Consider the following 53208-nt stretch of genomic DNA (forward strand, 5'->3'; position numbering starts at 1 on the left):
CCATGCGGATTTCTCCAATGACGGCCGCTACGCCATGTTCACCTGCGAGTTCGACGGCACCATCGCCAAGATCGACCTGGTGGGCCGCAAGGTCGACGGCTACCTGAAATTGCAGATGCCGGCCAAGCGCTTTGCCGAATCCGGCCCCGTGGGCGGCCCGGCGAATGAAATCTGCAGCGTCAAGAAGGGTATGCCGCAAGACATACGCATCTCGCCGGATGGCAAGAAATTCTATATCGCCGACATGGACGCCGACGGTGTGCACATCGTCGATGGCGCCACCCTGAAGGAAATCGGCTTCATCCAGACGGGAGTGGGCGCGCACGGCTTGTACCCTAGTCGCGATGGCAAGAAATTGTACGTGGCCAACCGCGGCACGCACCGCATCCACGGCAAGCCCAAGGGCAAGGGCAGCGTCAGCGTGATCGATTTTGCCACGGAAAAAGTCGTGTCGAACTGGCCGATACCTGGCGGCGGCAGCCCCGACATGGGCAATGTGTCCGCCGATGGCAAGTACCTGTGGCTGTCCGGCCGTTTCGACGACGTGGTCTACCGTATCGAGACGAACAGCGGCGACGTTGCCAAGGTCAAAGTTGGCCAGGAACCGCACGGCTTGACCGTATGGCCGCAGCCGGGCCGCTATTCGCTGGGCCACACGGGCAACCTGCGCTAGGCTGGCGCATGGCGTTTCCTGAGCAGCCGGATTCGCAGTTGTGGTTGCTTAAAAGGCAATGTTGGCGCATACTGTACTTCCATTTCACTATCGCCAGGGAGCGCCATCATGATTCTTGATCACATCGGTTTGAATGTCAGCGATGCACAGGCCAGCAAGGCCTTCTTTTCGGCCGCGCTGGCGCCCCTGGGCGTCGCGGTGGTGATGGAAGAGCAGGGTTGGGTCGGCCTGGGCAAGGATGGCAAGCCCGATTTCTGGTTCGGCGTGGGCGGCACGCCGCATGCCGGCATGCATCTCGCCTTCGCGGCGGACAACCGTGCCCAGGTGGACGCCTTTTACAAGGCCGCGCTGGAAGCGGGCGGCAAGGATAACGGCGCGCCAGGCATCCGCGCACTGTATCACCCGAATTACTATGGCGCTTTCGTGCTGGGGCCGGACGGTCACAATGTCGAAGCCGTCTGCCACCATCCCGAGCCCTGACACCGTTATTTCCTGAAGAGAGCAGCATGAAGCACAGCGCCACCCTGTTTGCCGACGATGCCGGCCGCTATGCCTACGTCAAGGCGGGTTTTTCCTGGCCGGCTCTGTTCCTGGGCTCGTTCTGGGCCGTCGCCAAGCGCCGCTGGTGGCTGCTGCTGCTCATGCTGGCGATGGATGCGTGCCTGTGGTTTGGCAGCCATCTGGCCACCGAACTGCGCATCGGCCCGATGATGCTGCTGATGGCCGTCTCGGAGCTCAGTTACCTGCTGGCGCGTGGCTGGTATGGCAATCGCTGGCTGGAAGCGTCGCTGCGCAGCCATGGCTACAAGCCCGTCGTGCCGGGCGCGGGCGCCGCTTGTTGAGCTTGCCTGGCACAGATTTTCCTTCCCGTCACTGACGTTTGCCAAAGGCAAGCCGTCCAGCCCAAACTTTCTGCGCAGCCTAGCGCACCTTTGATCCAGATCATCCCTCGCCAGCGGTGCTCACGTAGCCTTGGGACTCGCGTTGCAAAGCATCTTCCCACCAATCGGATATGTTTTTTCGCGTTTCGTGGCGTAGCCTGGCCGTTTGCCTCACCGTTCGACTGCCGGTGGTGTCGCCATTTGTTTGTGTCCACCCAACCGCTATTTAATGAGGAACTCCATGTATCCATATTCCCGTAGTGTTACCCCTGCCGCCAAAAACCACCTGGAAGCCCAGCTGGCTTTCTTCAATGGACTGTCGAAGTCGCTGTTCCAGTCGGTGCAGCACTTCAGTGACCTGAACATGCAGCTGGCGCAAGGCTTGCTGGAAGAAACCACGGTCACCAGCCAGAACCTGCTGACGGTCGAGCGCGCTGAAGATGTGTTCCAGGTGGCTGCCGCCTCGGGCCAACCAGCCGCCGAGCAACTGCGCAAATACCAGCAACAGGTAGCGCGCCTGGCAGCCGATACGCAGGTCGAACTGGCCAACGTGGCAGAGCGGCATGTGAATGAAACGAGCCGTACTGCCAAGGCCCTGGCCGAAGAAGTGGCCCGTACTGCTTCGGAAGAAACGGAGAAAAACGTGCGCAAGCAGCAGGAAGCCATGCAGCGCATCGCCGAACCGTTCCAGGCCTATCATCAGAACGGCGCCAGCCGCGACCAGCAGCGCGGCGCGCAAAGCCGTGACGGTCAAAGCCTGCAAAGCGGCAGCCATCAGGGTAGCCAGCAGTCGGCCGGCAGCGAAAGCTTGGCCAGCGGCAGCGTCTCGCAAGCGGGCTCCGCACAAAGCAAAAGCAGCAGCGCCAGCCGTAAAGAGTAAGCGGGCCGCTGCAGTCAACTGAATCCGCATTCGGGGGCCGAGCCTTGAGGTGCGGCTGGTTGACACGCAGCGTCGCGTGTACTGGTCTGGCAGAGCGCCCGTCCCTCAGGGGGCGGGCGTTTTGTCGTGGACGCACGCCGCGGCAGCCTGCGTGGCGGTGCCCTGCGCCATTGCCGGCTGCTGCGGCGTGGCCGGAGGCGTTGGCCTGGCGTCTTGCGGCGTGCCTCCGTTGTTTACCATGTTGTCCGCCGCATTGTCTGTCTTGCTGTTGGCGTCGATAAAGGCGCTCACGGCGTCGAGCGTGGGCGCCAGCATGCGCAAGGGGCTGGCCAGCGAGGCGACCAGGGTGGTATGGCTGACCTTGTCGAAATACGTTTCCGTCACGGGCCTGGCAAGCGCCCGCAATGCCCTGGCCAGGCCACCCGTGTTGCGTTGCGGATCGACCAGCTTATCCTTGCCGGGCGCCGGTGCGATCAGCAGGGCGGGCGGCGCTTCGGCAGTCACGTGATGGATGGGCTGCGAAGCGGCGGGCGTGTCCGGGTAAAAGAAAACGGGGCGGGTGATGGTGTTTTCTATTGGCAGGAAATCATAGGGGCCGGCCAGGCCGATCCAGCCCCGCAAGTCGTGCGGACGCATGCCGTGGCGCGCCAGCAGGCTGGCGTCGAGCGCTAACATCGCCGCATTGTAGGCGCCGGCGCTATGGCCCATGACGAACAGCCGCGCCGGGTCGCCGCCATGGCGGCTGGACTCCATCGCGGCCCATGCCACGGCGCGGGCCGCATCCTGCAAGATTTCGGGATAGTGCACATCCGGATACAGCCGGTAGTCGGCGATCACGGCCAGATAGCCGCGCGCCGCGAGCGCGTGGCCAACGAAGGCATAGTCGGCGCGCTCGCCCGTTGTCCAGTTGCCGCCGTAAAAGAACACCACCACGGGCACGGGCCCCGTGCGGGTCCTGGGGGCGTAGACATCGAGCTTTTGCCGTGGCAGAGGGCCGTAGGCCAGGCCGCGCGTCACTTGCGAGGCGTTGCCGGACGACAAGGCATTGATGGCTATCAAGGGCGAGCAGGCGGCCAGGCCGACAGCCAGCGGGATGGCCCCCAGCAAACCGAGCAGGGTGGTGCGCAGGATCGTCATGCCAGCTCCTGATGGTTAAGGGTGATGCTTGCAGTGTAGGCCAGGCAGGGGTGGGCGCACACGGAGAAGTTGCGGTCTGGCATAGATAAATGTGGCATGCGTCAATCAGTCCTGTAACAGCCATTTGCGCGCCGTGGCGATGACGGCGTCCGACAGGGTGCGTGTGAGGGGCGTCTGGATATCCCAGGCATGCCAGGTCAGGGGCACATCGAGAGCCTGCCCGGCCGCCACGTCGACCAGCCTGCCGGCGGCCAGCGCCGTTTCCGCCTGCAGCAAGGGCACCATGCCATAAGCATAGCCCGCTTCGATGAAGCGCACGAAGTCGCGCGCCGAACCGAGCACATGGTGCGGATAGCGGCCCGTGTAGCCGAGGCGGTGCTGCAGGTAGCGTTCGTGCAGTGCATCCTTGCTGCCAAACGTGATGGCCGGCGCCTGGCTGACGGCTTCCACGGTAAAACCATGGGGAAACCATTGCTGCGAGAACGCGGGCGAGGCTACGCACAGGTAGCGCATGCCGCCCAGCGGCGTGGCCGTGGTGCCGGCCACCAGGTCGTTGGCGCTGGTGACGCAGGCAAACACGCGCCCCTCGCGCAGCTGGCTCAGGGTGTGGTCCTGATCGTCGAGGCGGATATCGAGCAGGCACGACGGCGGCGACAGCAGCGGTCCCAGCGCTTCCGGTATCCAGGTGGCGGCGCTGTCGGCGTTGACGGCGATGGCCAGCTCCGGCAAATGCGTGGTGGGGCCGGGCTGGGCGTCGAGCGCCGCTTCGAGCAGCTTGACTTGCCGGTAATGGGCGATCAGGCGCTGGCCCGCTTCCGTGGGCAGGGGCGGGTGGCTGCGGATGATCAATAAAGTGCCTTCCAGGTTTTCCAAGGTGCGGATGCGCTGCGACACGGCCGGCTGGCTGATCGCCAGCGCTTGCGCGGCCTTTTCAAAGCTGCCCAGGCCGATCACGGCGTCGAGGGCGGCCAATCCACGGTAATCGACGACGCGCATAAGTTTCTCTTATATATGGTTAGAATCATTCATTATACTTATATTTACTTTTTCTTTACACTGTTGAAATAGGGTAACAACTCCACTCTCCCGCGCGGTCCTGCTGGTACCGCTACACCCTCCACCTACCTTTGATGACTTTGCCGTTGCCGGCAGAGCGTGGGCGGCCGTGCGCGTGATGGAAAGCAATAAAGGAATCGATATGGACAGCGCAATCTTCTTGAAAGGCATGGGGCTCGGAGCGAGCCTGATCGTGGCCATCGGCACGCAAAACGCTTTCTTGCTCAAGCAGGGCTTGAAGCGCCATTACGTGCTCACCTGCATCCTGGTCTGCCTGGTGTGCGACGCCATCCTGATCACGGCCGGCGTGGCCGGCATGGGCACGTTCATTGCCGACAATCCCAATTTCCTGCTGTGGGCCAAGGCCGGCGGCGCCACCTTCCTGATCGCGTATGGCTTGCGCGCCGCCAAGTCGGCCTGGCGCCCAACGGCCCTGACGGTGTCGGCCGCCAAGTCGCCCGAAGGCTACTGGGCCGTGATCGGCGCGGCGCTGGCGTTCAGCCTGCTGAACCCGCACGCCTTCCTCGATACGGTCATCCTGCTCGGCTCGATCGGCGGCCAGCATGAAGGCGTGGGACGTTTCTACTTCGCCGGCGGCGCCATCATGGCTTCGGCCCTGTGGTTCTTCCTGCTGGGTTTTGGCGCCCGCTACCTGGCGCCCGTGTTTGCCAAGCCCATGGCCTGGCGCGTGCTCGACGGCATCATCGCCCTCGTCATGTGGGCCATCGCCGCCTCGCTGTTCCTGTAAAGCATCAACGCGTCAGGAAGGCCAGCACGCGGCTGGCCAGCTTGCCATACGGTGGCCACAGCAGTTTCAGTACACTGTAGCGGGCCTGGTAAAACACGGGCCGCAGCTTGCTGAAAGTGTGGAAGCCTTCCACGCCATGGTAGTGGCCCATGCCCGACTCGCCCACGCCGCCGAAGGGCAGATCGTGCTGGCCCACGTGGAAGAGGGCGTCGTTGACGGACACGCCGCCCGACATCACGCGGTCGATCAGCAGCTGCACCGTGTCTGCCTGCTTGCTGAACGGATAGATGGCCAACGGGCGCGGCCCCGCGTTGATGCTGTCGATCACGGTGTCAAGGTTCGCATAGCCGCGCAGCGGCAGGATGGGGCCGAAGATTTCCCGCGTCAGCAACAGGCAATCGTCGGGCGCGTCGAGCACGATGTGTGGCGCGATCTTGCGCGTGGCCCGGTCGTACGCTGGGCCCGGCAACAGCGAAATCACTTGCGCGCCCCGTTCCCGCGCCTCGTCGAGCGCCAGCAGCAGGCGCTCAAAGGCGGCCTCGTCGATGATGGAGGTGTAGTCTGGCGTGTCCAGGCGCGGGTAGCGCGTGGGCACGATGTCGCGCGCATGCGCGACGAAGGCGGCGATGCTGGCTTCGGGCAGCCAGGCGTGGTCGACGCTGGTGCAGATTTGCCCCGCGTTCAGGTACTTGACGAACAGGATGCGCTCGGCTGCCGTGCGCACGTCGAAATCGGCGCAGACGATGGCCGGCGCCTTGCCGCCCAGCTCCAGGGTGACGGGGCATAGATTGCGCGCGGCGGCCGCCATGACGGCGCGGCCCGTCTGGCCGGAACCCGTAAACAGCAGGTGGTCGAACGGCAATTGCGAAAATTCCATACCCACGCCGCCCGTCTCGTCAAAAAACTGCAGCTTTTCCGGCGGAAAATAGGCGGGCATGGTGTCGATCAGCAGCCGCGCCAGGTGGCGCGAGTTTTCGCTCATCTTGACCATGGCGCGGTTGCCGGCGGCGAAAATGTAGGTCAAGGGCACCAGGCTCAGGTTCACGGGAAAATTCCACGGCACGATCACGCCCACCACGCCCAGCGGCTGCGGCATCACGCGGTTGCGGGCGCCAGGAAAGCTGCGCCAGTCCACGCCGCAGCGCTGCGGCCGCATCCATTTTTTCAAGTGTTTTAATACATGGGCTATGCCATCGATGGCGGGAAAGATCTCCGCCAGCAAGGTTTCGTGCCGGGAACGGTTGCCATAATCGGCGCTGATCGCTTCGCATAGCGCATCTTTATGCTCGCGGATAAAGCGCTGCAGAGTTTGCAGGTCGCGTTGGCGCTCGGCCAGGGGCGGCACGGGGTGGGCCAGGCAGGCCGTGCGCTGCAAGCGCAGGGCGGCAGTCAGTTCGGTGCTCAATTCCATGTTTTCTGCGACATCAGGCATTGTTTTCCTTGGCCGGCCCGGCAATGTGCGCGCCGTTCCAGCACACTATAGTGGACTCTGCGGATAAGCGCCGCCAGCGTGCCGACGGCGTTGTACGATACACCGTAAAATGTCCATCAACTTGACACTACGCTTTCCAGGAATGCCATGACCTCGACCCCGCCAGACTCCCTGCACATCGTGTGCCCCCATTGCGACGCCGTCAATCGCCTGCCGGCAGCCCGCCTGATTGAACAGCCCACGTGCGGCAAGTGCCAGAAGGATTTATTTACGGGCCAGCCCGTGGACCTGGCCAGTGCCCGTTTCCTCAAGCATATCGAACGCAGCGACATTCCCGTGCTGGTCGATTTCTGGGCGCCGTGGTGCGGTCCGTGCCGCAGCATGGCGCCATTCTATGTGCAAGCCGCCAAGACCCTGGAACCCGCATTTCGCGTCGTCAAGGTGAATACGGAAGCGTCGCCGGACCTGGGCAGCCGTTTCAATATCCGCAGCATTCCCACCCTGGCCCTGTTTATGCGCGGCGTGGAAGTGGCGCGCCAGCCCGGTGCCATCGATGCGAATGCCATCATCGCCTGGGCGCGGGACAAATCCCGCCTTTGAGCCGGCAGGAAAACCATCGAGGTTTTCCATTTGACAGTTAATATGGTGCCATATTATATTGTGCCATATGATAAAACTCGAACAGAAATATACGGCCCTGCTGGGCGACGTGCAGCGGCGTGCCAGCGGTCTCGACATGACGCGCTCCATCGGTCAGTTGCGCCTGTGCTTTGAAGTGCTGGGCCTGGCCTCCGCCATCGATGGCGATTGCGCCGCGCGCCTGGGCCGGCATGGTTTGTCGGAAGGCAAGTTTGTCTTGCTGGCCCTGCTGCGCGACGTGCCCGGCGGACTGTCGCCGCACGAGCTGGCCGAGCGGGCCGGCGTGACGCGCGGCACCATCACGGGCTTGCTCGACGGCCTGGAACGCGATGGTTTCCTGGCGCGCCACGCGGACCAGGTCGACCGGCGCAAGCTGCTGGTGCGCCTGAGCGCCAAGGGAGAAATGGCCGCAGCCACCCTGGTCGATGAACACGCGCAATGGATCGCCAGCCTGTTTGCCGATTTCACGCCGGAAGAAATGCAGTTGTTGAGCGCGCTGCTGGAAAAAGCCTGGCGCAAGACGGACCGAGGTGCCGCATGAGCCGTGGCGTCGCCGACATCGCTCCCGCGCGCCTGGCGCTGCTGAACGGGGGAAGCGTGGCCAGCACCACCCTGACGGAAGGGCTGGCCATCGATTTCGCCCAGCTGCTGGCGGCGGCCGTGCCCGCTATCGGCGCGGCCCGGCTGGAGCAGATGCGCGCGCAGGCCGCAGCCGGCATCACCAAACGCATGGCGCTGGCGGCGCAATTGCTGCTCGACGCACAAGTTGACTTGGCGCCATTGCAAGCGCATGTTTCCGACACGGTACGAGGCTGGGTCTGCTTTGCCATCGCCGCCCAGGCTAGCTGGACCTTGCCGCAACAGCTGGCCGCCATGCGGCCGTTGGCCGACGATGGCCATTTCGGCGTGCGCGAATGGGCCTGGCTGGCCCTGCGGCCCCATCTGGCGGCGCATCTTGACCACGCCATTCGCTTGCTGGCGCCGTGGACGTCGGACCCGTCGGAAAGAGTCCGCCGTTTCGCCTGCGAAGCGCTGCGCCCGCGCGGTGTCTGGTGCGCGCATATCGCCCAGCTAAAAGAACAGCCGCAGCTGGCCTTGCCCGTGTTGCACGCCTTGCGCGCCGACCCGGTCGTCTACGTGCAGGATTCCGTGGCCAACTGGCTCAACGATGCGGCCAAGAGCCGGCCTGACTGGGTACGCAGCCTTTGCGCGCAATGGCTGCTGGAAAGTGCCAATGCCGCCACGCAACGCATCTGCAAGCGCGCCCAGCGCTCGCTGGCCTGACGATGGATCACTGAAGGAGAAAACATGCATTACCTGTTAGAACTGTACAGTCCGAAACCGGCCTGGCTGGCCCTCGATGGCGCCGCGCGCCAGGCGTATTTCGATACGGTGGGCGCCGGCATGGCGGCCTTGTCCGGCACCGGCGCCGAAGCGCTGGCCATGGGCGCCATCGATGGCGGCAAGCTGCATGCGGCTGCCCAGCAATTCTATGCCGTCTGGCGCTTCCCGGACGAGGCGGCACTGAACGCCTTGTTGGCCGGCATCGCCGCTACGGGCTGGCATGATTATTTCGATACCATCAATGCGGCCGGCCCGGCCGTGGATTTTCCTGGCCACCTGGCGCAGCTGGTGGGCATCTAAGCGTACGGCGTTTTCCTTTTCCTTGCCGCTGCGGTAAAGTTGGCATTTCCATCCGATCACCGACGTTGATGCCGACCAAACTGCTCCCCATCCTGATGCTTGCCCTGGCGCCCATGCTGGCCTTGGCCATCCCTGCCACCCCGCAAGCCCTCGTCGTCGCCGCTCGCAAGCAGGTGGGCGTGACCCTGCAGTACGACCCGCGCTACGAACGGCTCGCCTATCCGGGCGGCGACGTGCCGATAGAGCGGGGCGTGTGCACGGACGTGGTCGTGCGCGCCTACCGCCAGCTGGGGCAGGATTTGCAGGTGCTGGTGCACGAAGACATGCGCAAGGCGTGGCAGGTGTACCAGCAGCAGGGACGCTGGCAAATGAAGGGGCCGGACCGCAATATCGACCACCGCCGCGTGCCGAACCTGGGCACATACTTTGCCCGCCACGGCACCAGCCTGTCGCCAAGCAAGGAAGCGAACGCTTACCGCGCGGGCGACATCGTCACCTGGCGCCTGCCGCGCAACCTCACGCACATCGGCATCGTCAGCGACAAGCAGTCGTGGAGCGGCGTGCCGCTCATCATCCACAACATCGGCGAGGGTGCACGCGAGGAAAATATTCTATTCAGCTATCCCATCACGGGACATTATCGCTGGCAGCCCCGTTGACGGCCAGCGGTGCTATTTCCTGCAGGATCGCCAGCACCTGGGCCAGCGCCGTATCGATGTCGAGCTTGTCGATGGCGCCATAGCCGAGGAACAGGCCTTCGTGACGCGCCACGCCATGGTAAAAGCCCGATAGCGCATACAGGCTGATGTCGGCCAGGCGCGCGCGGCGCAGCAATTCGGCGATGTCGAGCGGCGCCTGGGCCAGGGCCGCCACGTGGAAGCCGGCGCTGGCCGGCACGAGGCGGAACCACGGCGCCAACGGGCCGTTGAACCAGTGCTGCAGCCGCTCGCGGCGGCCCGCATAAATGTCGTGGCAGCGGCGTATGTGGCGCAGCAAATGGCCGTCGCCGATGAACTTGGCCAGCGCATGCTGGCCCAGGCTGGCCGTATGGCAATCGCTCAGGTATTTCACCGTTTCCACGGCGGCCACGATGGCTTGCGGCAGCACTGCATAGCCGAGCCGCAATTCCGGCAGCATGATCTTGGAAAAGCTGCCCACATGGGCCACGACGCCATAGCGGTCCATGCTTTGCAGGGAATCCTCGGGCCGGCCTTCGTAGCGGAAGGCGCTGTCGTAGTCGTCCTCGATGATGATGGCACCCAGTTGCTGGGCCCGCTCCAGCAAGGCGTGGCGGCGCGCCATGCTCATCGGCATGCCCAGTGGAAATTGATGCGCGGGCGTGACATAGATCAAGCGCGTGCCGTCGGGAATCTGCCCGACGACGAGGCCATCCTCGTCCACTTCGATGCCCACCACGCGGGCGCCCTGGCTGGCGAACACGGCGCGCGCCACCGGGTAGCCGGGTTCTTCCACGGCAACCGTGTCACCAGGCTCCAGCAAGGTCAGCGCCAGCAGGTGCAAGGCTTGCTGCGCGCCGCTGGTGACGAGCACTTGTTCCTCGGTGCAATGGATGCCGCGGCTGAAGGCGGCATGGCCGGCAATCGCCGCGCGCAAGGACGGCAAGCCGGCGACAGGAGCATAGCGGCCGCGCGCCTGTCCACCCTGGCGCAGCGCGTGCAGCATGCAGGCGCGCCATTCATCCTGCGGGAAGTGCGCGGGCGTGGCGCGTCCGCCGATGAAGGCATAGCGCGCGGGCTCTTCCTGGCTGGCACGGCGCAAGGGCGTGGGGGTCGCTTCCCAGCGGGCGATGCGCTGCGCGCTGGCCAGCGGCGTGCTGGCGTGGCGGCGCTGCGGCGAGGCGTGCGGCGTCTGCACGAAGCTGCCCACGCCCACTTTGCCGACCAGCAGCTTTTCATAACCGAGCTTGTCATACACGTCGGAGACCGTCTTGCGCGACAGCCCCAGCTGGCTGGCCAGCAGGCGCGAGGGCGGCAATTGCTGGCCGTCCGTCAGCCGGCCCGAGCGGATAGCTTCGCTGAGCTGGCGGTACAGCTGGCCGCCCAGGTCGCGCGTGCCGTCGATCAGGATATGTAATTCCATGGTGTGTCTGCTGGTGGTCTGCTGTTTTTCGGGGGGATTGGCCTGCCGCGCGTACTGCTTGCGCTTCTACAATAGTGCATCTTTACTCTATCAAGGAATGCATCATGACACAGCAACGACTCGACTTCACGCAAGCTTCGCCGGACGCCGTCAAGGCCATGTACGCACTGGAAGCGGCGATCGCCAAGCTGGGCGTGGAACACTCGCTGCTCGAGCTGATCCGCCTGCGCGCCTCGCAAATCAACGGCTGCGCTTTTTGCGTGGACATGCACACGAGCGACGCGCGCAAGGCCGGCGAAACGGAACGTCGCCTGTATGCCGTGTCCGTCTGGCGCGAAACGCCGTTCTTCACGCCGCGCGAGCGGGCCGTGCTGGCCTGGACGGAAGCGTTGACGCTGCTGCCGCAAAACCACGCCTCGGACGACGATTACGCGGCGCTGGCGGCCGAACTGACGCCGGCGGAAATGGTCAACGTGACCCTCGCCATCGGCTCCATCAACACCTGGAACCGCCTGGCCGTGGGCTTTCGCAAGATGCCCGAATAAGTTCTGTGTTCGTTCGCGAACAGACGCCTGGCTGGTCCCTGGGTAGGCTGGCAAAATAACTTGTCAGCGAGGGAACGGCCATGGAAGTCAATATTAGCGAAGCAATTGAAAAGACTCCGGAACAGCTGGAAGAGACGCGCCGTGAATTCGTCGCCGAACTGTGGCGGCGCTTTGAAGCCTTGCAGGAATGGGCCGTCAGCCACTGGCCTGACCAGCACAACCCCTTGAGTTCCGCCGACTTCGTCGAGGCGCGCAAGGAAATCTTGAGTCTGCGTTCGCCGGCCGGTTCCCTGAACCAGCCGGCCCAGCGGAATGAAGCGGAACCGGAGCAGGGCGGGGCGCAGTATGTGGATGTGACGCCCGCCCCCTGGCCTTGAGGAGCGCCTGAGAAAACGTCCATGACGGCGTTGCCGTGCCTTGCCGTACTAGCGTACTGCCTGCGGCACGGCGCCTTGTCCTGAACGTTTTTCAGGTGCTCCCGACCTGAAAAATCCGCTGTAAAAGCTACTGCTTGACCGCTTCCGTTTTCCCTCCCTGCGCAAACACCCAGCAAACCAAACTCACCAGCAATCCCGCCATCACGCCATACGCCAGATTCAAGGCGCTGTCGAACAGCAGCGGCGCCACCAGGCCCGAGACCAGCGCGAACAGCAGCATCTGGATGAACGATTGCATCGACGACGCCAGGCCGCTGTTGTTGGGGAAGTGGTTCAGGGCCATCAGGGTCATCGGCGGCATGGCGATCGACAGGGCGAACGAGTAGAAGAACAATGGCAGCACGGCCCACGGCACTTCGGCGGCAAAGACATAGTTGTAGCCGATGTTGGCGGCAGCCGCCACCAGCATCAGGATGAAGCCGGTCCAGATCATCTGGCGCTGGCTGTAGCGGTGGGCGATCTTCGCCGACAGGGCCGAACCGAACACCATGCCGCTAATTAATGGAATGAACAGCCAGGCAAACGCCGTTTCCGGCAGGTGCAGGATGTTGATGATGAAGTAGGCGGCCGAACCGATGTACAAGGCGAAGCCGCCAAAGGCGGCGCCGATGGCCGTCGACAGCAGCAGGAACTGGCGGTGGCACAGCACTTTCCAGTAATTGACGGCGATATCGCCCAGGTGGAAGGCGTGGCGCTGCTCCTTCGGCAAGCTTTCCGGCAGCGCGCGCCAGACGACGACGAACATCAGCACGCCAAACGCCGTCAGGAACCAGAAGATCCAGCGCCAGCCCAGGCCCACTTGCAGCCAGCCGCCCAGCACGGGGGCGATGGCCGGCGCCAGCGCGAACACCATCATGATGTGCGAGAGGATTTTTTGCGCGGCGGCGCCCGAATAGCGGTCTTGCACGATGGCGCGCCCGATCACGGAACCGGCGCCCGCCGAAAGTCCCTGCAGCACGCGCCAGGCCAGCAGCCAGCCCAGCGACGGCGCCAGCGCGGCGCCCACGGAGGCGATCACATACAGCACCAGCGAGACGAGAATCACGGGACGGCGGCCGAACGAGTCGGACAGGGTGCCGTAAAACAGCATCATGAAGGCGAACGTGAACAGGAAAAAGCTCAGGGTTTGCTGCACCAGCAGGGGGCTGGCATTGAAATCTTGCGCGATGGCGGGGAACGACGGCAGATAGGTGTCAATTGCAAGCGGTCCGACCATCGCCAGGCCCGCCAAAATCCATGTTAATAATTTAGTCATGTTGAAGAGTGTTTTTGTTAGCCCGTCATTTTACGCTAGTGGACGCAATCGGGTTTGGCGCCGGCCTTGTTTGTCATTCATATGCGTTTTTCGCATATGGAATCTTGAAATTCTTCGTTTGCATCGCTTGTCGCCACCGCTATGCTTGGGCGACCCGGCTTGTTTGCCATTTTCTGGAAGTGATACGCCATGCACAGTATTTATCCCGCGGCGCCCGCCGACGACACGGCTCAATGGAACCTGGGGCCCGTGATCCAGGCCTTGCGCAGCTCGCGCGAAGACAAGCACAAGATCCGCCATAACGGCAGGGTGCGCGAACTGCCGTCGCGCGAAGCCCTCACTACCATCGTCAACGGCCTGTCGGCAGCCCTGTTCCCCACGCATTACGGGCGGCCCAACCTGACGGACGAAAGCATCGATTATTTTGTCGGCGACACCCTCAACACCACCCTGAACCGCCTCAGCGAACAGGTGCGGCGCGGCTTGCTGTTCTCAGTGCCGGCCGGCGATGAGGGGGATGCCGCCAGCGACGACGCGGCCCTGGCGCAGCAGGCGCGCGACATCACGCGCGCCTTTGCCGCCAGCCTGCCTGACATCCGCGCCCTGCTGGTGTCGGACGTGCAGGCCGCGTATGCGGGCGACCCGGCCGCCACCTCGGTGGCCGAGATCATGCTGTGCTACCCGGGCACCATCGCCATCCTGTACCACCGCCTGGCGCACCGCCTGCATGCGCTCGGCGCACCGTTCCTGGCGCGCCTGATCGCCGACATCGCGCATACCCTGACGGGCATCGACATCCACCCGGGCGCGCACATCGGCGCCTCCTTTTTCATCGACCACGGCACGGGCGTGGTGATCGGCGAGACGGCCATCATCGGCCAGCGCGTGCGCCTGTACCAGGCCGTCACCCTGGGCGCCAAGCGTTTTCCCGCCGATGCTTCCGGCGCGCTGATCAAGGGCACGCCGCGCCACCCCATCGTCGAGGACGACGTGGTGATATACGCGGGCGCGACCGTGCTGGGGCGCATCACCATCGGCGCGGGATCGACCATCGGGGGGAATGTGTGGCTGACGCAGAGCGTGCCGCCAGAAAGCAATGTATCGCAGGCGCAGATGCGCAATGACTGAAGAGTGGCCGAGAAAACGTCCATGACGGCGTTGCAGCGCCTTGGCGTACTAGCGTACTGCCTGCGGCGCTGCGCCTTGCCCTGAACGTTTTTCGGGCACTCTTCACATGCGGGAGTGCGGGTTTTACTTCACCGTCAGCGCTTCATAGCGCGCCACGGGCACGCCATCCTTCAGCAGCAGCAATTCCTGGTCGGCGTAGCGGTAGCCATTGACTTCGCCCAAGGTGGTCAGGAGCAGGCGTTCCAGGTCCATGTCCTTCGGCTGGCACATCATCATGGTGCCGGCCATCTGTCCAAAGTTCAGGGTGCTGACGCCATCGCTGGTGTAGCCGCCCATCATCTGGTTGCAGCCGCTGTTGCCGCTGGCGCGGCCTTCAGCCAGCAGCAGGGTCACTTCGCGCTGCTCGGGCGTCTTGCGCACCACTTGCTTGCCCTTCAATTCCTTCAGCTTCCACTGCGTGCCCGTCAGCTTCGGTGCCGGCTTGGCGGGCGAGGTGGCGCCTGGCGCAGCGGCGGCAGCGTCGCTGCGCACCGGCGTTTGCGCGCAGCCGGCAGTGATGGCGACGATGGCGGCGAAGGGAATCAGTCTGGCGAGTTTGAACATGGTATTTCCTGGTTAACGTAATAGGGGATAGCCGCCAGCGTAGCAGATTGGCGCCACGCCAGCGTGCACGGTTGACAAGCTCATTGGCAAGCTCACTCCTGCTTTTCCTGTTCCAGCCGGGACTCGAGCACGGTGCGCGCCGCCGCCACGTAGGCGCGGCAAGCCTGCGGGTCGATGAACGCCTCGCTGCCGGCCGTGGCGCTCGCTTCCAGCCGCTCAAACAGCTGCGACGCTTCCGGGTGGGCGGAAATGAGCACGTCGCACGGCAGTTTTTCCAGGCGCTCGAAGCTGTGGCGCAGGTCGTCCACCGCGTTCGGATACTCGCTGCTGGCGCTGAACTTGAAGCCGGGACGCGAGACGGCGTTGAGGCTGTCCGCATAGACCATGTTCAGGCAGCGGGGGCCGTCGCACGATTGCCACGTCCAGCTCAAGCCTCCGGGCGTGTGGCCCGGCGTGGCGTGCGCCGTCAGGTTGACGGGGCCGACGTTGAACCGGCCGCCGTCGCGCGCCAGGCGCATGTCCTTGACGGGCGGGTACTTGGGCAGCGCGTGGTATTGCGGGTCGTCCGGCCCCACTTCGCCCGACGCCAGGTCCAGCGCGGCCGACGGGCTGGCGGCCACCAGCGCATTGCTGCGCCGCTGCAGTTCGGCCAGGCCGCCCGCATGGTCGATATGGCCGTGCGAATTGAGGATCAGCTTGACGTCCTCGATGCGAAAACCCAGCGTGCCGATATTGGCGATGATCTTGGGCGCCGATTCCGGCAAGCCGCCGTCGATCAGCACGTGGCCCTGCGGCGACGTCACCAGCACGGAACTGAGGCCTTTTACGCCCACATAATAGGTATTGCCGAAGATGCGAAAGGGGACCTGGTCCGCATTCCAGGTGGCGCAGACATCGCAGCCAGGCGTCGGCGGCGTGACTGGCGCCTGCGCCAATGCCAGGGAGCCATGGCCTGCCAGCAGCGCCAGTGCCAGCGCGCGCGTAAGAGTGGGGGGCATTGCGATCCTTATCCGTGGTGCCAGGGTGGCATATGCTGACATGGAACGGGGCGCGACGCAAATGGTCACAAGGATGCGGGCGGTGCACCGGCGGCATCAAGGTACACCAGTTCTATCAGGGTATCGTCCGCATAGCGGGTGTCGCCCAAGGGGGCCAGGAAGGACGTGCCGCCATTTTTCACCTGCAGCGCGACGCGGCGCTCGCCATCGAGCAGGGTGGCGCTGGCGATGGCCGGATCGCTGTACGTGCTCATCTTGAGTTCAATGGCGGAGCACCAGTCGGTGGTGCGCAGCTTGGTGGCGACCAGGGTGCGTAGCAAGAAGGGCGTCTCTTTCTTGGCAATGGCGATGCCGACCTGGCACTGCAGGCGCAGGTCGCCCAGGCGGCGCATGCCGGGCGGTACATCGTCGCTGCGGACGATGGCCTGCCAGCGGAACCGATCTTTTTTCTGGTTGGTGACCAGGTCCGCGTCGTCGCTGTCGGCTTGCGCGCTGCGGGGCAGCACAAAGCTGCCATCTGCAGACAGGGGCACGCTGATCGCCGTCTCGTTGCCGACGATGCGCAAGGTTGCATCCCGCAGGGCATCGGCCGCGACGCCGGGGCCGGGAATCAGCTGGAAGCGCACTTCGCGTGCCCTGGGCGCCAGTGCATGGTGGTCGTCAAAGGCATCGAGGCCGGCCGCCATCACGCGGTACGATTTCAATTCCGGGTTGCGGATGCTGCTGACGTGGACGGACTGGCTGGTGTCGACCGCTGCGTCGGCAGGTGTGTCAGCCTGCGTATCCGCGTGAGCTGCGATGTGGCTGAGGGCAAGGATGGCGAGAACGGGAAGGAAAGGAAGATGCACGTAGCCGCCTGTTTGTTTTCAAGATGGCAAACTAACATGAATGCCCAGGCTTGTCACTGGCGCCGCCGCGCCAGCGTCAGATCGCGTGCGCGGCGTGCAGTTCGCCGAGGATGGCCTCTTTTAATTGCGCCTGCGCCGCCGGCGTGCGCAGGCGGGGCCGGGGCGCGGCCACGTCGTACTGGGCGCGTGGCGGTCCGGCGCGCGTGTCGAGCATGACGATGCTGTCGCTCAGGTACAGCGCTTCATCGATATCATGCGTCACCAGCAGGACGCTCAAGCCGTGGCGCGCGGCGATGGCGGCCAGCAAGTCTTGCAGCTTCATGCGCGTAAAAGCGTCGACGGCGGAAAACGGTTCGTCCAGCAGCAGGATGCGGGGCTGGCCAAACAGGCCGCGGGCAATCGCCGCGCGCTGCGCCTGGCCGCCCGACAACTGCTTGGGCAGGCTGTCCGCATGGCCCTGCAAGCCTACTTCCTCCAGCAGTTGCGCGACCCTGGGATCGTCTTCACCTTTGGGGCCGAGGCCGAAGGCGATGTTTTGCGCCACTGTCAGCCAGGGAAACAGGCGCGGTTCCTGGAAGATCAGGCCGATGTCCGCATGCACTCCCGCCAGCAGCTTGCCGTCGAGGCGCACGGTGCCGCGAAAGTCCGTATCGAGACCTGCCACGATGGATAGCAGGCTGCTCTTGCCGCAGCCGCTGGCGCCGATCAGGCTGACGATCTCGCCCTGGCGCAGCTGCAATTGCAGGTTGTGCAGCACGCGCCGCGGGCCATAGGCTTTGTCATGGATGGCAATGTCGAGCAGGGCAGTCATGCGTTGGGGCTTTCGTCAGGCAGTGGCATAGCTGTCGCGCCAGGCGAGCAAGCGGGTTTCCAGGCGCTGCATCAGGCTGTCGCTGGCCTTACCCAGCACGGCCAGCAGCACGATGGCCGCCAGCACGATGTCGGCGCGGCTCGTTTCGCGCCCGTCGCTGAGCAGGTAGCCGAGGCCTTGGCTGGCGGCGATCAGTTCGGCCGCCACCATGAACATCCAGGCCAGGCTCAAACCGTTGCGCAAACCCGTGAAGATGGCCGGCAGCGCGGCCGGCAGCAGTACGCGCCGCGCCAGCGCGGGGCGGCTCAAACGATATAAACGGGCCGCGTCGATCAGCTTGCGGTCCACGTCGCGGATGCCCGACGCCACGCCCATGTAGACGGGGAAGAAGGCGCCGATACCGATCAGGACCAGCTTTGGCGCTTCATCGATGCCTAGCCACAGCAGCAGCAAGGGCACCCAGGCCAGCGAGGGAATGGCGCGCAGGGCCTGGAACGTGGGGTCGAGCAGCGCTTCCGCCGTGCGGTTCAAGCCCACCGCCGCACCGAGCACGATGGCCAGCAGCGCGCCGCCCGCAAAGCCGGTGGCCACGCGCGCCGTGCTGGCCAGCACATGGCCGGCCAGGCCCTGGCGCGCCAGTTCGGCGATGGTGGCGCCGATGTCGCTGGGCGCCGGCAGCAGGTTGACGGGGATGGCACCCGTGCGCACGCCCAGCTCCGCCGCCAGCAGCGCCAGGGCGGGGAGCAGCAGGCCTAGCACCGCGCGTGGCAAGGGCGGGCGAAAGAGTTTGTGCCGGACGCCCGTGTCGTGGGCCGGTGCCGGCGCGGCGAGCGTGTCTCTGGCCATGAGCGCCTACGCCTTGCTGATGAAGGGCGCGGCAAAGCGCGTGTCGACCAGGTCCGCGATGGCGCGGTTCAGGTCGGCGCCGGGTTTGACCAGCGCTTCCTCGGCGAGGATGGGCGCGGCCACCAGCAGGGCCTTCACATGTTCGCTCGACGGCTGCGGATTGCTGAAGTCACTGCGCAGTTTCACCTGCAGCAGCGCCACCGGCAGGCTGACCTTGGCTTCTTCCGACAGGATCTTCGCCGCCTCTGCCGGATTGGCGCGTATCCAGGCGCGCGCCCGCTCGTAGGCCTGTATCACCTTGCCCACTTCGACGGGGCGGCTGGCGAGGAAGTCCTCGCGCACGTTCAGGAAGCCGTAGGTGTTGAAGGCCACGTTGCGGTAGATCAGGCGCGAACCGGCTTCCAGTTCGCTGGCGGCCATGTGCGGATCGAGGCCGGCCCAGGCATCGACCTTGCCCTGTTCCAGCGCCGCGCGGCCATCGGCATGCTGCAGGCTGACGTGTTCGATGTCGCCGCGTTTCAGGCCCGCCGTCTTCAATGAGCGCAGCAGGAACAGATACGGGTCGGTACCCTTGGTGGCGGCTACCTTCTTGCCCTTCAAGTCGGCCAGGCTGCGGATGGGACTATCCTTGCGCACCACCAGCGCCGTCCACTCGGGTCGCGAAAAAATATACGGCGCGCGGATAGGGTTGCCGTTGGCGCGCGCCAGCAGGGCAGCCAGGCCGGCGCTCGAACCGATGTCGATGCTGTTGGCGTTCAGGTATTCGAGCGCGCGGTTGCTGCCCGCGCTGAGCACCCACTTGATGCTGGTGCCGTCCGGCTTGAATGCTTCTTCCAGCCAGCCGAAGCGGCGCAGCACCAGGCTGGTGGGCGAATAATAGGCGTAGTCGAGGCGCAGCTCCTTCAGCGGCGCAGGCGTGGCGGCGCGTGTGAGGCCGGGCAAAGCGGCGAGGGTGGCGCCGCTGGCGGCCAGTTGCAAGATGGTTCTGCGTTTCATGGTGTCCTTGAATGGGGAATCTGATGCGTCAGGCCGCTGCCAGGGCGGCGTTGGCGGGAGCGATGCTGACCTGCCGGCCCGCGTGATCGGCGGGCAGGCGCGGGCCCTGGCCGAAGACCTTGTGGCGCAAGCTGCCTTCCTCGTATTGCGTGCGGTAGCGGCCGCGCCGCTGCAGTTCCGGCACGATGTGTTGCACCACGTCGGCCATGCTGTCGTGGGCCACGGCGAAGGCGAGGTTGAAGCCGTCGATGCCCGTCTCGTCGAGCCAGTTTTCCAGCTGGTCGGCCACCTGGCGCGCATCGCCCACCAGCACCGGGCCGCGTCCGCCCAGGCCGATGTATTCGGCCGCTTCGCGTACCGTCCACGTGCGACTCGGGTCGGCCTGGCTGAACGAGGCCAGCGCCGAGCGGCCGGCCGGGGAATCGATGTAGTCGATGGTGGCGTCGAGCGGGTAGCGGCTGAAATCGACGCCCGTCCAGCCGGAGAGCAGCACGAGGGCCGCCTCGATATTCACGTGGCGCAGGTAGTCGGCATGCTTGGCGCGCGCTTCTTCCTCTGTGGCGCCCGTGATGACCAGCGCCTGCGCGTAGATCAGCAGCGCGTCGCCATCGCGGCCGGCCTGCCGCACGGCGGCGCGCAGGTCGTCGGCGTAGCGTTTCACCACCGTCTTGCTGGGGCCACTGACAAAGGTGGCTTCCGCATGGCGCGCCGCGAAGCGCGTGCCGCGCGGCGAGGTGCCCGCCTGGTACAGCAGGGGCGTGCGCTGCGGCGACGGCTCGCACAAATGGATGCCGGGCACCTGGTAGTGGCGCCCGGCATGGTTGATCGGATGGACTCTGGCCGGATCGGCATAGATGCCGCGTGCCTTGTCGTTGACGACGGCGTCGTCGTCCCAGCTTTTTTCCCACAGCTTGTAGACGACGTCGAGGTATTCGTCGGCCAGGTCGTAGCGTTCGTCGTGGCCCAGTTGCTGGTTCAGGCCCAGGTTGCGCGCCGCGCTATCGAGATAGCCGGTGACGATATTCCAGCCGATGCGCCCGCCAGTCAGGTGGTCCAGCGTGGACATGCGCCGCGCGAACGTGTACGGATGTTCATAGGTGAGGGCGCAGGTGACGCCGAAACCCAGGTGCGTGGTCGCCTGCGCCATGATGGGCACGAGGGCCAGCGGGTCGTTCAGCGGCACCTGCACGCCGTGTTCCAGGGCCGCATCGAGGCTGCCCCGGTACACGTCATACACGCCCAGCACGTCGGCCAGGAACACCGCGTCGAACAGGCCCGCTTCCAGCAGCCGCGCCAGCTCCGTCCAGTGCTGCGGATCGGTATAGCGGTGGCTGCGGTCGCGCGCATGCGTCCACAGGCCCGGCGACTGGTGGCCGACGGTATTCATCTGGAAGGCGTTGAAGCGTATCGTCTTTGCCATGGCTTACTTGGCCGCCGTCTGCAAGGCTTGCTGGTAGTCGGGTTTCGAATAGCCGGCAAAGTGTTTATTCGTGATATCGAGGAATTCGCGCGAGCGGTAGGCGGCCGCCAGGTCCTTCGCGAACTGCTTGTCCTTGTCCGCCGTGCGGATGGCCACCAGGTTGATGTAGTTGGGCGAGATTTTCTCGGCCACCAGCGCATCCGTCAGTTTCAGCCCCGACGCCAGCGCGTAATTGCCGTTGATGAAGGAGTAGTCGGTGTCGCCCAGCGAGCGTGGCAGCTGCGCCGCTTCCAGCGGCAGCAGCTTGATTTTCCTGGTGTTGACGGCGATATCCTTTTCCGACGCGCGCACGGGGTCGAAGCTGGCGCGCAGCTTGATCCAGCCCAGCTGGTCGAGCAGCACCAGCGCGCGCGCCTGGTTGGTCGGATCGTTCGGCAAGCCCACCGTCGTGCCTTCCTTCACGTCGTCCAGGGTCTTGTGCTTCTTGCTGTAGATGGCTATCGGCGCCGTGGGGATCGCGATCAGGTCCGTCAGGGCCAGCTTGTGCTCCAGCGCGAATTTCTTCAGGTAGACGATGTGCTGGAAGACGTTGGCGTCCAGCGAACCCTCGGCCAGCGCGAAGTTCGGCTGGATGTAGTCGTTGAATTCCACCAGCTTGACCTTGTAGCCCTGCTTTTCCAGGATGGGCTTGATGCCCAGCTTGATCTGGTCCGCGTACGGCCCGGCGCTGGTGCCGATGGTGATGTCCTTCGGGTCCTTGGCGTGGGCGAAGGTGGCCGTCAAGGCCAGGGTCAGGGCGCTGAGGAGGATGCTGCGGCGGGCGATGGTCATGGTGGCTCCTTGGTGGGTGAATTATGAATACGCGGTTGGTTCGGGCACCGTGCCGGTCAAGGCAAAGCGTCCCAGGTCGCGCAGCTTGTAGTCGATGGGGTCGTGCAGGGTATGCACGCGCACGTTGCGCCAGAAACGGTCGTAGCCATACTGGGCCGAGGTGGAACGGGCGCCCGTCAGTTCGAACATCTGGCTGCTGATTTCCAGCCCAGCCTTGTGCGCCAGGCACTTGGCTTCGGCCACGGCCACGGCCAGCAAGCCCCGTTCGCGCGCCGTCACCAGCGCGCCCTTGCGGAACACCTTTTCCAGTTCCTGCGCCGCCGCGTCGGCCAGCACTTGCGCGGGACGCAGCAAGACCCACAGCTGGCCGTAGCGGTGCTGCACCAATGGGTCGTCCGTTGCCTTGGCCACGCCCGAGGCAAACCAGGCTTTCGCCTGCTCGTCCGTGTACCGGCGCGCCGCCTCGAACGCGCCTTCGGCGATGCCCAGATAGAGGTTGGCCATGATCAGTTGCGCGATCTGCGAGCGCACGGTGGCTTGCGGCGTGGCGGCCTGCGCGGGCGCCTGCAGCACCAGTTCGCGCGGCAGGGCGACGCCGTGGAAATGCACATTGCCGCTGTCCGTCTGGCGCTGGCCGAAGGCATCCCAGTCCGCCTGCACGGTGACGCCATCCTGGCGCGTGGGCAGGGCGGCGATCAGCGCCGTTTGCGTGGGCGCATGCCAGGCGGAGACGGTCAGCCAGTCCGATCCCACGGAACCGGAAGAAAAGCTCTTGATGCCGTCGAGGGTGAAACCGTCGTCGCTGTCGGCCGCGGTGACCCGTTTGTCGAGGGGATTCAAGGCATTGCCCCAGAACAGGCGCTCGTCGACGGTCAAGGCGAGCAGGCGGCGCTGCTGCTGCGCGCTGCCATACAGCTGCAGGCCGGCCAGCTGCAGGTGGTGGAAGCCGAAGACATGCGCCAGTGCGCTGTCGGCCCGCGCCAGGATGCGGATCACCTGGTACACGAGGGGCCACGACGCGCCCTGGCCGCCGAATTCCACGGGGATCGACAAGGTGAGCAAACCCGACTCGCGCAGCCATTCGCGCTCCTGCGCAGCGTGCCCGCCGGCCTGGTCGCGGACATTGGCCGTTTCAGCCAGGCGCGCGGCCAGCGATGTGGCGATGCTGATGGCGTCCTGCAGGGGTTCCGGCACAGGTGGCTGGGGACGGGCGGCATGGAGAAAAACGCTAGACATGGGTGACATTCCAGAAAGACGATGACGCCGATATTGCACCGCCAGGCACGCGCCGTACACGAAGAAAACCGCGCATGGATATGCGAAAAAAGTCGCGCAAGGAGCGGCGACTTCGCTTGCGGGGCGTCAGGCCCGGATAGTCAAAAAACGCATATCGAAGCGCGAAAGCATTCGTTTTACACGGCTGCTGATGGCGATAGGCTGCAAGCATCCGAGCAACTCCAATCCGACAACGTACAGGGACGGGCATCACATGAGCATCTTGTTATTGGGCGGTAGCCCGCAACTCCCATCGAGTTCCAGCCGTCTGCTGCTGCATATCGGCGAACAGCTGGCGCTGCAGGGCCACAGCTACGCCAAGCTGCATGTGCGCGACTTGCCGGCGCAAGCCTTGCTGCTGGCCGACTACGACGACGCGGCGATTGCCCGCGCCGTGCGCGCCGTGGCTGACGCGGACGCCATCGTGATCGCCACGCCCATCTACAAGGCTTCGTATACCGGCTTGCTGAAAGCCTTCCTCGACTTGTTGCCGCAAGATGGCCTGGCCGGCAAGCTGGTGCTGCCGCTGGCCACGGGCGGCGGCCATGCCCACACCCTGGCGCTCGACTATGCGCTGCGTCCCGTGCTGCATGCGCTGGGCGCCAAGCAAGTCTTCACCAGCATCTACGCCAATGCGCAGCAGCTGGCGTGGCATGAAGAGCGGGGCCTGAGCCTGGATGCGCCGATTGCCGAACGCGTGCAGGCCGGCATCGAGGAACTCTCCACCGGCCTGTTCGTGCTGCAGGGACAGCGTCCGCCCGTGCCCGCCGATATCCCGTTGCCCGTGCGTTCGCTGCAAGACCAGCCTTACGCGCCCCAGTATCAAGCCGCCTGATTATTCACCGACCAAGGAACTGCCATGACACACCGCCACGCACAACGACTCTCGCGCCGTACCACCCTGGGCCTGCTGTTTGCCGCCGCCGCGGGCGTGATGGCGGCCGGCATGCCGGTCGCGGCGCAGGCGCAGGCCAAGGGGGAGGTCCGCATCGGCTACCAGAAATACGGCACATTGACCTTGCTGAAAGGGCGCGGCACCCTGGAAAAACGCCTGGCAGAGCAGGGCGTGGGCGTGAAATGGACGGAGTTCCCGGCCGGCCCCGTGCTGCTGGAAGGCCTCAACGTGGGCAGCATCGATTTCGGCACCGTGGGCGAGGCGCCGCCGATCTTTGCCCAGGCGGCCGGCGCGAATCTGGTGTATGTCGGCAATGAGCCGGCGTCGCCCGCCAGCGAAGCCATCGTCGTGCCCAAGGGTTCCGGCCTGCGCACCCTGGCCGACTTGAAGGGCAAGAAAATTGCCCTGAACAAGGGTTCGAACGTGCATTACCTGTTATTGAAGGCGCTGGAAAAGGCCGGTGTCGCGTACGCCGACATCCAGCCCGTGTTCCTGCCGCCGGCCGATGCGCGCGCCGCCTTCGAGCGAGGCAGCGTGGACGCGTGGGCCATCTGGGATCCGTTCCTGGCGGCCGCCGAAAAGCAGCTGGGCGCCCGCGTGCTGGCCGATGGCAAGGGCCTGGTGGCGAACTACCAGTTCTACCTGGCCTCGCGCACGTATGCGGAAAAACATCCCGAGATCCTGCGCATCGTGCTCGATGAAGTGGCCAAGGTCGATGACTGGGGCCGCAACAATCCGGAAGAAGTGGCGACGATCCTCGCCGCGCAGACGGGGCTGGGCAAGGATGTCGTGGCGCTGGCCGCTTCGCGCTATGCGTATGGCGTCAAACCCGTGTCGGTCGATGTCATCGCCTCGCAGCAAAGGGTGGCCGACGCGTTTTCCAGCCTGAAGCTGATTCCGAAACCGATCGTCGTCAAGGACGCGCTGCTGCCGGCGCGTCAGCTGGCCACCAGCACAAAATAAACAAGCAAAGAAACAAGCAAAGGAAAGCACGCCATGTCATTGAATGTCTTCTGGTTCATCCCTACCCACGGCGACAGCCGCTACCTGGGCACGTCGCAGGGCGCGCGCCCCGTCGATGCCGATTATCTGCGCCAGGTGGCCGTGGCCGCCGATACACTGGGCTACGACGGCGTGCTGCTGCCGACGGGCCGTTCCTGCGAAGACGCGTGGGTGGTGGCGTCGTCGCTGATCAGCGTGACGCAAAAGCTCAAATTCCTCGTGGCTATCCGCCCCGGCCTGTCCACACCCGGCCTGGCCGTGCGCATGGCGTCCACATTCGACCGCCTGTCGAACGGGCGCCTCTTGATCAATGTCGTCACGGGCGGCGACCAGGGGGAGCTGGAAGCGGACGGCCTGTTTGCCGACCACGCCAAGCGCTATGAAATTTCCGATGAATTCATCAAGGTGTGGCGCGCCACCCTGGCGGGCGAGGGCGGCGCGGCCGGCTACGATTTCGAGGGCAAGCATATCCAGGTAAAGGGCGCGAAAACCCTGTACCCGCCCGTGCAGAAACCGTATCCGCCCCTGTATTTCGGCGGCTCGTCCGAGCCGGCGCATGAACTGGCGGCCGAGCAGATGGACGTGTACCTGACGTGGGGCGAGCCGCCGGCCGCCGTGGCCGAGAAAATCGCCGACATCCGCGCGCGCGCAGCAAAAAAAGGCCGCACGGTGCGCTTCGGCATCCGCCTGCACGTGATCGTGCGCGAAACCAACGAGGCGGCCTGGCGCGCGGCCGATGAACTGATCAGTCACCTGGACGATGACATCATCGCCAAGGCGCAGGCGGCCTTCGGCAAGATGGATTCCGTGGGCCAGCAGCGCATGGCGGCCCTGCATGGCGGGCGGCGCGACAAGCTCGAAGTGTCGCCGAATCTCTGGGCCGGCGTGGGCCTGGTGCGCGGCGGCGCGGGCACGGCCCTCGTCGGCGATGGCCCGACCGTGGTGGCGCGCATGCAGGAATACGCGGACCTGGGCATCGATACCTTCATTTTCTCCGGTTATCCGCACCTGGAAGAATCGTACCGCTTCGCCGAACTGGTATTTCCGCTGCTGGGCAAGGGCAAGGCCGTGGGTGAGCAGTCACTGACGGGGCCCTTCGGCGAAGTCATGGCCAGCAATATCGTGCCGGCCGCGCCGCAGAAAAAGGCGGCCTGAGATGGCGGCCGGCTCCCTACAACGGGCAGGCGCCGCGCCGTGGCGCAATGCCTTGGCGCCATGGGCCTTGCCAGTGGCGCTGCTGCTGGCCTGGCAACTGGCGGCGCAGTGGGGCTGGCTGTCGAGCCGCATCCTGCCCGAGCCGTGGGCCGTGGCGAAAGCCTTCTGGCACCTGGCCGTGTCGGGCGAACTGTGGCTGCACCTGAAAACGAGCTTGTGGCGCGCGACGGTCGGTTTCACCGTCGGCGCGGGACTGGGCTTGCTGCTGGGGTTATTGACGGGCAGCTTCCGCCATGCGGAAACGCTGCTCGACACGACCCTGCAAATGGTGCGCAACATCCCCGCCCTGGCCCTGATTCCGCTGGTGATCCTGTGGTTCGGCATCGACGAGACGGCCAAGCTGTTTCTGCTGGCCGTCGGCGTGTTCTTTCCCGTCTACCTGAATACCTTCCACGGCATCCGCTCGGCCGACCAGGGCTTGATCGAAATGGCGAAAAGCTATGGCTTGTCCGGCTGGCCCTTGTACCGCGACGTGATCCTGCCGGCCGCCATGCCTTCCATTCTGGTGGGCGTGCGCTTTTCGCTGGGCCTCGTGTGGGTGCTGCTGATCGTCGCCGAAACGATCTCGGCGCAGGCCGGCATCGGCTACATGACGATGAATGCGCGCGAATTTTTGCAAACGGACGTGGTGCTGGTGGGGATACTGCTGTATGCCTTGCTGGGCAAGCTGGCCGATTTGTTCTCGCGCCGGCTGGAGCGCCACTGCCTGCGCTGGAATCCCGCTTACCGCTAATGACGAAAGAAGACACCATGCTGCTTGCCCCCATCCAGATCGAAACGGATTTCCTGTCGCACTTCGTGCAGTACGACCCGGCCAGTGCGCCGCCGCAGGCGAAGATAGCCCCACAGGCTCCCTTGCAACGGCGCGGCGTACCCTTGGCGCTGACGAACCTGAGCAAATCCTACACCAGCCGCTCCGTGCTGAAAAACGTCGACCTGCAGCTGGAAGCGGGCGAATTTGTCGCCATCGTGGGGCGCAGCGGCTGCGGCAAGAGTACCTTGCTGCGCTCGATCGCGGGCCTGGAAAGCGTCGATGACGGCAGAATCGCCATCGGCAGCGGCGTCGGCGCGCCCGATATCCGCATCATGTTTCAGGAATCGCGTTTGCTGCCGTGGAAGACCGTGCTCGACAACGTGGCCCTGGGCCTGCCCCGTTCCGTCGGTGCGGCGGCCGCTTCGCTGTGGACGGTGGGCCTGGCCGAGCGGGCGGACGACTGGCCGTCGGCCCTGTCGGGCGGGCAGAAACAGCGGGTGGCGCTGGCCCGCGCCCTTGTGCACGAGCCGCAACTGCTGCTACTCGACGAGCCCTTGGGCGCGCTCGACGCCCTGACGCGCATCGAGATGCAGCAGCTGATCGAGTCGCTGTGGCTGGCGCGCGGCTTCACGGCCGTGCTGGTGACGCATGACGTGGCCGAGGCCGTGGCCCTGGCCGACCGCGTGCTGCTGATCGAGGATGGGCAGATCACCATGGACGTGCAGGTGGATTTGCCGCGCCCGCGACAGCGCGGCCATGCGGCTTTCGCCGCGCTGGAGCAGGCTATCTTGTCGCGGGTGTTGCAGCCATCTCCGCCAGGACAATAAAGCCGTCACCATCGACGGTTGCCACGATGCGTTCGTAGCTGTCGATGGCCGGGTGGCGCGTGGCCAGCGGATGCGCATGCGTGGCAGTGACGACGATGACCTTTGCACCGGCCGCTTCTCCCGCCTCGATGCCGACGGAGGCATCCTCGAATACCAGGCAGTCAGAGGGCGCAACGCCCAGTTTTTCCGCCGCCAGCAGGTAGCAATCGGGTTTCGGCTTGCCGGCCTTGACGTCTTCCGCCGTCACCATGATGGCGGGTATCGGCATGCCGGCGGCCTTCAGGCGCGCCGTGGCCAGCGCCCTTGGCGCCGAGGTGACGATGGCCCATTGCGCGGGCGGCAGCGACTGCAAGAAGCGTAGCGCGCCGGCGATTTCAATAATTCCTTCCACATCGATGATTTCCGCATCCGTGATGCCCTGCGACTCGCGCTGCGCGTCGACGCCGGGCAAGCGCAGCTTGGCGATGGTGTCGACCGAGCGCGCGCCATGGATGGTGGGCAGGAAGGCCGCCACGTCGAGGCCCTGGCGCTGCGCCCAGGTGCCCCAGATGCGTTCGGCGGCGGCGATGGAATTGATGACGGTGCCGTCCATATCAAAAAGAAAAGCCCGGTAGCGGCCGGCGGCCGATGGTGTCGGGGATGAAGACGGCGAGGGCAGTGCGGACATGGCTTCCTTCCGGATGATGGACTGGAAGCCATTGTAACGGCAGTCGATTTTTATTTCACAGGTAGACCGATTCAAACCTGGCCACAGGCGCGCCATCCTTGAGCAGGATCAGATACTCGCCTTCGAAGCGGTAGCCCGTCACGCTGTTCAAATTAGCCAATACCGCGCTTTCCAGCCGCATCAGGGGCGGCGGGCAGGCCATGCGGGTGCCGGCCAGTTGCGTGAAGCGCAGGACGTTGCCTCTCAAGGTATAGCCGCCCATCACGCGGTTGCAGCCCGTGAAACCATGGACCTTGCCATCGTCGGTGAGGGTGATGCGCACTTCGCGCTCCTGCTGCGGCGCCATCGTCACCGGGGCGCCATCGAGTTCCGTCAGCTTCCAGTAGGTATTCGTCAGGCTGTACGTCGGCTCCAGGCCGGTGGCCGGCGCGGCGCTGTCTGACGTGGCGGCGCAGCCGCCCGCCATGGCGATGGCGGCGGCGAGGGACAGGTAGGTGAGACGATGCGTCAGGCGATGCAGCATGGAAGGCTCCTGTGAGGGGGGGAATGCCCGCAGACTAGCAGGTTTTTCGCGCCGGCCGGCGTACGGCAGCGGCGAATGTTTCCATTTTGCCAGTACTGGCATTACACTGATGCTTTCTATTGTTTTAACCTTGATCGGGGAGCCGGGCCGATGCTGCAAGCGCAAGCGCTGGATAATCGACTGGTCGCCACCAGTGCCGACGACGTGCTGGTCGACCGCATCGTGCCCGGCGCGCCGCTGGTGATCGCCTTCGGTTTCGTTTCGTGGACGACGCGTCCCGCCTTCGATTTTTACGGGCGCCTGCGCAAGCTGGAGCAGGCCAGCGGCCAGCATCTGAACAAGATCCTCGTGCGCGATTCGGGCAATGCCTGGTACCACCGCCGCATCGCGGGCCTGGGCAGCCATGTGGATGAAACGGCGCAGGCCCTGCGCGAACTCGTGCGCCGCATCGCGCCCAGTCAAGTCACCACCGTCGGCCAATCCATGGGCGCGTACGCGGCCGTCATGTATGGCTTGCTGCTGGACGCGCAGCAGATCGTCGCCTTCGGGCCGCTGTCCTTCCTCGACGTGCAGCAGGCGCGCTTGTACCATGAGCTGCGCTGGCTGCCCGTGATGGAATCGCTGGCGCAAGACCCGCCAGCCTCGGGCTACTACGACCTGGCGGCCCTGTGCCGCGCCAGGGCGACGGACGATACGCAGTTGCACCTGGTGTTCGGCACGCGGCCCGACGCGGCACATGCCGGCGCCGGCGCCAGCGAATCGGTGAACCTCGACGCCATGCACGCGCAGCGCCTGGCCGCGTTCGGCCGCTGCACCCTGCACCCGTATCCCCAGTCGGGCCATGCGGTGGTGCAGCACCTGATCGACACGAAGCGCATCAACGGCTTGCTGGCCGCATGCATACTCGGTCTCGCGCTGGAAGATGAACCCATGCCGGAGATCGGCGCCGCCTGGCAAGACTGGGTGGCGGAAAACCTGCGTTTGGGCTGCGCCGGCGAGCAGCTGGTGGCGGTGCTGCAGCAGCACGGTTTTTCGCTGGCCAGCAGCATGGCTGCCGTGGATGCGGCCCGCGCCAAGGCCATATGACGCCGCAGTTCGAACTCGACACCCTGAAAATCCGCATCGCCGCGCCCGAACTGGCGGCGCTCGATTTGCGCGTGCGGGTGCAGCGCGCGCTGCGCCAGCTGATACTCGACGGCGTGCTGGCGCCCGGCCTGCGCCTGCCGGCCACGCGTGCATTGGCGCAATCGCTGGGCGTGTCGCGCGATACGGTGGAAATGGCGTATGTGCAGCTGCGTCTCGATGGCTATCTGCGGCGGCAGGCGGGATCGGGCAGTTTTGTCTCGCCGACGATAGGCGCGAGCTTGCTGGGCAAGCCTGCGATGACGCTGCCGCCCTTGTCCGCGCAGCCGGTGGCCCTCAGCGCGCGCGGTGCGCAGATTCTCGCCAGCGGCGGCGTGGCCGACCAGCAGAGCGTGAAGGCATTCGCCACGGGCTTGCCGGAAACGCGGGCCTTTCCGCTCGACGTGTGGGAGCGCTTGCGGCGCCAGGCGGCAGGCGAACACCAGGCCGGCATGCTGCTGCACGGCGACCCGCAAGGGGCCGGGCCTTTGCGCCAGGCCATCGCCGACTATGTGAACCTGGAGCGGGGCGCGCGGGCCACGGCCAGCCAGGTGCTGGTGCTGAGCAGCACGCGCCAGGCCCTGTACCTGTGCGCGCAGGTGCTGGCCGACGCGCACGGTCCCATCCTGATGGAAGACCCCGGTTATTTCGGGGCGCGCAAGGCGTTCGAGATGGCGCAATTGCAGGTGATTCCAGTACCCGTCGATGCGCATGGCTTGTCCATCGACCACCTGCGCGCGGACCGCAGCGGCGCCAACACGATTTACGTCACGCCCTCGCATCAATACCCGACGGGCGCCACCCTGGCGCTCGAGCGCCGGCTGGCCCTGACTGCCTGGGCTGCGGAACGCCAGGGCTGGATCATCGAGGATGATTACGACAGCCAGTTTCACTACGCGGGCTTGCCGACGGCGTGCGTGCAGGGGCTGGACACGCAGCAGCGCACGATTTACCTGGGTACCTTCGCCAAGTCGCTGTATCCGGGCCTGCGCATCGGCTACATGGTGCTGCCGCCCGCGCTGGTCAAGCCGATGACCCATGCGCGCAGCATTCTCGATGGCCACACGCCGCAGCTGGACCAGCTGACACTGGCCCGTTTCATCGCCGATGGCCATTTCGCGGCCCATGTGCGCGCCATGCGCAAGGTCTACGCCGTGCGTCGCGATGCGATGGCGCAGGCCGTGCAGCGGCACTTGCCGCACGTGGTCGCGGCGCAGCTGCCGCCGGGCGGTTTGCAGATGCCGTGTCTGCTGCACGGGGGCAGGGACGAGCTGGAGACGATACGCCTGGCGGCGCAGGCGGGCATCGTGCTGCCGGGCCTGAGCCGGCTGTATGCAACGCCGCCCGCGCGGGGCGGCTGGCTGCTGGGCTTTGCCGCGCTCACGCCGCACGAGATCGACAGCGGCATCGTCCGCCTGGCCCGCGCGCTGGGGTAAGTATTCAAGTGGTCTGTTATGCATGCGTGAAGTGGCCTGTTTGAGCAGTCCATGCAAACGCTAAGATGCCCCTTTTGAACATCAGGCAAGGGCACACGCATGCACACAAGCTCCACACCATCGGCCGCAACCGGCAACAGGCGCCAGGCGCGCTGGCGCGACCTGGCGTCCCCCGCCATGGCCGCCTTCATCTCTGTCCTCGTCAACTATGGCGGCACCTTCGTGCTGGTGTTCCAGGCCGCCCAGTTGGCCCAGCTGAGCGCGGTGCAGACGGCATCCTGGGTCTGGTCGCTGAGCATCGGCGTGGGCGTGACGGGCATCTGGCTCAGCTACCGCTACCGCGCGCCCATCATCACGGCCTGGTCCACGCCCGGCGTGGCCTTCCTGGCCACCGTCATGCCGCACACGCCGTATGCCGAGGTGATCGGCGCCTACATGATCTCCGCCATCGCCTTCATTGTGCTGGGCATGTCCGGCGCCTTCGAGCGCCTGGTGCGCTTGATTCCTGGCGGCATCGCTGCCGGCTTGCTGGCTGGTATCCTGCTGCAGTTTGGCGTGAATGCGTTTGGCGGCGCCAGCGCCGACCCGCTGCTGGTGGTGGTATTGCTGCTGTCGTATGCCGTGCTGCGCCGTTTCACGGCACGCTTTGCCGTCGTCGGCATCATGCTGATCGGCCTGGTCCTGCTGCTGGCGCAGGGACGCATCGATGCGCAAGGCATAACACTGGCCCTGGCCGCGCCCGTGTTCGAGATGCCGCGCTTTTCCGTGGCGTCCCTGCTGGGCGTGGCGCTGCCCCTGTTTCTGATTACCCTGACGGGGCAGTACATGCCTGGCATGCTGGTGCTGCGCAATGACGGCTACCAGGTCAGCGCCAATCCCATCCTGACGGTGACGGGCCTCGGTTCGCTGCTCATGGCGCCATTCGGCGCGCACGCCTTCAACGTGGCCGCCATCACGGCCGCCATCTGCACGGGCAAGGATGCGCATGCGGATCCGTCGAAGCGCTATGTCGCGGGGCTCGCTTGCGGCGTGCTGTACATCCTGGTGGGCATTTTCGGCGTCACCCTGGCCAGCCTGTTCATGGTCTTGCCGCGCAGCTTCATCACGGCGCTGGCGGGCCTGGCCCTGCTGGGCGCCATCGGCAACAGCCTGGCGCAGGCGATGGCGGACGTGCGCATGCGCGAAACGGCCTTGATTACTTTCCTGGCGACGGCCGCGAATGTGACCCTGCTGGGCGTGGGCGGCGCCCTGTGGGGACTGGCGGCCGGACTGGCGGCGCATGGTCTGATGCATGGATGGCGCAAGGCGGCATAGCAAGATAGGTTGCCCGTTTTGCCAGCCGGCGCATACAATTGCTGCGCCCGTGCCCGTTGGCACCGTAATCCGACTTGACCCGAACGATGCCCGAGATCACTTCCCTGGCGCAGTATCTGCTGGCGATCACGCCCGCCTTCCTCGTTTGCGGCGCCTTGCTGCTGGTGTTGCCACGTACTGTGCCACGCTCGGTGCCGCTGCTGCGCGTGCTCGTGCACATTTTATTTTTCGTGCTGGCGCGCGATGCGATGACGGCGCACGGCTATTGGCAGGTGGCGGCGGGCGGCTTGCGTTTCACGGCGCCGCCGCTGGTCTTGCTGGCGCTGGGCGCCATGTCGCTGGGGCTGGTGGCCAGCACGTGCTGGCTGGAAAGCGAGGCGCGCCGCCAGATCCACTGGTTCGGCATGCGGCCAGCCCTGTCCGTGCTGCTGGGCGTGGCGGGCGCCACCCTGATCATCGCGCTGGCGACGGGCTTGAAAGCCGTGTTTGACTTGCCCTCGCTGGCGCCCGTCGCGCCATCCGCGCTGCCCTTGCTGCTGGGTTTTGCGCTGGCGGCCAATTGTTATGAGGAATTGCTGTTTCGCGGCTTGCTGCAGCAGCAATTGCGCGCCTGGCTGCCGGCCTGGCGCGCGGCGCTGGTGTCGGGCCTGCTGTTCGGCCTGTGCCACGCCTTCCTCGCCACCACCGTCACGCAGGTGGGCGCGCCCATCCTCGTGTTTACCGTGATCGAAGGCGTGGTGGCGGGGCTGGTATATTGCCGTGCCGGCTTGCTGGGCGCATCCCTGGCGCATGGACTGGCCATTTTTGCGCTGGCCGCCGGCTGGGTGTGAATGTTTACTATTTATGAAGAGTGAGAAAGCGATGCCTGTCAGTTCCTACCTGAATACCCGCCCCGTCGTGGGCGAGCGCGTCTACCTGCATGACACGGCGCAAGTGATCGGCGATGTGCAGATCGGCGACGACTGCTCGATCTGGTGCAACAGCGTGCTGCGCGGCGACGTCAACCGCATCGTCATCGGCGAAGGCAGCAATATCCAGGACTTTTCCATGGGCCACGTGTCGCACAGGAATGCGGCCAAGCCCGATGGTTCACCGCTGACCATCGGCAACTACGTGACCATCGGCCACTCCGTGATCTTGCACGGCTGCACCATCGGCGACGAGTGCCTGATCGGCATGGGCAGCATCGTCATGGATGACGTGGTGGTGGAAAAGCACGTGATGCTGGGTGCGGGCAGCCTGGTATCGCCGGGCAAGGTACTGGAAAGCGGCCATCTGTACGTGGGCCGGCCCGCCGCCAAGGTGCGCGCGCTCACCGAAGCCGAGATCGCCTACCTGCGCTATTCGGCCGAGCATTACGTGCGCGTCAAAAACAATTACCTGGCCGGTGGCGACGGCGCCTGAGCGCTAGCGGTATCAATGCGGCGCAGTTCCGGCCGCGGCGCCAGGTCTTGCGGCAGGCGCAAGCTGGATACGAGGCCCAGGCGCCGCAAGAGCAGCAGTACCCACCAGCCCGGGTCCCATTCTCCCGGCAGCAGGCCCAGCCTGGCCGAGCCCGGGTACGCGTGATGGTTGTTGTGCCAGCATTCGCCCATGGTCAGCAGCGATGTCAGGCGGATATTCCGGCCCTGCACGGCCGCGCCGTCGACATGAAAGTGCATCTGGCCATGGTTGTGGGCGAAGTAGCCGATCAGCCAGTGACCGAGCACGCCGGCGCTGACCCGCGCGCAGACGCCCCAGCAGACCAGGCCCCAGCCGCCCCAGGCGTAGAACAGCACGGCCCACGGCAGTTGCTGCAGCATCCAGGTTCTTTCCAGAAAATGATAGAAGCGGTCGTGCGCGATGCGCGGCTCGATGGCGATGTGCGGCGGGTGGTCGAGGTTAAGGCGGCAGAACAATTGCCACCAGGCATCGTTCCAGAAGCCGGCGCCGTGGCGCAGATACGGGTGGCAATCGGGCAGGCGCTGCGCATAGTCGCGCAGTTCGTGCTGGCGTAGCAGGCCCAGCGGGCCGCTGAGGCCCACCAGCATGCCCAGGTACACGAGTACATATGCCAGCCATTGCGGGCATTCAAAGCTGTTGTGGATCAGCTTGCGGTGGCTGCCCAGCGAATGGCCGAACAGCAGGACGATGGCCGTGCCGCTCACAAACAGTAGCAAGCCGGTCCAGCTGAAGCAGAACAGGGCGCCCGTCACGGCGCCGGCCAGCATGGTTATCAGCCACAGCGCTTGCAAAGGCGCAAAGCGTACTGAACCTTTCAGCACGCTGTCGGCGTAGGTGGCGCGGGCGCGGTGGCTGGCCAGGCTGGCTGCGGACATCAACCCTTGGGGGCTGACGATGGTTGCGTGTACTTGTCGAAGTTGGTGATGTAGTCGTTGAAGTTGTCGGTCAGCATGCGCTTGTACTGTTCCGTGAAGAACGCCACGGCGCCTTCCTTCTCTTCCTGCATCTTGGCCACGTCGTTGCTCTTGCTGGCGACGAGGAAGGCGTTGAAGCGGGCGGCCGCGTACAGCAGCGAGGTGGCGACTTCATTGCCGCCGCTGTGCATGCATTGTTCATTGGCCAGGGCGATGACCTGGTCGGCGCGTTCCCAGAATTCCGGGCCCGGTGCTGGTTTGGTGGTTGGTGTGCTCATAGAAATCCCTCATGAAAGTGCGCGCCAGTCTACACAGGGGGCCGCGGACTGTCCAGCCGCGCGGCCGCCAGTCAGGGCGTTTGCAGGATCTGTCCGAGCAGCACGGCCAGCGGCCGGCGGATATCGAGCACGATGCCGGCCTCGTCCGTCTGCAGCGGTTGTAGCGTGGCCAGCTGGCTGTCGAGCAGGCTGGCCGGCATGAAATGGCCGGGGCGCTGCAAACGGCTTTCCAGCACGGCGCGCGGGCCGTCCAGGTGGACAAAGCGCAGGGCCGGGTCGCCCTCGCGCAGCACGTCGCGGTAGGCGCGCTTCAGGGCCGAGCAGGAAACGACGAGGCCGTCGCCTTGCGCGCTGGCCGTGGCGATGCGCTCGCGCAGGGCGGCCAGCCAGCCGGCACGGTCGGCGTCGTCGAGCGGGATGCCGGCCGCCATCTTGGCCACGTTTTCCGGGGAATGCACGTCGTCGCCTTCCACATACGGCACGCCCAGTGCGCTGGCCAGCAGGCTGCCGACGGCGCTCTTGCCGCAGCCGGACACGCCCATCACGACCCAGCGGGCGGGCGCGCCTGTCCTCATGGGGCCGAGACGATGACGGTGACGCGGCGGTTTTCCGCCTTGCCGGCCTTGCTGGCGTTCGAGGCGACCGGCTTGCTCATGCCCAGGCCCTTGACGGTGATATTGCCGCGTGGAATGCCGGCCACGCCCATCGCATCGGCCACCACGTTGGCGCGCGCCAGCGACAGCTTGTTGTTCAGCACTTCGGCACCTTCGTTGTCCGTATGGCCTTCCACGCGCATGTGCGTGATGCCCACTTTCAGCAGAGCGGCGCTGATTTTCTGGATGGCGGCCCGGCTCGGCGCCGTCAGGCTGGAAGCGCCGAAATCGAACAGCAGCTTGTCGGTAAAGCTCAGCTCCCAGCCTTCTTCGGTCTGGTTGAAGCCTTGCTCCTTCAAGGTGGCCACTTGCTCGGCATTGAACAGCGGTTTTTTCTCTGGCGTGCTCTGGCAGGCGGCCAGCAGGCCCAGCATGAACAAGCCGAGGAAGACGCGGCGTAATTGCTTGTAGATGGATTGCATGGTATTGCTCCTTGATTCAGGGGTGGGTATGGGGTTGCGGCAGGCGCGCCACCTGGCGCGTGCCGCGCTGCGCCTGCTTGGCGCGGTACATGGCTTCGTCCGCCGCGCCGACCAGCGAAACGGCGTCGATGGCGTGATCGGGGAAGACGGCCACGCCGATGGTCAGCGAGCTGACGATGCTATTGCCGGTGGGCAGCTCAATGGCTTGCGCCATGGCGGCGATGATGTTGTCGGCGATGTGCATGGCGTCGCTGCTGTTGCGCAGCGGCTTGAGCAGGATGGCGAATTCGTCGCCGCCCAGGCGCGCCACCAGGTCGCCCTCGCGCAATTGCTGCTTGATGCGCGCGGCGATCGTCACCAGCACGCGGTCGCCCGAGGCATGGCCGAAGGTGTCGTTGATATATTTGAAACGGTCGCTGTCGAGGAACAGCACGGCCACCTTGCCATTGCCGACCCGCGCTTCGAGGATGGCGCGCTCCAGCTCCGCTTCCATGAAGGCGCGGTTGGACAGGCCCGTCAGGCTGTCGTGGTTGGCGCGGTGCGACAGCGAGGCGTTTTCCTTTTGCAGATGGCTTTGCCATGCTTCCAGTTCGTCGAGCAGGGCATTGAAGTCGTCATTGATCTGGTTCAGCTCGGCAATATTGGCCGGCGGCACGCGCAGTTCGAACGAGCGGTCGCGCCGCACGCGGTGGGCCGTTTCCGCCAGGTGGCGCAGGGGCGACGTGATCTCCGTTTCCATGCTGCGCGACAGGCGCACGGCGACGACGAGGCTGAGCACCAGGCAGGCGAGCAGGCAGGTCAGGCCGCTGAGCAGGAAGGGCAGCAGACTGCGGCTGTGCGGCACCAGCTTGATGCTGCCGATGGCCTGTTCGTTGCGCGTGATGGGGAAGGTCAGCGAATCGGGCAGCATCCAGCCCGTCAGCGCGCGTTCGATATAGTAGCGCGTGCCGTGTTCGCCCCGTTCCCAGCGGGCCAGCACGTTGCCGGCCGTGTCGCTCACCTGCGCCTGGTCGATGTCTTCATTGACGCCGATCAAGGCCAGCGCTTCCTTGGCGGCCATGGAATCGCCAAAGACGACGGCCCCTTCCACCGTGTAGCTCATCGAGCGGGCCACCAGGCGCAGGTTCTGGTCCGAATACACGCGCAGGGCCAGCAGCGCCACGGCTGTCAGGGTCAGTCCGGCAGCCAGCACGGCGATCAGCGACACGCTCAGGTGGGCGCGCCGCAGCACGCTGTCGAGCGTGGGGCGGGGCCGGCGGGCAGGCTTGTTGCTCATCCGGGCGCTCATGGCGGCGGTCCCTTGCGACGTGCAATTTGCAAGGCGTTCGGATGCACGCGCAGGCCGCTGCGGGCGATGGCGTCGAGGTTGACGTCAAAACCGATCTGCGCCTCGGCGAGGCGCAGGCAGAACATGGTGCCCACGGCGCAGGACGTGCCGGGTTCGGCCACCGATAAAATCGGCTTGCCGATGATCTGCGCCAGCAGATGTTCGCGTTCGCCTTCGGGCAGGCTGCCCAGGTAGACGACGTCGCATTCGCTGACAGCGGCGGCTGCCGTCGGGATTTTTACGCGGATGCGCTGGCCCAGGCTGGAAGCGGGCGTGTCGACGATGGCCGCGCCGTAGCGGGGCGCACCGAGCATGCAGACGCGCACTTCCTGGCGCGCCACGGGCCAGCGCACATAACTGATGATGCCAAACAGGACCTGGGCCACTTCGGCGGGACGCCTGGCGTCCGTCGCCGCGCCCGTTTGCGCCCACGCGCACGGGGCCAGCGCCGTGCAGGCCAGCAATGATGCCAGCAGCGAGGCCAGCAGCACGACGAGCAGGGCGGGCGGCGCGGAGCGCTGCCGGTGGCGAGGGAAGGAGGGCACGGCGTCGGTGTCTTTATGCAGGTCGGGTTGCTATTCAACTAGTTACTCAGCAACACAGACTCTACGGAAGTCCCTGTTGAAAGTAAATCACGGCGCTACGCCATAAACCTTGCATTATAAACACGAATGTGAAAACTTGCATTCTTTACCATGAGAATTACTTGTCAACACTGCCGTGGCGTGCCAAAGTGTTGCTATTCTTCCAGTGTCGCTTCCAGCAAGTCGATTTCGCGCAGCAGGCGCAAATGGATGGTGTCGTCCAGTTCGCCCGAGATGCGGCGGCGGAACAGTTCATCCCGCTCCGCATTCAGCGCTTCCAGGCGCAGCGCCCGTTCGGCCTTGGCCAGTTCCTGCAACCGCATCGCTTCGTCGTTGCTGCTTTCGCCATATGCGAGGCGGCGCCGGTAGGCTTCGATCAGGCGGTTGGCCGCTTCCGTGACGACTTGCTGCTTGTCATTTTTGTCGATGCCTTCGCACACTTTTTCCAGCCGCGCGATGGCCGCTTCGGCGGCAGCGGCGCGGGCATTGCGCTCTTCCGTCGAACGGCGCGCGGGCGGCGCGAACACGAGGCCCTTGGTCAGCAGGGGCAAGGTGACGCTGGCCAGCAGCAGCGACAATAAAATCACGCCCATGGCCAGGAAGATGACGAGGTCGCGCGCGGGAAAGCGCGTGCCGTCGGGCAAGAACAAGGGCAGGGTCAGAATGCCGGCCAGGGTCAGCGCACCGCGCACGCCCGCGAACGACGCCACCAGCAGCAGGCGCAGGCTGGGGCGCGCCAGCAGCGCCGCGTCCTTCGGTTCGCCCGCCATTTTCTTGTGGTGCTTGAACAGGGTCAGTTTCATGGAAATGAAGACCCAGAGGAAGCGCATGAAGGTCAGTCCCACCGTGATGGCGATGACGAACAGCGGCAGTTTCCAGGCGCTGCCGGCGCCGATTTCGGCGGAGGCGGCCGGCAAGCCGGCAACGGTGGTGGGCAGCTGCGCGCCCAGCATGACGAAGATCACGCCATTCAAGACCAGTTGCACGGTATCCCACACGGCCTTGCGCTGGGTGCGCGTGGCGGCCAGCGGACGGCCGATCAGGTCGGCGTAATGCATGGACACGCCTGCCGTGGCGGCGGCCAGGATGCCGGAACCGTGGATTTGCTCGGCGCCCAGGTAGGCGGCGAACGGGATCAGGATGCTGATGAGGATTTGCAGGCCCGGCTCTTCGCCGACCTTGCTCACCAGCCATTTATTCGCCAGTCCCACGCCCCACGAGATGGCCAGGCCGATGATGATGCCGCCGCCCGCTTCCTGCAGGAAACTCAGCGAGGCGGCGCCGATGGAAAAGCCGCCCGTCATCATGGCGCCCACGGCAAAAGTGAAGCAGACGAGGCCCGACGCGTCGTTGAGCAGGGATTCGCCTTCCAGGATATGCATCAGGCGCGGCGGGATCGGGTTGCCGGCGGCGATCGCCGACACGGCTACGGGGTCCGTCGGCGAGAGGATGGCGCCCAGCGCGAAGGCGACGGCCAGCGGCACGCTGGGGATCAGCCAGTCGATGAAAAAGCCCATGCCCAGCACGGTAAACAGCACCAGGCCGATGGCCAGCATCAGGATCGAACGGGCGTCGGAAAAGAAGGCGCCCTTGGGGATGCGCCAGCCATCGAGAAACAGCAGTGGCGGGATGAAGAGCAGGAAGAAAATGTCGGGATCGAGCGGCACTTGCACGCCAAACACGGCCAATCCCGTGCCGCCGGCGATCTGGATCAAGGGCAGCGGCAGCTTGACCCAGCGCGAGCGGGCGAGAAAGCCGCACAGGACGACGGTCAGAACGAGGATGAGGATGATGGTAACGGTATGCATGAAGGAGCGGCGGGGTGCTGAAACGCTGATTATAAGGCGCGGCCCGCCTGTAGGCACCGCCTGCGTGTCATTGCGTACATACAACAAGTCACAATCGCGGTAAGATTGTCACTGTGGCCCTGCTGCCGCCGCCGTTCGCCGGCGGCTGGCCGCCTTGCTTGATATCTTTGCTGTTACCCTGGCCTTTACTTTTCACTGGTTCCTGTTTTGCTCAAGAAAATCTTCACCGGACTGCTGCTGTCGCTGGCATTGCTCATCGTGGCGGCCCTGGCCGCGTATCTGTATTACTGGCGCCCCGCGCTGGCGCCCATCGATCCGCCTGCCGCCACGGCATTTTCCCCGCAAGTGGTGGAGCGGGGCCGCATCCTGGCCGGCATGGGCAATTGCGCCGCCTGCCATACGGCCAAGGGCGGCGCCGATTACGCGGGCGGCCACGGCCTGGCCACGCCGTTCGGCACGATCTACGCGACGAATATCACGCCCGACAGGCAAACGGGCATCGGCCGCTGGTCGCTGGCCGCCTTCCAGCGGGCCATGCGCGAAGGCGTGGGCCGCGATGGCGCGCATTTGTATCCCGTCTTTCCGTACACCCATTTCAACCTGGTCTCGGATACGGACCTGACGGCCTTGTACGCGTATGTCATGACGCGCCCGCCCGTGTATGCGGTGGCGCCCGCCAACAGCGTGCCGTTTCCCCTGAACCTGCGCCCCTTGCAGGCGGGCTGGAAGCTGCTGTTTTTCAAGCCAGCGACTTTCCAGCTTGATCCTGCGCAAGGACTGGACTGGAACCGGGGCCGCTATCTGGCCGAAGGCCTGGCCCATTGCGCCGCCTGCCACACGCCGCGCAATGCGCTGGGCGCCGAGCTTGCCGGTTCGTCCTATCTGGGCGCGCCCATCGACCACTGGTATGCGCCGGCCTTGACCAGCGCCAACACGGCACCCTTGGCATGGACGCAAGACGAGCTGTACGCCTTCCTGCGCACGGGGGCGACGGCCCTGCACGGCGTGGCGGCAGGCCCCATGTCGGCCGTCGTGCATGAAGGCATGGGCGCCTCGCCCGATAGCGATATCCGCGCGCTGGCAACGTATTTTGCCGGCGTGGCCGGGGCAGAGCAACGCCAGGTGGATACCGATACCGTGGTAAAGGCCGGCATCGCCCGCTCGCAGAGGGTCAGCCTGGTCGACAATGACCGTGGCGCCAGCCTGTACGTGGCCGCCTGCGCGTCGTGCCACTCGAACAGCGACGGCCATCCCGCAGCCTTGCGCCCGGAACTGAGTTTGAACAGCGCCGTCAGCGCCCCCGATCCCGCCAACCTGATCCAGGTGATTTTGCACGGCATCAGCAAGGATGACGCCATGCCCGGCGTGCTGATGCCCGGCTTTGCCGCCTCGCTGACGGACAACGACGTGGCCCAGCTGGCCGCCTATCTGCGCCGCAGCCGCAGCCATCAGCCGGCCTGGACGAACCTGGAAGCGGCCGTGGGGCGCGCGCGCGCCGGCAAGTAATTCTTGAAAGTTTCTTAAATATCTATGTATAACATTACCGTGAATGGCCAACCCTTCGGCACCGAGGCCGACGCCGAGACGCCCCTGCTGTGGGTGCTGCGCGACGAAGCCCGGTTAAAAGGCACGAAGTTTGGCTGCGGCATCGGCATGTGCGGCGCCTGCACCGTGCACGTGGATGGCCGCGCCATGCGCTCCTGCATCACGCCGATTGCCGCCGTGGCCGGCTGCGCCATCACCACCATCGAAGGCCTCTCGCCAGACGGTACGCACCCGCTCCAGCGGGCGTGGCTCGCGACGCAGGCGCCCCAGTGCGGCTATTGCCAGTCGGGCCAGATCATGCAGGCAGCCACCCTGTTGAAAGACTATCCGCAGCCGACGGATGCGAATATCGATGCCGTCATGAGCGGTAACCTGTGCCGCTGCATGGCATATGTGCGCATCCGCAAGGCCATCAAGCTGGCGGCCGGCATGTCGGAGGCGCCCGGTGTTTAAGCTGCCAAAAGAAACTACCAGTGCCCGTCCCAGCCCGCTGAGCCGGCGCGGTTTTCTGATCGCCGCCGCCGGCACGGGTTTTACCCTGGCCTTCCTGCGGGCCGACAGCTCCTTGGCCGCCGTCAAGGCGGCGCCCGTGCTGCCAAAACAAACCGCCGCGCCCGCGTTCGATCCCGGCATCTGGTTCCAGATCGGCCGCGACGGCATCGTCACCGTCAACATCGCCAAGGCGGAAATGGGCCAGCACATCGGCACGGCCCTGGCGCGCATCGTGGCCGAGGAGCTGGAAGCGGACTGGGACAAGGTGCGCCTGCACTACGTGGACACGGACCCGAAGTGGGGTTTGATGGTGACGGGCGGCAGCTGGTCCGTCTGGCAGAATTTCGATCCGCTCAGCCGTGCCGGCGCGGCCGGGCGCCTCGCGCTCGTCGAGGAAGGCGCGCGCCTGCTGCGCGTGCCCGCGTCCGCCTGCCACGCCAGACTGGGCGTCGTGCATGGCCGGGGGCGCTCGATCAGCTATGGCGACATCGTGCGCCGTGGCAAGCTGGCGCGCCAGTACACGCCCGAGCAATTGAAGGCCATCGTGCTGAAAACGCCGCAGCAGCGCAGCCTGATCGGCCAGCAGGTGCAGGCGCTCGATATCCCCGCGAAGATCAATGGCACGGCCGTGTACGGCATCGATGTGGAAGTCGAGGGCATGCTGTTTGCGCGCCCGAAGATCCCGCCCACGCGCTATGGCTCGAAAGTGGTGTCCATCGATGATACGGCCGCGAAAAAGGTCAAGGGCTATCTGCGTTCGTTCGCCTTGCAGGACCCCAGCGGCACGGTGCCCGGCTGGGTCATGGTGGTGGCTGAAACGTATGCGGCCGCCATGCGCGCGGCCGAGCTGGTGCAAGTGAAATGGCGGGCCGGCGCGGCGGCCCACGTGGCGGAGCAGGATATCCTCAACTATGGGACCAAGCAGCTGGCCGATGCCAGCCTGGGCGCCCGCGTGGTCGATGATGATGGCGTGGAGCAAGCGTTCCACGATGCCAGCCTGCAGCTGGAACGCCACTACACGACCAGCACCGTGCTGCATTTTCAGCTGGAACCGGTGAATGCCGTGGCGCAGGAAATCGACGGTGTCTGGCACATTCATGCGGGCAACCAGTGGCAATCCCTGATCCTGCCCGTGCTGGCGCAAGCGTTGAAGGTGCCCGAGAGCAATGTCATGCTGCACACCTATCTGCTCGGTGGCGGCTTCGGGCGGCGCCTGAATGGCGATTATTGCGTGCCGGCCGCGCTGGCCGCGCAAGCCGTGGGGCGCCCCGTCAAGATGATTTGCACGCGGGCCGACGATGCCCGTTTCGATTCGCCCCGTTCACCATCCGTGCAGCATGTACGCATGGCCTTCGACGACGCCGGCAAGGTGTCGGCGATGGTGCATGAAGCGAGCGCGGGCTGGCCCACGCAAGCCATGATTCCCGCCTTCCTGGCCAAGGATAAGCAGGGCCATCCGTATGACCCGTTCGCCATCGCCGGCGCCGACCACTGGTATACGGTAGGCGCGCAGCGCGTGCGGGCCGTGTCGAACGATCTGGCCAACAGCAGTTTCCGCCCCGGCTGGCTGCGCTCTGTGGGGCCCGGCTGGACGAATTGGGCCGTGGAAAGTTTCATGGATGAGGCGGCGCAGGCGGCCAAGGTCGATCCGCTGGCGTTCCGTTTGTCCTTGCTGCAGGGCACGGGGCGCAACGCGGGCAGCGCGCCGAACGCCGTCGGCGGCGCCGCGCGCCTGGCCCACGTGCTGCAGCGGGTGGCGGACAAGGCAGGCTGGGGCAAGGCCATGCCGCCCGACACGGGCCTGGGCATCGCCGCCACATTCGGCCAGGAACGCGACATGCCCACCTGGACGGCCTGCGTCGCGCGGGTCAAGGTGGACCGCAGCACTTGCATGGTGAAAGTCGAAAAATTGTTCATGGTGATCGACGCGGGCAGCATCGTCGACCCCGATGGCGCGCTGGCGCAGGCGGAAGGGGGCGCCCTGTGGGGCGTGAGCATGGCTTTGCATGAAGGCACGGCCTTCCTGAATGGCGAAGTGAAGGACACCAACCTGAATACCTATACGCCCCTGCGCATGGCCGACGTGCCCGAGCTCGACATTGAGTTCGTTGCCAGCACGGCAACTTCGACGGGCATGGGCGAACCGCCCACGACGGCCGTGGCGCCCGCCATTGGCAACGCCATCTTTGCCGCCGTGGCCTCGCGCGTGCGGCATTTGCCGATTCGCCCGGAAGCCGTGCTGAAGGGGCTGGACCGGCACGGCGCCGTGTAGTCTTGCCATCCTGCTTTCCTGGCGGCGGTGCGCGAACGGCTGCGCAGGAATGGCTGCGGGCTGCTACACTGAGGTTAGCCGCCCCGGGTATGCAGGCTGTGCCCGTCCCGGCAAGATCAGCGTAAAATCAGCGCACAGCTCGACTTCAGCTTTAGCTTGATCCCAGCTCGATTGCGGAGGCAACCATGCAAGAACAATTTGTCAGCATTACGGCCGATGAACTTCAACTGGATGGCGTGCTTGAAATGCCCGAGCGGCCGGTCGGCATCGTCCTGTTTGCCCACGGCGCAGGCGCCGACAGCGACTACCTGGGCGCCTCCAGCCACGCCACTTCCCAGGATTTCTTGCGAGCGGGTATCGCCACCCTGCGCTTCGACCAGGGCGGCGTCGGGCCTGGCGGCGGCAGCAATGGCCACGCCTATTTCGTGCGCAGCGATATCGTGCTGCTGGCGCGCCAGCTGGAAAAAGCCCTGGGCTGGCTGCAGATGGACGCGTCCACGCGGCGCTTGCCCTGCGGCTTGTATGGCTATGGCACCAGCGCGGCCGTCGTCATGCAACTGGCGGCCTGGCGCAGCGCGGAAATCGCCGCGCTGGCCGTGTGCGATGGCCAGGTGGAAATGGCGGGCAAGGCGGCGCTGGAAAATGTGCGCGTGCCATCGTTGCTGATCGTGGGCGGGCGCGATCCCGACGTGGCTGGCCTGAACCGCATGGCGTTCGCCACCTTGCGCTGCGACAAACAACTGGAACAGATTGCCGCACCCGGCGGCCCCGACACGCGCCACCAGGCGGCCTTGCTGGCCACGGACTGGTACACGCGCCATTTCAACGGGCATACCAGCACGTCGCAGTAGCGCGGCAGATCAGGCGGCGCGCAAGTTCTTCGCATGGAAGCGCACATGCTCTTCCATGAAGCTGGCGATGAAGTAATAGCCGTGGTCATAGCCGGCATGGCGGCGCAGCTGCACAGGCTGGCCGGCGTCGCGGCACGCCGCTTCGAAGATGTCGGGGTACAGTTGCTCGGGCAGGAATTTGTCGGCCAGGCCCTGGTCGATCAAGATGCCTTCGGGAAATGATGCTGGCTGGCCCTGCCGGCCGCGCATCAGCGCGCTGGCGTCGTACTGCTGCCAGCTGGCTGTATCGCTGCCCAGGTAGCCTGTAAACGCCTTCTTGCCCCACGGACATTGGCTCGGTGCGGCGATAGGGGCGAAGGCGGAGACGGAGCGGAACAGTTCCGGGTTGCGCAAGGCCAGCACCAGTGCGCCATGGCCGCCCATCGAATGGCCGAAGATGCCCGTGCGTTGCGCATCGATCGCCAGTTCCTGCTCCAGCAGGGCGCGCAATTCCAGGATGTAGCTGTACATGCGGTAGTGGCTGCTCCACGGCGCCTCGGTGGCGTCCACGTAAAAGCCCGCGCCCACGCCGAAATCCCAGGATTCGCTCTCGCCCGCGATGTTCGCGCCACGGGGGCTGGTATCGGGAGCGATCAGGATGAGTCCTTCTTCTGCCGCCACGCGCTGCGCGCCGCCCTTGATCATGAAGGTTTCTTCCGTGCAGGTCAGGCCGGCCAGGTAAAACAGGGCGGGACGTTTGGTGCTGACCGTGGCGCCTGGCGCCGTGTCGGGAATGAAGGCCGAGAAACGCATGGGCAAGCCGATGGCTTGCGCGTCGTGGCGATAAAAGCGTTGTACGCCGCCAAAACAGGCGTGTTCACTCAACAGTTCCAGCATGAATTCTCCTCGTTAATCTCACAGTATAGCCAGAGTGGCAGGCGGCTGGAATAGCAGAGCGGCAAGCACGCGTCACCACTTGCAGCCGCTGTCGCCCGTTGCGCCTTTCAGCAGGAAGGGCAGCTTGGTCAGGCCGGCGAATTCCACATTGCCCAGCCGCGGCTTGTAATCGTTGTCGCATTTGGGCCGCGCGGCGCTGGCGATGGCTTGCGCCGTCCTGTCGCTGGACGTCAGTGCTGGCCCGGTGATGGATGGGCCAGTCTGGCGTGCCGCTTCCCTGGCCTGGCGTTTCAAGGCGTCAAGGTCGAGCGCAGCGGGAGGCGGCAATGCGGCTGCCACGTCGCCAGCGGCAGCGGGTGCGGGCATTGCTGCGGACACCGGCGCGGGCGTGATGGCTACCGTATGCCGGGGCCGTGCCTGGCTTTTTGAGATTGCTGGCGGCAGGGGTTGCGCGGGCGGCGTCACGGGGGCCAGCAACAGCAGTTGGGTGCTGCGCTGTGGCAGCAACGGTGGTGCCGGAAGCTTGTTTGAACGCAGCACTTGCCATAGCAGCACATGCAGCAGCACGGCGATGCCGGCACCGGCCAGCATGCGTGCCGATTCCCGTGGCAACGGCGGGGGCGCCATCAATCGAGCATGGCCGCGACCAGCGGCAGGATGTCCTGTGCCGGCGCTTCGGTCTTGAATGCCAGCAAATGGTCGGCGCGCGTCTTGCCCAGGTTGATGGCGGCCACGGGCTTGCCCGTTTCGGCCGCCATGCGGCACAGGCGAAAGCTCGAATACACCATGACGGATGAACCCACCACCAGCAGGGCGCCAGCTGCCATCATCTTGCGCTCGGCTTCGGCCGCGCAGGCGGCGGGCACGCCATCGCCGAAAAACACCACGTCCGGCTGCAGGGTGCCGCCGCAGCGGGGGCAGGCGGGCACGTGGAAGGTGGCCAGTTGCATTGGTTCCAGCAAGGCATCGCCATCGGGCGCCGGCGTGGCCGTGGCGCCCAGCAGCTGCGGATTGTCGCGTTCGAGCTGATCCTGGATCAGGCGGCGCGTGTGGCGGGTATGGCAATCGAGGCACACGACGCCATGTATGCTGCCGTGCAACTCCGTGACGGCCGCGCTGCCCGCTTGCTGATGCAGGCCATCCACGTTTTGCGTGACCAGGCCGCCTATTCTCCGGCGCTGCGCCAGTTGCGCGATGGCCAGGTGACCGGGATTTGGCGTCGCGCGCGCCAAGGTCGGCCAGCCCACCATGCTGCGCGCCCAGTAGCGGCGGCGCACGGCTTCCTGGCGGCGAAAATCGGGACCTTGCACGGGGGCGTTGCCGCGCCGCACGCCTTCCGTGTCGCGGTAGTCGGGTATGCCGGACGCCGTGCTGATGCCGGCGCCCGTCAGCAGCAGCACGTCGGGATGGCGCTGCAGGAACTGCGCCAGCTGATCGAGGGCGTGGTGGCTGCTGGCTGGCTGCTGGCTGGCGAAGGAAAAATTTTGCATGATGCGCCATGCTAACCGAAAAGCAGGGCGCCGTTGCAAGGGCGATATTTACTCCAGTTTCATGCCGAAGCGCTGCAGCCGCGGCTGCCAATGTTCCTCGATATTGGCCGAGACGAGGATGCGCTCGGCCTTGCCGATCAGCAATGCACGGGGCACGAAGCCGAAATAGCGCGAGTCGGCGCTGTTGTCGCGGTTATCGCCCAGCATGAGGAAATGGTCGGCCGGCACCGTCACGGGGGCAAAGCTGCGCCGCGCGCCAGCGATTTGCGGCAAGACCTGGATGCGGTGCTGCTCGGTCTGGTTGCGTTCGCTGATGCGCTGGGCCGTCAGTTGGCCCACGTGGGCGATGGTTTCCGGCGCCGTGTCGAGCGCCGTGTACTGGGCAGGCTGGCCATTGATGACCAGCTGCTCATTGCGCATTTCCACCGTGTCGCCGGGCAGGGCGATGATGCGCTTGATCAGGCGCGTGCCGTCTTTCGGCGAAGAAAAGGTGACGATGTCGCCCCGCTGTGGTTCGCCCAGGCGCTGCAGCACGATATCGGTGAGCGGTACTTTCAGGTTGAAGGCCAGGCGGTTGACGAAAACCACGTCGCCTTCGAGCAGATTGGGGCGCATGGACGCCGACGGTATCGGATTCCAGTCCGCCACGGCCGTGCGGAACACGCCGAACAGCAGGAGGAACATCAAAAAACCTTTGTTGGCGCGCATCCATGTGCTCATGTCGGCTCTTTCGCTGGGCTGTGCCCGTGATGGTGAAGGGAGGCGCCATTGCTGCTGGCGACCTATTCACGATGCACGGCGAGGCTGAAGCCAGTCTTAAATGGCGCCAATGCGGCCACCAATGCGTAGCTGAATGGCGGGGATGGCGTACCGCTGTTGCGTGCACGCATCACTACGCCGGTTTCAGCGATGCCGGCGCTTGTCGTGCAGGCCATCCCACAGCTCACCGAGCGCCGTCATCCATGGTTTGCGTGTTGCGCCGTTCAAAATACAGCAGGTCCGACCAGGCATCCTGGAAGCGCATGGCTTTTTCCGAGCGGCCATACTGGTGAAAGCCGTTGCGCTGCATGACAGCGACGGAGCCCAGGTTTTGCGGCCGCGCCGTCGCTTCCAGGCGCCACAGTTCCAGTGTGCCGAACGCTTCTTCCAGCAGCAGGGCGACCACGCGCGTGGCGTAGCCGCGTCCGCCGAACCGTTCGCCGATGCGGTAGCCGAGCGTTGCCTTGTTGAAATAGGGGCGCGTGACGGCCGTCAGATTGACCCGGCCGATGATTTGCCCGTCCAGTTTTGCCAGGTACTGGTAAGCGAGGTCTTGCTGGCGCTCGCGCTGCGCCTGCTCGATGGCGGCGGCGATGGCTTCCGGGTGGTAGTAGGATGGCGCGCGCGCCGTGACCCAGTTTTCAAAATACGCGCGGTTTTCCAGTTCGAAGGCCAGCAAAGCGGGAAGGTCGCTGCTGGCCGGCGGGTGTAGCTGAAGGCGGTCGAGGTCTGGCATGGGAGCGTGTCGAAAAGCGATGCGCCATTATAATCAGCTGGCGCATTTCGCCGCACATCTGAATTCATGAAGGAGCAGCATGCTGTCCCATATCTGCCTGGGAACCAACGACTTTCCCCGCGCCTACGCCTTCTACACGGCTCTGCTGGGAGAACTCGGTTTGATCGAGAAATTTCATGACCCCGTCAAGCCATGGGCAGGCTGGATGGCGCACGATGCGCCGCGTCCCTTGTTCGTGCTGACGGCGCCGCATGACGGCTTGCCGGCCGCGCCCGGCAATGGACAGATGACGGCCCTGCTGGCGGCCAGCCGCGCCCAGGTGGACCGCTGCCACCAGGCCGTGCTGGCGCTGGGCGCCGCGTGCGAAGGGCCGCCCGGCTTGCGCCCCCATTACCACGCCCATTACTATGGCGCCTACTTCCGCGACCTCGACGGCAACAAGCTGTGCGTGTGCTGCCACGCCGAGGAATAGTTCAGCGCTGGCCCCAGATATCTTCCTCTGTCCAGCCCAGCTCCGCAAAATCCTGCGCCCGCTCGTCCGCTTCGCCGGCGCAATAGAATTCGTCGAGCTGCGGCGGCGCGATGCGCGTGCCGGCCAGCATGGCGTGCACTTGCCCCCGGTGGTGGATCTGGTGCTGGAACAGATGCGCCAGCATGCGCTGGCGCGTGTCGACTTGCGGCGTGTCGCGCAGGATCGTCACGGGCCGCGCCAGGTCCGCGTCGCACAGGCTGCGGCAATGGGCGATCAGGCGCGCGTCGGATGCATGCTGTGCCGCCTGCAGCGTGGCGCAGTCGGTAAATGGCTCATCCTTTTCAAAGAAGACATAGCAGTCGGGATGGGGCGCTTCGCCGCGCAGCTCGCGTTCGAGCGCATCGAGGTAAAACCAGTCGCACGTGAGAATGTGGTTCAGGGTGGACTGGATGGTGGGGAAAAAGCTGACGCGCGTGGCCTGGAATTCGGCCTGGCTCAGTTCGCCGCAGGCTTTCAGCAGGCGGTGGTTGGCCCAGGCGTTGTTGTACGCCTGGCTGGTGACGTACTGGGCCAGCAGATTGTTCATGATGTACCTTGCAAAGAGGGGGACCTGCGGGAGCGCCACTGTAGCACTTTGCGGCAGGTGGACCAAGCCGGCCACGCCCGCCGCACCGGCATGGCTGTCATCAAGTAAAATCGCGCAGCGGATGTCGCGATAGTGATGCATATAAGGCTGGAATAGCAATGGGTTGGATAGGAAAATTACTGAACGGCGGCGACGAAAAAAACAAGCTCGCGCCAGCCACGGCAGGGGCGGCACCCGAGATGGCACGGCAGCCAGCCACCATCACCGAAATCGATGCCATCTACTACCGCTGGCTGGCGGCCGCGGGTGCGACGCAGGCGACAAAGCAGGCCGAACAGCAGATGCTGGATGAATTGACGCGCCTGGCCAATGAACCGGTCGCCGGCGCCGCGCTGGTGCCGCGCATTCCGGCCATCATTCCGCAGTTGATGCGTACCTTGCAAAATGAAAACATGAGCGCGGCCGAGCTGTCGCGCCAACTGGCCCAGGACGTGCTGCTGGTCGCCGAGGTCTACCGCGAAGCGAACCGGCCGCGTTACCATTCGCGCTACAACGCCAGCCCGTCGATCAACAACATGGACGGCGCCATCATGCTGCTGGGGCAAAACGGCATGCGCATGCTGCTAGCCCGCGTCGCCTTCCGTCCCATCGTCAGCATGCAGAGCGGCGGCCTGACCATACGCACGGCGCCGCTGATCTGGCGCCAGTCCGAGAAATGCGCGCTGGCGGCCAACCTGGTCGCACCGGCCATGCAGGCCAACGCCTTCGACGCCTATCTGGCGGGACTGATGGCCAATGTCGGCCTGGTGGTGGCGTTCCGGCTGATCGACCAGATGCATGCGCCCGATGCCTTTCCGCAATCGGACGCCTTCATTGCCCAGGTGTTTGCGCAAGCGCGCATCCTGTCGGTACGGATCGCCGAGTTATGGGAGTTTCCCGAGTCCGTCACCCGCGCGATCGGGCATGCCGGCGTCGATGCCCACGCCGATGCCGATCCGCAGGCGCGAGCGCTGGCGCTGGGAGATCGCTTGAGCAAGCTGCGCATGCTGGTCGATACTGGCCGCTTTCCTGCCGACGATCCCTTCGTGATGACGGGATTGAGCAAGGCCGAGCTGCAGGTGTTCGACAAGCTGGCCGACGAGGACGACGAGGAGTGACGGCCGCAGGCCGTCACGATGGGCATGCGGCGGATATCGCTCAGCGCGCAAAATAGAGTTCGTGCAGGTGATCGAGGTCGACCTCGGAAGCCGCCTGCGACAGCGCTACTTTGCCGCTTTGCATCAGGTAGACGTGATCGGCCACGCCCACGGCACGCGCCGTGTTCTGCTCGACGAGGATGATGGTGCGCCGGCCGTCGTTCAGGCGCGCGAGGATCTCGAACAGCTCGTTGACCACCAGCGGCGCCAGGCCCAGCGACGGTTCGTCGATGATCAATAGCGACGGATCGGACATCAAGCCCCGCGCCATCGCCAGCATCTGCGCCTCGCCGCCGGACAGTGATCCGGCCAGCTGTTTGCGCCGCTCGTGCAGGCGCGGGAACATGGCGTAGGCTTCGGCCAGGCGCGCCGGCATGTGGCTGCGGTGCTCTTTCGGAAACGCGCCCATGATCAGGTTTTCTTCCACGCTCATGTCGCGAAATGTCATGCGCCCCTCGGGGATCATGGTGACCCTCGCGTCGCTCATCTTCCACGTGGGCGTGCCGTTGATGGCCACGCCATCGAGCGCGATGCTGCCCGCGCCCACGGGCAGCAGACCCATGATGGCGCGCAGCAGGGTGGTCTTGCCGGCGCCGTTCGGGCCGATGATGGTGGTCAGCTTGCCCTTCTGGATCGACAGCGACACATCCCACAGCACATTGATGGCGCCATAGCCGGCGCGCAGTTTACTTATGTCAAGCATCGTTTCAGGCATGAACGGCTCCCGTGTAGCTTTCGATGACGGCCGGATCGCGGAACACGGCATCGGGCGTGCCGTCGGCGATCAGCTGGCCAAAATTGAGCACGGCCACGCGCTGGCACAGATTGCTGATGGTTTCGATGTCGTGCTCGATCATGACGATGCCCACGCCAAAGGCCGCGTGCAAGTCCTTAAGCATGCCCATGAAGCGGCGCTTGCCGTTCGTTTCCAGGCCGGCCAGCACTTCGTCGAGCAGCAGCAGCTTTGGATTGGTGACCAGCGCCTTGGCCACTTCCAGCGCCTTGAGTTCCGTCAGCGCCAGTTCGCTGGCCGCGTCGCGCCCAGCCTTGTCCGCCAGGCTGGTGAAGTCGAGGATTTCATCGATCTTGCGCGGGTCCACCTTGCCTGTGCCGAAGCGCTGCGCCACGATGAGGTTTTCGCGGACCGTCAATTCATGCATCGGTTGCGGAATCTGGAAGGTGCGGCCCAGTCCCAGGCGGGCGCGCTGGTACATGGGCGTGGCCATGATGTCGCGCCCCTCGAAGCGGATGCTGCCGCTGGTGGGGCGCACCAGGCCGGAGATCGCGTTGAACAGGGTGGTCTTGCCGGCGCCATTCGCGCCCACCAGGCCGATCACGTCGTGGCTGCCCACCTTCAGGGTGACGGAATCGACGGCCGTCAGGCCGCCGAAGCGCACGCAGACATTATCGAGTTCAAGCATGTTGTTTCTCCTTCGCTTTGAACGCCTTGCGTAGCAGCGGCAGCAGGCCGTTCGGACTGAAGACGATCATCGCCACCAGCAGCACGCCCAGCACCAGCTGGTGGCCCGTGGGAATCAGCGATTTGAAAATCAGCTGGTCGACCAG

At 65.3% G+C, this 53208-nt stretch carries 61 protein-coding genes (2 of these 61 running past the window's edge); 29 read left to right on the forward strand and 32 right to left on the reverse strand.

Features of this window, described 5'->3' with window-relative positions; translation table 11 throughout:
• From BLT98_RS18950 to BLT98_RS18965, 4 genes are all read left to right on the forward strand, one after another.
• Positions 1–673, forward strand: partial view of a YncE family protein gene (locus BLT98_RS18950; RefSeq protein WP_070279067.1) — the 3' portion only. The gene continues 599 nt to the left of window position 1, outside the view; the window shows 673 of its 1272 coding nt (coding positions 600–1272); its start codon lies off the left edge, out of view; it ends in the stop codon at positions 671–673.
• Positions 674–781: 108 nt separating this feature from the next.
• Positions 782–1153, forward strand: coding sequence for a VOC family protein (locus tag BLT98_RS18955; protein WP_170846428.1), 372 nt, complete (start codon positions 782–784; stop codon positions 1151–1153).
• A gap of 26 nt (positions 1154–1179) precedes the next feature.
• Positions 1180–1515: a hypothetical protein gene (locus BLT98_RS18960; RefSeq protein WP_052140423.1), complete on the forward strand. Its 336-nt coding sequence runs from the start codon at positions 1180–1182 to the stop codon at positions 1513–1515.
• A gap of 280 nt (positions 1516–1795) precedes the next feature.
• On the forward strand, positions 1796–2434 hold the full coding sequence (locus BLT98_RS18965) for a phasin family protein (protein ID WP_092610442.1): 639 nt from the start codon (positions 1796–1798) through the stop codon (positions 2432–2434).
• A gap of 105 nt (positions 2435–2539) precedes the next feature.
• Here the strand turns inward: BLT98_RS18965 and BLT98_RS18970 are convergent, their stop codons facing one another.
• Positions 2540–3571: an alpha/beta hydrolase gene (locus BLT98_RS18970; protein ID WP_092610445.1), complete on the reverse strand. Its 1032-nt coding sequence runs from the start codon at positions 3569–3571 to the stop codon at positions 2540–2542.
• Positions 3572–3676: 105 nt separating this feature from the next.
• Complete coding sequence (locus BLT98_RS18975) at positions 3677–4567, reverse strand: LysR family transcriptional regulator ArgP (protein ID WP_092610448.1); 891 nt, start codon at positions 4565–4567, stop codon at positions 3677–3679.
• Between the two features lie 202 nt (positions 4568–4769).
• On the opposite strand from BLT98_RS18975, the gene BLT98_RS18980 reads away from it, so the two are divergent.
• Complete coding sequence (locus BLT98_RS18980) at positions 4770–5375, forward strand: LysE/ArgO family amino acid transporter (RefSeq protein ID WP_034785705.1); 606 nt, start codon at positions 4770–4772, stop codon at positions 5373–5375.
• A 4-nt stretch (positions 5376–5379) separates the two neighbouring features.
• Here BLT98_RS18980 and BLT98_RS18985 read toward each other — a convergent pair whose 3' ends face one another.
• On the reverse strand, positions 5380–6807 hold the full coding sequence (locus tag BLT98_RS18985) for a coniferyl aldehyde dehydrogenase (RefSeq protein ID WP_092610451.1): 1428 nt from the start codon (positions 6805–6807) through the stop codon (positions 5380–5382).
• Positions 6808–6954: 147 nt separating this feature from the next.
• Between BLT98_RS18985 and trxC the strand changes: the two genes are divergently transcribed.
• The 5 genes from trxC (at position 6955) to BLT98_RS19010 (ending at position 9749) form a co-directional block, all read left to right on the forward strand.
• A complete protein-coding gene (trxC, locus tag BLT98_RS18990; RefSeq protein ID WP_092610454.1) occupies positions 6955–7407 on the forward strand; it encodes a thioredoxin TrxC in 453 nt (150 codons plus the stop codon).
• A 70-nt stretch (positions 7408–7477) separates the two neighbouring features.
• A complete protein-coding gene (locus BLT98_RS18995; protein ID WP_211615038.1) occupies positions 7478–7987 on the forward strand; it encodes a MarR family winged helix-turn-helix transcriptional regulator in 510 nt (169 codons plus the stop codon).
• Positions 7984–8730 carry a DNA alkylation repair protein gene (locus BLT98_RS19000; protein WP_092610460.1) on the forward strand — a complete coding sequence of 249 codons (747 nt, stop codon included), beginning with the start codon at positions 7984–7986 and terminating at the stop codon, positions 8728–8730. The genes BLT98_RS18995 and BLT98_RS19000 overlap by 4 nt, the downstream gene beginning before the upstream one ends.
• A gap of 24 nt (positions 8731–8754) precedes the next feature.
• Positions 8755–9090 (forward strand): DUF6616 family protein, encoded by a 336-nt coding sequence (locus BLT98_RS19005; RefSeq protein ID WP_092610463.1) that lies wholly within the window; start codon positions 8755–8757, stop codon positions 9088–9090.
• 68 nt (positions 9091–9158) lie between these two features.
• Positions 9159–9749 (forward strand): DUF1287 domain-containing protein, encoded by a 591-nt coding sequence (locus BLT98_RS19010; RefSeq protein WP_092610466.1) that lies wholly within the window; start codon positions 9159–9161, stop codon positions 9747–9749.
• On the opposite strand, the gene BLT98_RS19015 is transcribed toward BLT98_RS19010, so the two are convergent.
• Positions 9718–11190 (reverse strand): MocR-like pyridoxine biosynthesis transcription factor PdxR, encoded by a 1473-nt coding sequence (locus BLT98_RS19015; RefSeq protein ID WP_070279076.1) that lies wholly within the window; start codon positions 11188–11190, stop codon positions 9718–9720. The two genes, BLT98_RS19010 and BLT98_RS19015, sit on opposite strands and share 32 nt — an antisense overlap.
• Before the next feature lie 104 nt (positions 11191–11294).
• Between BLT98_RS19015 and BLT98_RS19020 the strand changes: the two genes are divergently transcribed.
• Both BLT98_RS19020 and BLT98_RS19025 read left to right on the forward strand, forming a co-directional pair.
• Positions 11295–11735 (forward strand): carboxymuconolactone decarboxylase family protein, encoded by a 441-nt coding sequence (locus BLT98_RS19020; protein WP_034785695.1) that lies wholly within the window; start codon positions 11295–11297, stop codon positions 11733–11735.
• A gap of 80 nt (positions 11736–11815) precedes the next feature.
• Positions 11816–12112 (forward strand): hypothetical protein, encoded by a 297-nt coding sequence (locus BLT98_RS19025; protein ID WP_092610469.1) that lies wholly within the window; start codon positions 11816–11818, stop codon positions 12110–12112.
• Between the two features lie 127 nt (positions 12113–12239).
• Here BLT98_RS19025 and BLT98_RS19030 read toward each other — a convergent pair whose 3' ends face one another.
• Complete coding sequence (locus BLT98_RS19030; RefSeq protein WP_092610472.1) at positions 12240–13427, reverse strand: multidrug effflux MFS transporter; 1188 nt, start codon at positions 13425–13427, stop codon at positions 12240–12242.
• Positions 13428–13616: 189 nt separating this feature from the next.
• On the opposite strand from BLT98_RS19030, the gene epsC reads away from it, so the two are divergent.
• Positions 13617–14555 carry a serine O-acetyltransferase EpsC gene (gene epsC / locus BLT98_RS19035; RefSeq protein ID WP_092610475.1) on the forward strand — a complete coding sequence of 313 codons (939 nt, stop codon included), beginning with the start codon at positions 13617–13619 and terminating at the stop codon, positions 14553–14555.
• Positions 14556–14678: 123 nt separating this feature from the next.
• Here the strand turns inward: epsC and BLT98_RS19040 are convergent, their stop codons facing one another.
• The 9 genes from BLT98_RS19040 to BLT98_RS19080 form a co-directional block, all read right to left on the reverse strand.
• Positions 14679–15158, reverse strand: coding sequence for an META domain-containing protein (locus BLT98_RS19040; RefSeq protein WP_092610478.1), 480 nt, complete (start codon positions 15156–15158; stop codon positions 14679–14681).
• A gap of 92 nt (positions 15159–15250) precedes the next feature.
• On the reverse strand, positions 15251–16156 hold the full coding sequence (bla, locus tag BLT98_RS19045; protein ID WP_092610481.1) for a subclass B3 metallo-beta-lactamase: 906 nt from the start codon (positions 16154–16156) through the stop codon (positions 15251–15253).
• A gap of 65 nt (positions 16157–16221) precedes the next feature.
• The gene (locus BLT98_RS19050; RefSeq protein WP_139179330.1) at positions 16222–17004 is read right to left on the reverse strand and encodes a hypothetical protein; all 783 of its coding nucleotides are present in this window, start codon (positions 17002–17004) and stop codon (positions 16222–16224) included.
• Positions 17005–17080: 76 nt separating this feature from the next.
• Entirely contained in the window at positions 17081–17815 is a 735-nt protein-coding gene (locus BLT98_RS19055; protein ID WP_092610487.1) for an ABC transporter ATP-binding protein, read from the reverse strand.
• A gap of 15 nt (positions 17816–17830) precedes the next feature.
• Positions 17831–18661 carry an ABC transporter permease gene (locus BLT98_RS19060; protein ID WP_092610490.1) on the reverse strand — a complete coding sequence of 277 codons (831 nt, stop codon included), beginning with the start codon at positions 18659–18661 and terminating at the stop codon, positions 17831–17833.
• 6 nt (positions 18662–18667) lie between these two features.
• Positions 18668–19657 carry an aliphatic sulfonate ABC transporter substrate-binding protein gene (locus BLT98_RS19065; RefSeq protein WP_034785689.1) on the reverse strand — a complete coding sequence of 330 codons (990 nt, stop codon included), beginning with the start codon at positions 19655–19657 and terminating at the stop codon, positions 18668–18670.
• 28 nt (positions 19658–19685) lie between these two features.
• Positions 19686–21077 carry an LLM class flavin-dependent oxidoreductase gene (locus tag BLT98_RS19070; protein ID WP_092610492.1) on the reverse strand — a complete coding sequence of 464 codons (1392 nt, stop codon included), beginning with the start codon at positions 21075–21077 and terminating at the stop codon, positions 19686–19688.
• 3 nt (positions 21078–21080) lie between these two features.
• On the reverse strand, positions 21081–21908 hold the full coding sequence (locus BLT98_RS19075; RefSeq protein ID WP_092610494.1) for a MetQ/NlpA family ABC transporter substrate-binding protein: 828 nt from the start codon (positions 21906–21908) through the stop codon (positions 21081–21083).
• Between the two features lie 21 nt (positions 21909–21929).
• The gene (locus BLT98_RS19080; RefSeq protein WP_092610497.1) at positions 21930–23144 is read right to left on the reverse strand and encodes an acyl-CoA dehydrogenase family protein; all 1215 of its coding nucleotides are present in this window, start codon (positions 23142–23144) and stop codon (positions 21930–21932) included.
• 253 nt (positions 23145–23397) lie between these two features.
• On the opposite strand from BLT98_RS19080, the gene ssuE reads away from it, so the two are divergent.
• From ssuE to BLT98_RS19105, 5 genes are read left to right on the forward strand one after another with little or no spacing between them, the layout of a single operon-like run.
• Entirely contained in the window at positions 23398–24018 is a 621-nt protein-coding gene (ssuE, locus tag BLT98_RS19085; protein ID WP_092610500.1) for an NADPH-dependent FMN reductase, read from the forward strand.
• Between the two features lie 24 nt (positions 24019–24042).
• Positions 24043–25041 carry a sulfonate ABC transporter substrate-binding protein gene (locus BLT98_RS19090; protein WP_170846429.1) on the forward strand — a complete coding sequence of 333 codons (999 nt, stop codon included), beginning with the start codon at positions 24043–24045 and terminating at the stop codon, positions 25039–25041.
• A 33-nt stretch (positions 25042–25074) separates the two neighbouring features.
• Positions 25075–26235, forward strand: a complete 1161-nt coding sequence (gene ssuD, locus BLT98_RS19095; RefSeq protein ID WP_070279091.1) for an FMNH2-dependent alkanesulfonate monooxygenase — start codon at positions 25075–25077, stop codon at positions 26233–26235.
• Position 26236: 1 nt separating this feature from the next.
• On the forward strand, positions 26237–27028 hold the full coding sequence (gene ssuC / locus BLT98_RS19100; RefSeq protein WP_092610503.1) for an aliphatic sulfonate ABC transporter permease SsuC: 792 nt from the start codon (positions 26237–26239) through the stop codon (positions 27026–27028).
• 17 nt (positions 27029–27045) lie between these two features.
• Positions 27046–27876, forward strand: coding sequence for an ATP-binding cassette domain-containing protein (locus BLT98_RS19105; protein ID WP_092611106.1), 831 nt, complete (start codon positions 27046–27048; stop codon positions 27874–27876).
• Here the strand turns inward: BLT98_RS19105 and BLT98_RS19110 are convergent.
• A complete protein-coding gene (locus tag BLT98_RS19110) occupies positions 27833–28543 on the reverse strand; it encodes an HAD-IA family hydrolase (protein ID WP_034782899.1) in 711 nt (236 codons plus the stop codon). The genes BLT98_RS19105 and BLT98_RS19110 overlap by 44 nt on opposite strands.
• Positions 28544–28598: 55 nt before the next feature.
• The gene (locus tag BLT98_RS19115; RefSeq protein ID WP_244517577.1) at positions 28599–29066 is read right to left on the reverse strand and encodes an META domain-containing protein; all 468 of its coding nucleotides are present in this window, start codon (positions 29064–29066) and stop codon (positions 28599–28601) included.
• Between the two features lie 150 nt (positions 29067–29216).
• On the opposite strand from BLT98_RS19115, the gene BLT98_RS19120 reads away from it, so the two are divergent.
• The 5 genes from BLT98_RS19120 to BLT98_RS19140 all read left to right on the forward strand — a co-directional run bounded on the left by BLT98_RS19120 (position 29217) and on the right by BLT98_RS19140 (position 34342).
• Positions 29217–30152, forward strand: a complete 936-nt coding sequence (locus BLT98_RS19120) for a hypothetical protein (protein ID WP_092610509.1) — start codon at positions 29217–29219, stop codon at positions 30150–30152.
• A complete protein-coding gene (locus BLT98_RS19125) occupies positions 30149–31624 on the forward strand; it encodes a MocR-like pyridoxine biosynthesis transcription factor PdxR (protein WP_092610512.1) in 1476 nt (491 codons plus the stop codon). The genes BLT98_RS19120 and BLT98_RS19125 overlap by 4 nt, the downstream gene beginning before the upstream one ends.
• Before the next feature lie 177 nt (positions 31625–31801).
• Positions 31802–32938, forward strand: a complete 1137-nt coding sequence (locus tag BLT98_RS19130) for a benzoate/H(+) symporter BenE family transporter (protein WP_244517609.1) — start codon at positions 31802–31804, stop codon at positions 32936–32938.
• Positions 32939–33024: 86 nt separating this feature from the next.
• Positions 33025–33768, forward strand: a complete 744-nt coding sequence (locus BLT98_RS19135) for a CPBP family intramembrane glutamic endopeptidase (RefSeq protein ID WP_092610517.1) — start codon at positions 33025–33027, stop codon at positions 33766–33768.
• A 31-nt stretch (positions 33769–33799) separates the two neighbouring features.
• Positions 33800–34342, forward strand: a complete 543-nt coding sequence (locus BLT98_RS19140; RefSeq protein ID WP_070259099.1) for a gamma carbonic anhydrase family protein — start codon at positions 33800–33802, stop codon at positions 34340–34342.
• On the opposite strand, the gene BLT98_RS19145 is transcribed toward BLT98_RS19140, so the two are convergent.
• From BLT98_RS19145 to BLT98_RS19175, 7 genes are all read right to left on the reverse strand, one after another.
• Positions 34315–35256: an acyl-CoA desaturase gene (locus BLT98_RS19145; protein ID WP_092610520.1), complete on the reverse strand. Its 942-nt coding sequence runs from the start codon at positions 35254–35256 to the stop codon at positions 34315–34317. The genes BLT98_RS19140 and BLT98_RS19145 overlap by 28 nt on opposite strands.
• Positions 35256–35573 (reverse strand): DUF3144 domain-containing protein, encoded by a 318-nt coding sequence (locus tag BLT98_RS19150; RefSeq protein ID WP_034782889.1) that lies wholly within the window; start codon positions 35571–35573, stop codon positions 35256–35258. The genes BLT98_RS19145 and BLT98_RS19150 overlap by 1 nt, the downstream gene beginning before the upstream one ends.
• A 71-nt stretch (positions 35574–35644) precedes the next feature.
• Positions 35645–36148, reverse strand: a complete 504-nt coding sequence (locus BLT98_RS19155; protein WP_244517579.1) for a gluconokinase — start codon at positions 36146–36148, stop codon at positions 35645–35647.
• Complete coding sequence (locus tag BLT98_RS19160; protein WP_034782886.1) at positions 36145–36648, reverse strand: outer membrane lipoprotein YfiB; 504 nt, start codon at positions 36646–36648, stop codon at positions 36145–36147. Before BLT98_RS19160 ends, BLT98_RS19155 begins: the two co-directional genes overlap by 4 nt.
• 16 nt (positions 36649–36664) lie before the next feature.
• A complete protein-coding gene (locus tag BLT98_RS19165; RefSeq protein WP_034782885.1) occupies positions 36665–37936 on the reverse strand; it encodes a diguanylate cyclase DgcN/YfiN in 1272 nt (423 codons plus the stop codon).
• The gene (locus tag BLT98_RS19170) at positions 37933–38520 is read right to left on the reverse strand and encodes a regulatory sequestration protein YfiR (protein ID WP_244517581.1); all 588 of its coding nucleotides are present in this window, start codon (positions 38518–38520) and stop codon (positions 37933–37935) included. Before BLT98_RS19170 ends, BLT98_RS19165 begins: the two co-directional genes overlap by 4 nt.
• 194 nt (positions 38521–38714) lie before the next feature.
• The gene (locus BLT98_RS19175; RefSeq protein WP_034782883.1) at positions 38715–40367 is read right to left on the reverse strand and encodes a Na+/H+ antiporter; all 1653 of its coding nucleotides are present in this window, start codon (positions 40365–40367) and stop codon (positions 38715–38717) included.
• 207 nt (positions 40368–40574) lie between these two features.
• Here BLT98_RS19175 and BLT98_RS19180 point away from each other — a divergent pair, with 207 nt between their 5' ends.
• The 4 genes from BLT98_RS19180 to BLT98_RS19195 all read left to right on the forward strand — a co-directional run bounded on the left by BLT98_RS19180 (position 40575) and on the right by BLT98_RS19195 (position 45527).
• A complete protein-coding gene (locus BLT98_RS19180) occupies positions 40575–41873 on the forward strand; it encodes a cytochrome c (RefSeq protein WP_092610526.1) in 1299 nt (432 codons plus the stop codon).
• A 24-nt stretch (positions 41874–41897) separates the two neighbouring features.
• Positions 41898–42365 carry a (2Fe-2S)-binding protein gene (locus BLT98_RS19185; RefSeq protein ID WP_092610530.1) on the forward strand — a complete coding sequence of 156 codons (468 nt, stop codon included), beginning with the start codon at positions 41898–41900 and terminating at the stop codon, positions 42363–42365.
• The gene (locus tag BLT98_RS19190; RefSeq protein ID WP_092610533.1) at positions 42358–44676 is read left to right on the forward strand and encodes a xanthine dehydrogenase family protein molybdopterin-binding subunit; all 2319 of its coding nucleotides are present in this window, start codon (positions 42358–42360) and stop codon (positions 44674–44676) included. Before BLT98_RS19185 ends, BLT98_RS19190 begins: the two co-directional genes overlap by 8 nt.
• A gap of 185 nt (positions 44677–44861) precedes the next feature.
• The gene (locus tag BLT98_RS19195; RefSeq protein WP_052140159.1) at positions 44862–45527 is read left to right on the forward strand and encodes a dienelactone hydrolase family protein; all 666 of its coding nucleotides are present in this window, start codon (positions 44862–44864) and stop codon (positions 45525–45527) included.
• A 9-nt stretch (positions 45528–45536) separates the two neighbouring features.
• Here BLT98_RS19195 and fghA read toward each other — a convergent pair whose 3' ends face one another.
• From fghA to BLT98_RS19220, 5 genes are all read right to left on the reverse strand, one after another.
• Positions 45537–46403, reverse strand: a complete 867-nt coding sequence (fghA, locus tag BLT98_RS19200; RefSeq protein ID WP_092610536.1) for an S-formylglutathione hydrolase — start codon at positions 46401–46403, stop codon at positions 45537–45539.
• A 72-nt stretch (positions 46404–46475) separates the two neighbouring features.
• A complete protein-coding gene (locus BLT98_RS19205; RefSeq protein ID WP_099393204.1) occupies positions 46476–47030 on the reverse strand; it encodes a hypothetical protein in 555 nt (184 codons plus the stop codon).
• Entirely contained in the window at positions 47030–47893 is an 864-nt protein-coding gene (locus tag BLT98_RS19210; RefSeq protein WP_092610543.1) for an NAD-dependent protein deacetylase, read from the reverse strand. The genes BLT98_RS19205 and BLT98_RS19210 overlap by 1 nt, the downstream gene beginning before the upstream one ends.
• 48 nt (positions 47894–47941) lie before the next feature.
• A complete protein-coding gene (gene lepB, locus BLT98_RS19215) occupies positions 47942–48613 on the reverse strand; it encodes a signal peptidase I (RefSeq protein ID WP_034782876.1) in 672 nt (223 codons plus the stop codon).
• A gap of 223 nt (positions 48614–48836) precedes the next feature.
• Positions 48837–49388, reverse strand: coding sequence for a GNAT family N-acetyltransferase (locus BLT98_RS19220; protein WP_092610546.1), 552 nt, complete (start codon positions 49386–49388; stop codon positions 48837–48839).
• A 79-nt stretch (positions 49389–49467) separates the two neighbouring features.
• Here BLT98_RS19220 and BLT98_RS19225 point away from each other — a divergent pair, with 79 nt between their 5' ends.
• On the forward strand, positions 49468–49860 hold the full coding sequence (locus BLT98_RS19225) for a VOC family protein (RefSeq protein WP_092610549.1): 393 nt from the start codon (positions 49468–49470) through the stop codon (positions 49858–49860).
• Between the two features lies 1 nt (position 49861).
• On the opposite strand, the gene BLT98_RS19230 is transcribed toward BLT98_RS19225, so the two are convergent.
• Positions 49862–50446, reverse strand: coding sequence for a DinB family protein (locus tag BLT98_RS19230; RefSeq protein WP_092610552.1), 585 nt, complete (start codon positions 50444–50446; stop codon positions 49862–49864).
• Between the two features lie 158 nt (positions 50447–50604).
• Between BLT98_RS19230 and BLT98_RS19235 the strand changes: the two genes are divergently transcribed.
• Positions 50605–51603 carry an HDOD domain-containing protein gene (locus tag BLT98_RS19235; RefSeq protein WP_092610554.1) on the forward strand — a complete coding sequence of 333 codons (999 nt, stop codon included), beginning with the start codon at positions 50605–50607 and terminating at the stop codon, positions 51601–51603.
• A 40-nt stretch (positions 51604–51643) separates the two neighbouring features.
• On the opposite strand, the gene BLT98_RS19240 is transcribed toward BLT98_RS19235, so the two are convergent.
• The 3 genes in view from BLT98_RS19240 to BLT98_RS19250 are tightly spaced (at most 4 nt apart) and all read right to left on the reverse strand, a layout consistent with a single transcriptional unit that may run on beyond the window.
• The gene (locus BLT98_RS19240) at positions 51644–52345 is read right to left on the reverse strand and encodes an ABC transporter ATP-binding protein (protein ID WP_034782870.1); all 702 of its coding nucleotides are present in this window, start codon (positions 52343–52345) and stop codon (positions 51644–51646) included.
• A gap of 4 nt (positions 52346–52349) precedes the next feature.
• Positions 52350–53063, reverse strand: a complete 714-nt coding sequence (locus BLT98_RS19245; protein ID WP_092610557.1) for an ABC transporter ATP-binding protein — start codon at positions 53061–53063, stop codon at positions 52350–52352.
• Positions 53056–53208: the 3' end of a branched-chain amino acid ABC transporter permease gene (locus tag BLT98_RS19250; RefSeq protein ID WP_092610560.1), read on the reverse strand. 810 nt of this gene lie beyond the right edge of the window; only the last 153 of its 963 coding nucleotides appear in the window; its start codon lies beyond the right edge, outside the window — the gene reads right to left on this strand; its stop codon occupies positions 53056–53058. The genes BLT98_RS19245 and BLT98_RS19250 overlap by 8 nt, the downstream gene beginning before the upstream one ends.

Source organism: Janthinobacterium sp. YR213, assembly GCF_900099875.1.
GTDB classification, from domain to species: domain Bacteria; phylum Pseudomonadota; class Gammaproteobacteria; order Burkholderiales; family Burkholderiaceae_D; genus Janthinobacterium; species Janthinobacterium lividum.

What these genes read in the sequence shown, in the direction of transcription:
- BLT98_RS19105 (WP_092611106.1), top strand. Translation starts at nt 27,046, where the DNA reads ATGCTGCTTGCCCCCATCCAGATCGAAACGGATTTCCTGTCGCACTTC.
- BLT98_RS19135 (WP_092610517.1), top strand. Translation starts at nt 33,025, where the DNA reads ATGCCCGAGATCACTTCCCTGGCGCAGTATCTGCTGGCGATCACGCCC.
- BLT98_RS19140 (WP_070259099.1), top strand. Translation starts at nt 33,800, where the DNA reads ATGCCTGTCAGTTCCTACCTGAATACCCGCCCCGTCGTGGGCGAGCGC.
- BLT98_RS19030 (WP_092610472.1), bottom strand. Translation starts at nt 13,427, where the DNA reads ATGACTAAATTATTAACATGGATTTTGGCGGGCCTGGCGATGGTCGGA.
- fghA (WP_092610536.1), bottom strand. Translation starts at nt 46,403, where the DNA reads ATGCTGGAACTGTTGAGTGAACACGCCTGTTTTGGCGGCGTACAACGC.
- trxC (WP_092610454.1), top strand. Translation starts at nt 6,955, where the DNA reads ATGACCTCGACCCCGCCAGACTCCCTGCACATCGTGTGCCCCCATTGC.
- BLT98_RS19230 (WP_092610552.1), bottom strand. Translation starts at nt 50,446, where the DNA reads ATGAACAATCTGCTGGCCCAGTACGTCACCAGCCAGGCGTACAACAAC.
- BLT98_RS19020 (WP_034785695.1), top strand. Translation starts at nt 11,295, where the DNA reads ATGACACAGCAACGACTCGACTTCACGCAAGCTTCGCCGGACGCCGTC.
- bla (WP_092610481.1), bottom strand. Translation starts at nt 16,156, where the DNA reads ATGCCCCCCACTCTTACGCGCGCGCTGGCACTGGCGCTGCTGGCAGGC.
- BLT98_RS18985 (WP_092610451.1), bottom strand. Translation starts at nt 6,807, where the DNA reads ATGCCTGATGTCGCAGAAAACATGGAATTGAGCACCGAACTGACTGCC.
- lepB (WP_034782876.1), bottom strand. Translation starts at nt 48,613, where the DNA reads ATGAGCACATGGATGCGCGCCAACAAAGGTTTTTTGATGTTCCTCCTG.
- BLT98_RS19245 (WP_092610557.1), bottom strand. Translation starts at nt 53,063, where the DNA reads ATGCTTGAACTCGATAATGTCTGCGTGCGCTTCGGCGGCCTGACGGCC.
- epsC (WP_092610475.1), top strand. Translation starts at nt 13,617, where the DNA reads ATGCACAGTATTTATCCCGCGGCGCCCGCCGACGACACGGCTCAATGG.
- BLT98_RS19175 (WP_034782883.1), bottom strand. Translation starts at nt 40,367, where the DNA reads ATGCATACCGTTACCATCATCCTCATCCTCGTTCTGACCGTCGTCCTG.
- BLT98_RS18975 (WP_092610448.1), bottom strand. Translation starts at nt 4,567, where the DNA reads ATGCGCGTCGTCGATTACCGTGGATTGGCCGCCCTCGACGCCGTGATC.
- BLT98_RS19070 (WP_092610492.1), bottom strand. Translation starts at nt 21,077, where the DNA reads ATGGCAAAGACGATACGCTTCAACGCCTTCCAGATGAATACCGTCGGC.
- BLT98_RS19165 (WP_034782885.1), bottom strand. Translation starts at nt 37,936, where the DNA reads ATGAGCGCCCGGATGAGCAACAAGCCTGCCCGCCGGCCCCGCCCCACG.
- BLT98_RS18960 (WP_052140423.1), top strand. Translation starts at nt 1,180, where the DNA reads ATGAAGCACAGCGCCACCCTGTTTGCCGACGATGCCGGCCGCTATGCC.
- BLT98_RS18970 (WP_092610445.1), bottom strand. Translation starts at nt 3,571, where the DNA reads ATGACGATCCTGCGCACCACCCTGCTCGGTTTGCTGGGGGCCATCCCG.
- BLT98_RS19015 (WP_070279076.1), bottom strand. Translation starts at nt 11,190, where the DNA reads ATGGAATTACATATCCTGATCGACGGCACGCGCGACCTGGGCGGCCAG.
- BLT98_RS19110 (WP_034782899.1), bottom strand. Translation starts at nt 28,543, where the DNA reads ATGTCCGCACTGCCCTCGCCGTCTTCATCCCCGACACCATCGGCCGCC.
- BLT98_RS18955 (WP_170846428.1), top strand. Translation starts at nt 782, where the DNA reads ATGATTCTTGATCACATCGGTTTGAATGTCAGCGATGCACAGGCCAGC.
- BLT98_RS19080 (WP_092610497.1), bottom strand. Translation starts at nt 23,144, where the DNA reads ATGTCTAGCGTTTTTCTCCATGCCGCCCGTCCCCAGCCACCTGTGCCG.
- BLT98_RS19040 (WP_092610478.1), bottom strand. Translation starts at nt 15,158, where the DNA reads ATGTTCAAACTCGCCAGACTGATTCCCTTCGCCGCCATCGTCGCCATC.
- BLT98_RS19060 (WP_092610490.1), bottom strand. Translation starts at nt 18,661, where the DNA reads ATGGCCAGAGACACGCTCGCCGCGCCGGCACCGGCCCACGACACGGGC.
- BLT98_RS19160 (WP_034782886.1), bottom strand. Translation starts at nt 36,648, where the DNA reads ATGCAATCCATCTACAAGCAATTACGCCGCGTCTTCCTCGGCTTGTTC.
- ssuD (WP_070279091.1), top strand. Translation starts at nt 25,075, where the DNA reads ATGTCATTGAATGTCTTCTGGTTCATCCCTACCCACGGCGACAGCCGC.
- BLT98_RS19075 (WP_092610494.1), bottom strand. Translation starts at nt 21,908, where the DNA reads ATGACCATCGCCCGCCGCAGCATCCTCCTCAGCGCCCTGACCCTGGCC.
- BLT98_RS19055 (WP_092610487.1), bottom strand. Translation starts at nt 17,815, where the DNA reads ATGACTGCCCTGCTCGACATTGCCATCCATGACAAAGCCTATGGCCCG.
- BLT98_RS19120 (WP_092610509.1), top strand. Translation starts at nt 29,217, where the DNA reads ATGCTGCAAGCGCAAGCGCTGGATAATCGACTGGTCGCCACCAGTGCC.
- BLT98_RS18965 (WP_092610442.1), top strand. Translation starts at nt 1,796, where the DNA reads ATGTATCCATATTCCCGTAGTGTTACCCCTGCCGCCAAAAACCACCTG.
- BLT98_RS19155 (WP_244517579.1), bottom strand. Translation starts at nt 36,148, where the DNA reads ATGAGGACAGGCGCGCCCGCCCGCTGGGTCGTGATGGGCGTGTCCGGC.
- BLT98_RS19205 (WP_099393204.1), bottom strand. Translation starts at nt 47,030, where the DNA reads ATGGCGCCCCCGCCGTTGCCACGGGAATCGGCACGCATGCTGGCCGGT.
- BLT98_RS19235 (WP_092610554.1), top strand. Translation starts at nt 50,605, where the DNA reads ATGGGTTGGATAGGAAAATTACTGAACGGCGGCGACGAAAAAAACAAG.
- BLT98_RS19150 (WP_034782889.1), bottom strand. Translation starts at nt 35,573, where the DNA reads ATGAGCACACCAACCACCAAACCAGCACCGGGCCCGGAATTCTGGGAA.
- BLT98_RS19210 (WP_092610543.1), bottom strand. Translation starts at nt 47,893, where the DNA reads ATGCAAAATTTTTCCTTCGCCAGCCAGCAGCCAGCCAGCAGCCACCAC.
- ssuC (WP_092610503.1), top strand. Translation starts at nt 26,237, where the DNA reads ATGGCGGCCGGCTCCCTACAACGGGCAGGCGCCGCGCCGTGGCGCAAT.
- BLT98_RS19005 (WP_092610463.1), top strand. Translation starts at nt 8,755, where the DNA reads ATGCATTACCTGTTAGAACTGTACAGTCCGAAACCGGCCTGGCTGGCC.
- BLT98_RS19090 (WP_170846429.1), top strand. Translation starts at nt 24,043, where the DNA reads ATGACACACCGCCACGCACAACGACTCTCGCGCCGTACCACCCTGGGC.
- BLT98_RS18980 (WP_034785705.1), top strand. Translation starts at nt 4,770, where the DNA reads ATGGACAGCGCAATCTTCTTGAAAGGCATGGGGCTCGGAGCGAGCCTG.
- BLT98_RS19225 (WP_092610549.1), top strand. Translation starts at nt 49,468, where the DNA reads ATGCTGTCCCATATCTGCCTGGGAACCAACGACTTTCCCCGCGCCTAC.
- BLT98_RS19000 (WP_092610460.1), top strand. Translation starts at nt 7,984, where the DNA reads ATGAGCCGTGGCGTCGCCGACATCGCTCCCGCGCGCCTGGCGCTGCTG.
- BLT98_RS19025 (WP_092610469.1), top strand. Translation starts at nt 11,816, where the DNA reads ATGGAAGTCAATATTAGCGAAGCAATTGAAAAGACTCCGGAACAGCTG.
- BLT98_RS19130 (WP_244517609.1), top strand. Translation starts at nt 31,802, where the DNA reads ATGGCCGCCTTCATCTCTGTCCTCGTCAACTATGGCGGCACCTTCGTG.
- BLT98_RS19240 (WP_034782870.1), bottom strand. Translation starts at nt 52,345, where the DNA reads ATGCTTGACATAAGTAAACTGCGCGCCGGCTATGGCGCCATCAATGTG.
- BLT98_RS19220 (WP_092610546.1), bottom strand. Translation starts at nt 49,388, where the DNA reads ATGCCAGACCTCGACCGCCTTCAGCTACACCCGCCGGCCAGCAGCGAC.
- BLT98_RS19185 (WP_092610530.1), top strand. Translation starts at nt 41,898, where the DNA reads ATGTATAACATTACCGTGAATGGCCAACCCTTCGGCACCGAGGCCGAC.
- ssuE (WP_092610500.1), top strand. Translation starts at nt 23,398, where the DNA reads ATGAGCATCTTGTTATTGGGCGGTAGCCCGCAACTCCCATCGAGTTCC.
- BLT98_RS19115 (WP_244517577.1), bottom strand. Translation starts at nt 29,066, where the DNA reads ATGCTGCATCGCCTGACGCATCGTCTCACCTACCTGTCCCTCGCCGCC.
- BLT98_RS19195 (WP_052140159.1), top strand. Translation starts at nt 44,862, where the DNA reads ATGCAAGAACAATTTGTCAGCATTACGGCCGATGAACTTCAACTGGAT.
- BLT98_RS19010 (WP_092610466.1), top strand. Translation starts at nt 9,159, where the DNA reads ATGCCGACCAAACTGCTCCCCATCCTGATGCTTGCCCTGGCGCCCATG.
- BLT98_RS19145 (WP_092610520.1), bottom strand. Translation starts at nt 35,256, where the DNA reads ATGTCCGCAGCCAGCCTGGCCAGCCACCGCGCCCGCGCCACCTACGCC.
- BLT98_RS19065 (WP_034785689.1), bottom strand. Translation starts at nt 19,657, where the DNA reads ATGAAACGCAGAACCATCTTGCAACTGGCCGCCAGCGGCGCCACCCTC.
- BLT98_RS19125 (WP_092610512.1), top strand. Translation starts at nt 30,149, where the DNA reads ATGACGCCGCAGTTCGAACTCGACACCCTGAAAATCCGCATCGCCGCG.